This window comes from Mycobacterium haemophilum DSM 44634 (genome assembly GCF_000340435.2).
In the GTDB taxonomy this organism is placed as follows: Bacteria; Actinomycetota; Actinomycetes; order Mycobacteriales; family Mycobacteriaceae; genus Mycobacterium; species Mycobacterium haemophilum.
The window spans coordinates 2,823,448-2,881,118 of sequence record NZ_CP011883.2 but is presented as its reverse complement, the minus strand read 5'-3'; the positions used below and the strand labels follow the sequence as shown (position 1 = coordinate 2,881,118).

Sequence of the window (57,671 nt, the reverse complement as noted above, 5' to 3'; positions counted from 1 at the left end):
TCTGGCGCGGTCAGGAATTCCTCGGCAGCCGCGATACCCGCGTCGCTGATGTCCCAGTGGGGATACAGGCCGATCACCACCGTTTGCGCCACTTCGCTGGATCGCCGTGCCCAGACACCGGGTATCGCGTCGAAGTAGCGCGCGGTGAACGCTTTGAGTAGCTCAGCTTGTCCCGGTGCGACGATGCCAGCAATGATCGCCCGGCCTGCGGCGTTAGCCAGGGTGTCGTCCTCGACCACCGTGGTAAACGCCTTGTTCTTGACATCGGATTGCGGCCGCGCTGCTGCGGCCTGAGCGCCGTGGCGCTTGCCGGCGGCTGTCGGGTCACGTTGCATCTCGGCGTCGATCCGCGGTGTCTGCGGTCCGTCGGCATCGAGAGCCCCGGCGGTGGCCAGCGCGGTCACGATGCGCCAGCGCAGGTCGGTGTCGACTTGCACGCCAGGCAATCCCAGCTCGGCGGGGTCCGAAAGATCTGGGTCGAGCAGGGCAGCCAACGTCTGCACATGCCGGGGCGACAGCACCGACGAGCACAGCGTGTTGACGAAAGCGAGCTGGTGATCCGACCCGGGCGCTGCGGCGCGCGCCAATTCCAAGATCCGGTCAGCGAACTGCGGCCAGCCGTGATCACGCGCCCAGCTTGGCTCGGCATACGAACCCAGCGCCGTCTGCGCCTGCAGCAGCAGCCGCTGTGCCACCCCGACCTCGGTTTCGGCATGCACGGCACCCGACACCAGCGTCACGAAGTCGCGGGCGCGCAGTTCGGCCTCGCGGGTCATCTCCCAGGCCGCCGACCACACCAAGGTGCGCGGCAGCGGTTCGGCAATGTCGGCGATGCTCTGCAGCGCGGTCTGCAGCGACTGGGCATCCAGCCGCAGTGAGCAGTAGGTCAGGTCGTCATCATTGACCAGAATCAGCTTGCCGCGCGAAACGCCAACCAGCGCAGGGACTTCCGTCTTCGGGCCCTCGACGTCGAGTTCCTCCCGATGCACCCGCACCAACTTGCCGGCTTCCCCACAGTCGTCGTAGATTCCGACCGCGAGCCGGTGCACCCGGGTTTCACCCGCACCCGGTGCGGCGCCGCTTTGCGTCACCGAGAACCGGGTGAATTTGCCGTCGGCGTCGACGTCGAAATCTGGCCGCAGCGTGTTGATCCCGGTGGTTTTCAGCCACTGTTGGCCCCAGTTCGACAAGTCGCGGCCGGAGGCATTCTCCAGGGCGGCAAGCAGATCGTCAAAGGTGGCATTGGCGAATGCGTGGGTGCGGAAGTAGTCGCGCAACCCGGCCAGGAATTGCTCCAACCCAACGTAGGCAACGAGCTGCTTGAGTACCGAAGCGCCTTTGGCGTAAGTGATGCCGTCAAAGTTCACCTCGACTGCAGCTAGGTCGGGGATGTCAGCGGCGATCGGGTGCGTCGATGGCAGTTGGTCCTGGCGGTACGCCCACGACTTTTCCACGGTGGCGAACGTCGTCCACGCCTCGGTGAACTCGGTGGCCTCGCTTTGGCACAGTACCGATGCGAAGGTCGCGAACGACTCATTCAGCCACAAGTCGTCCCACCAGGTCATGGTGACCAAGTCGCCGAACCACATGTGCGCCATCTCGTGCAACACCGTCTCGGCGCGCCGTTCGTAGGAGGCACGAGTGACTTTGCTGCGGAAGACGTAGTCCTCGAGGAACGTCACCGCGCCGGCGTTTTCCATTGCGCCGGCATTGAACTCGGGGACGAAGAGCTGATCGTACTTGCCGAACGCGTACGGCAAACCAAAGTGCTTGTGGTAGAAGCCAAATCCCTGCTTGGTCTGGGTGAACAACCGCTCAGCGTCCATGAATTGTGCCAGCGAAGCCCGGCAGTAGATGCCCAGCGGGATCTCGCCGTGTTCGTCGCTGTAACTGTCGTACCAGGCGGCGTACGGCCCGGCGATCAACGCCACCAGATAGGTGCTCATCCGCGGGGTGGTGGCGAAGGCGTGCGTCCCGTCTGTGACGTTGGTGCACACGCTGTTGGAGATCACCTTCCAGTGCTTGGGTGCGGTCACCTGCACCTCAAAGGTGGCCTTGAGGTCGGGTTGGTCGAAGCAGGCGAACATTCGCTTGGCGTCAGCGGTTTCGAATTGCGAGTACAGGTAGACCTCGTCGTCGACCGGGTCGACGAAGCGATGTAGGCCCTCGCCGGTGTTGGAGTAGCGGCAGTCGGCGTCGACGACGACCACGTTGCGATCGGCCAGTCCGGGTAACGGGATACCGGTCGATTCGTCGTACCCGGAGACGTCGAGTTCGCGGCCGTTGAGGCTGGCGCTGCGCACGGTATCGGCAGCGATGTCGAGCACGGTGTGGGCGCCGGCGGCTGCGTCAAACACGACGGTGGTGGTGGACCGGAAAGTACGTTCGCTCGCAGCGCCGTTGCCGTCGGTGAGATCGAGGTTGATCTGATAGCTGTCAACGGTGATCAGGGCGGCGCGTTCGACAGCCTGGTCCCGGGTGAGGTTTGGAAGGGCCACGCGTCCAACTTAGAGCCTGTCGGCACGCGGGCCGGGCACCGGTACCTCTGGGTGGGAACAGCCGCGCGGCAACTACGGTTGTGCTGAACAGTGTTCCGACCGTTCCTGAACTGTCCGGGAGAGGACTGTGTAATGCCCGAGAAGGCCCCCGTCAAGTCGCAAGCCGATTTCTGGTTCGACCCGTTGTGCCCGTGGTGTTGGATTACCTCGCGTTGGATCCTCGAGGTGGCGAAGGTTCGCGATGTCGAGGTGAACTTTCACGTGATGAGCCTCGCGATACTCAACGAAAACCGCGACGACCTGCCCGAGAACTATCGCGAAATCATCAAGGGGGCATGGGGGCCGGTGCGGGTGGCGATCGCTGCCGAGCAGGCCCATGGTGCCGGCGTGCTGGACCGCCTATACACCGCGATGGGCACCCGGATTCACAACGAGGACAACAAAAACCTCGACGAGGTCATCAAGGGGTCGCTTGCCGACGCCGGTCTGCCAGCGGAGCTGGCGGCGGCAGCTCAAAGTAACGCCTACGACGACGCGCTGCGGAAGAGCCACCACGCCGGCATGGACGCGGTCGGCGACGATGTCGGCACGCCGACCATCCACGTCAACGGTGTGGCGTTCTTCGGGCCGGTGCTGTCGAAAATCCCGCGCGGTGAGGAGGCCGGCAAGCTCTGGGACGCCTCGCTGACCTTTGCGGCCTACCCACACTTTTTCGAGCTCAAGCGGACCCGCGCCGAGCCGCCGCAATTCGACTAGACCAGGCGGCTCGGCGGGTGGTGCAACCGCGTCGGGCACAATGTCGGGCATGCGTGTCTACCTGGGTGCTGACCACGCCGGCTACGAGCTCAAGCAGCAGATCATCGAGCATCTGAAAAAATCCGGTCACGAGCCGATCGACTGCGGCGCCTTCAGCTACGACGCCGAGGATGACTATCCGGCGTTTTGCATCGCCGCCGCGACGCGCACGGTGGCTGATCCGGGCAGCCTCGGCATCGTGCTTGGGGGGTCGGGCAACGGCGAGCAGATCGCGGCCAACAAGGTCGTCGGCGCACGGTGCGCGCTGGCGTGGAGCGTCGAGACCGCGACGCTGGCGCGTGAACACAACAACGCGCAGCTGATCGGTATCGGCGGCCGTATGCACACCGTCGCCGAGGCGCTGGCTATTGTCGACGCTTTCGTGACCACGCCGTGGTCGAAAGCGCAGCGCCACCAACGGCGTATCGACATTCTCGCCGAGTACGAACGTACCCACCAAGCGCCGCCGGTTCCCCGAGCTGAGGTCTGACCCCAGAAGGAGAGTCCGTTGAGGATCGCTGGAAATTCGCGGACAATTGTCACCGGAATTTACTGGTCCGCGATGCTTACCGGATATTTAGCGACAGCATACATGCCATGGCGGCTGGGGCCGAACACGATACGCAGCGACGCCTTGATCTATCGAACTATGTCAGAACAGTTGCATACCCCTCAAACTAATCCGCTTGGATTGCGTTTGCCGGTACCTTATCTCGTTCATTTCCTATCAATATATGGAAATTTAGACATAAACTCGGCGTGGCGGATCGTGACGATCGGATTCACATTTGCGACCCTCCTGGTGTATTTTCTTATTTTTGCTAAGATCACCGAGGCTGTAAGCCTATCGTGCATGCTCACCGCGATGGTTGCGGCAACTTACTGGCTTTGTGTATTCAGTATGCAACGGATGTGTCTTTTGGACCCGGCGCAGAATTTCTTTCTGGTTCTCGTGATATGGGCTGCACTAAGGCGGAATTTTATTGCGTTCGTAATTCTTTTGGCTCTTGGTGCGATGTTTAGAGAACCCGTGCTGCTGGCTGCTCCGACACTGCTACTGGTGCTCGTCGCTAACAAATCGCCTAAACGCATGCTAATCAGAGGATCTATTGCGACTTTCGGTGCAATCGCGGTGTATTTTATCTATCGGGCTGTGGCCATTGCTTCGCTGCTTCCTGGCGGAACTTTCTATATTGGACGAACGGGCACGTCAAGCATCGTGAAAACGGTAACTTCTGCCTTGGCGGCCTTTCAATCACGTATCCCCATTGGGACTGCGCTCGCATTCGGTATACTTCCGCTCATCGTAATTTTTGGGCTCACACATTCGAATTTTCCGCAGAAGGAGAAACGAACAATTCTGGGCTTGATAATTGGCTACACGCCGATAGTCTTATTTGCTCGAATATTTGCAACAGACGCCGAGCGTGTTCTTATGCTGTTAGCGCCAGTGGTGTTTATCGCATTCGCATTAATTGTCGCCAACATGCCTGAGCGCAACGACCTACGCCGTTTTTCATTGCTGATATTTACTGTACTGTATGCGGGAGCGCAAGCCACCACAAGTCATCGGTTAGGAATTATTCTCAATTTTGTCGCCCTAATACTCTTTGGTGGTGTAATGCTGGTGCTGCAAGAAATATCCCGCAGACAGGCAGGTCGGTCGTCCCGCCCTGATGATGAGGTTATGGATTCGAATGTGCTACCTGTTCAATTGACGGCTGGCGTCGGCGCACGAGGGGGTGCTTCGCTGTGATGCCCCTGGGTGGCAGGAAACTGCCAGGAAGGCGTACTCGCCAAGCGCCGCCGGTGCCCGCCGCCCGGGTCTGAGGGACTCTGGTGCCCGAAGGGCATACCCTGCACCGGCTGGCCCGGCTGCATCAGCGCCGATTCGCGGGCGCACCTGTCACGGTGTCCAGCCCGCAGGGCAGGTTCGCTGATTCGGCGGCCTTAGTGGACGGCCGGGTGCTGCGCCGTGCCAGCGCCTGGGGTAAGCATCTGTTTCACCACTACGCTGACGGCCCGATCGTGCATGTGCATCTTGGCCTCTACGGCACTTTCACCGAATGGGCCCGCCCCAACGATGTATCGCTTCCGGAGCCGGTCGGGCAGGTGCGAATGCGGATGGTCGGCGCTGACTACGGCACCGACTTGCGCGGCCCGACAGTGTGCGAGCTGCTCGACGAAGGCCAGGTCGGAGACGTCGTCGCGAGGCTTGGACCCGACCCCTTGCGTGGCGATGCCGACCCGTCGTGGGCGTGGGCTCGGATTACAAAGTCCCGCAGGCCTATCGGTGCGCTCTTGATGGACCAGACCGTCATCGCCGGGGTGGGGAATGTCTACCGCAGCGAGTTGCTGTTCCGCCACCGCATCGAACCGTTCCGGCCCGGCCGGGAGATCAGCCAGACAGCGTTCGATGCAGCGTGGACCGACCTGGTGGCACTGATGAAAGTCGGTTTGCGCCGCGGCAAGATCGTCGTGGTGCGCCCCGAGCACGACCACGGTCCGCCGTCCTACTTGCCCGAGCGGCCCCGCACGTACGTTTACCGACGCGCCGGCGAACCCTGCCGCGGGTGCGGTGCAACGATCCGTACCGCGGTACTCGAGGGCCGCAATGTGTTTTGGTGCCCGCAGTGCCAGGTGTGAACCGTAGGTGGCAAAGGGCAATGGGAGCCGGCGGGCCCGACCACCGGTAATTTCAGGCCACCGGGAGCACGTCGTTGGTGACCCCAAGCGCCGCGTAGACCCGGTTACTCAGGGCCAGGCTGCGTGGGTCTGCGTTGGCTTTGGTGGCGTCGAAGCGATTCATCACATACGCGTAGCCGATTCGGTGTTCCGCATCGACAAACCCGAATGAGCCGCCGGTGCCGCCGTGGCCGAAGATCCGCGGGTTGGGTCCGTTGATGCCACGCTGGTTGAGCATGTAGCCCAAACCCCACCCGTGATCGGCGACCCGCGGGCCGAGCACCAGATCGGTGTCGAAGCCACCTTGGGACACCCGGACGAGGTCCATGTGGCTGCGACTGAGCAGCTTCTCCTGGGCGAGCGCATTGTAGAAGGTCGCTAACCCCAGCGCCGACACATGTCCGTTGGTGGCGGGAAACTCGATCTCTCGCCACCGCTCCGGTGCTGTGAAGCCGAGTTCGTTGTCGGGTACGAAAGGCACAAACCCTAGCGCGACCGACAGCCCCGCTTTCGGATGTTCGGCCAGCGTGACGGGATCGTCGGGTGCCTGGGCGTCGGACACCATGGTGCGGATTTGGGAGTGGTTCACCATCTCAGCGCAGCGGTGCTGCTCACTGGCGGGCAAGCCGATATGCACATCGATGCCCAGCGGCTCGGCGATCTCGGTGCGTAGATAGTGAGCTATTGTGCGGCCGGTGACCCGGCGAACCACCTCGCCGAGGATGAAACCGAAGCTGACCGCGTGGTAGCCCTGGGCGGTCCCCGGCTGCCACCACGGTTCGGCGGCGGCTAGCTGCTCGCAGACAAAGTCCCAATCGGCCACCTGCTCCCAAGCAAGCCGTTTGCGCGGCCCAATTGCGCCGGAGCGGTGGCTCATCACCATGGCCAGCGTGATGGCTTCCTTACCCGCCTGCCCGAACTCCGGCCAGTAGCGCGACACCGGAGCGTGCAGATCCAGTTCGCCGCGCTCGGCGAGCTGGTGCACGCATGTGCTGGTCAGCCCCTTGGTGCCGGAGAGCACGACGGATAGCGTGTCCTGCTGCCACGGCCGGGTGCCGGCAGCGTCGGCGGAGCCGCCCCAGAGGTTGACGACGAGGTCCCCCTCGACCCACACCGCTACGGCCGCGCCGACCTCGTTACGCAGCGCAAAGTTGCGCTCGAAGGCATCTCGTACGCCGACGAACTCCGACGTGCATGAGCCCTTGATGACGACGTCGCTCATGGCGCCTTTCCGTTGAGCTAAACGGTCAACCCGAGCGGGCGACGGGAATCGAACCCGCGTAGCTAGTTTGGAAGACTAGGGCTCTACCATTGAGCTACGCCCGCGTGTATCAGTCGAGCGCGACTGTACGTGGTGGCAGGCATCAAATCTAATTGAAGCTGTTCTGCGACCGCTCTGTGACGCAGTAGGTCGCTGCAAAAGGCGCTGCCGTCGGGCCGTAGGATCGCGTGGTCAGCGCGGGGTGTAGCGCAGCTTGGTAGCGCATCCGCTTTGGGAGCGGAAGGCCGCAGGTTCAAATCCTGTCACCCCGACCAACCGCAGGGACGACCACCGAGGAGCACACCCGTGAAGAGCAATGTCGAGCAATTGAGCCCTACCCGGGTGCGTATCAACGTGGAAGTGCCTTTTACCGAGCTCGAGCCGGATTTCCAGCGGGCCTACAAAGAGCTGGCCCGACACGTGCGGCTGCCCGGTTTCCGGCCCGGGAAGGCGCCCGCGAGGTTGCTGGAGGCGCGTTTCGGCCGGGAGACGCTGCTCGATCAGGTTGTCAACGAAGCCATGCCCAGCCGGTACGGTCAGGCACTGGCGGAGTCGGAGGTCCAACCGATCGGCCAGCCCGAAATCGAGGTGACCAAAAAGGAATACGGCCAGGATCTGGCCTTCACCGTCGAGGTCGAGGTGCGCCCCAAGATCGAACTTCCGGATTTCAGCACCCTGACGGTTGCCGTGGACCCGGTCGAGGTCAGCGACGACGATGTCGAGGCCGAGCTGCAGTCATTGCGTGCCAGGTTCGGCACCCTGACCGGCGTGGACCGGCCGGTGGCGCTCGGTGACTTTGTCTCGATCGATTTGTCGGCCACCGTCGATGGCGAGAAGGTACCGAACGCCGATGCGGAGGGGCTATCCCACGAGGTCGGCTCCGGCCGGCTCATCGCAGGTCTCGACGATGCGCTCGTCGGTTTGTCCGCCGATGAGTCGCGAGTCTTCACCGCTCAGTTGGCCACCGGCGAACACGCCGGTCAGGACGCAGAGGTGACCGTCACCGTCAAGTCGGTCAAGGAACGCGAACTGCCGGAGCCGGACGACGAGTTCGCCCAACTGGCCAGCGAGTTCGACACCATGGCGGAGCTGCGGACCAATCTTGGCGATCAGGTCCGCCAGACCAAGCGCGCCCAGCAAGCGGAGAAAATCCGCGACGCGGTCGTGGACGCGTTGCTCGAGCGGGTGGACGTGCCATTGCCGGAAGGGATTGTGCAGGCCCAGTTCGATAATGCCCTGCACGCCGCGCTGAGCGGTCTGGGCCACGACGAAGCCAAGTTCGCCGAGATGCTCGCCGAGCGTGGGTCCTCGCGCGAGGAGTTCGAAGCCGAGACACGGAGCGCCGCAGAGCAGGACGTCACGAGGCAGCTGCTGCTGGATGCAGTGGCTGAGGACCAGAAGATCCAGGTGGGCCAGGACGACCTGACCGAACGCTTGCTCGCCACGTCTCGGCAATACGGCGTCGACCCACAGCAGCTGTTTGGCTTCCTGCGGGAAAACAACCAGTTATCGTCCTTGGTTGCCGACGTGCGGCGCGGGCTGGCGGTCGCAGCGGTGGTCGAGGCGGCGACGGTCACCGACGTTGCCGGAAACCCGATCGACACCAGTGAATTCTTCGGCAAGCGCGCCCAAAGCGACGAAGCTGACCAGAAGACCGAAGAATCAGACCCGAACAGCGGTGCCGCCGACGACGAGGCCGGCGAGGCCGCGGAATGACCGGGTTATGACGCTGTAAGCGAACGTGCCCCTTTCAGGGGGTGCGTGACCGCCAAACAGCGGGCTCGGTTAGTTAGTGTCGGTGCATACAGAACTCCAGAAAGCAGGTATCCCACTGTGGGCCACGTGACTGACATGCGTTCAAACTCGCAGGGTCTCACCCTCACGGACTCGGTCTATGAGCGCTTGCTCTCCGAGCGCATCATCTTCCTGGGTTCGGAGGTGAACGACGACATCGCCAATCGGCTCTGCGCACAGATATTGCTGCTCGCCGCCGAAGACGCCTCCAAAGACATTTCCCTGTACATCAATTCCCCCGGCGGATCGATCAGCGCCGGGATGGCGATCTACGACACCATGGTGCTGGCGCCGTGTGACATCGCCACCTACGCGATGGGTATGGCCGCGTCGATGGGGGAGTTCTTGCTGGCGGCGGGAACGAAGGGCAAGCGTTACGCGCTGCCACACGCCCGCATCCTGATGCACCAGCCGCTGGGCGGGGTGACCGGCAGCGCGGCCGACATTGCCATTCAGGCCGAGCAGTTCGCTGTCATCAAAAAGGAGATGTTCCGGCTCAACGCCGAGTTCACCGGCCAGCCGATCGAGCGCATCGAGGCCGATTCTGACCGCGACCGCTGGTTCACCGCCCCGGAAGCCCTGGAATACGGTTTCGTCGACCACATCATTACCCGCGCCCACGTCAACGGAGAAGTGCAGTGAAATCCCAGAACCCTCAGATCCAACCTCAGGCGCGGTACATCCTGCCGTCGTTCATCGAGCACTCCAGCTTCGGCGTCAAGGAGTCCAACCCGTACAACAAGCTGTTTGAGGAACGCATCATCTTCCTCGGCGTCCAGGTCGACGACGCGTCGGCCAACGACATTATGGCGCAGCTGCTGGTGCTGGAGTCGTTGGATCCTGACCGCGACATCACCATGTACATCAACTCGCCGGGCGGCGGGTTCACCTCGCTGATGGCGATCTACGACACCATGCAGTACGTCCGCGCCGACATCCAGACGGTGTGTCTGGGTCAGGCCGCTTCGGCGGCGGCGGTGCTGCTGGCCGCCGGAACCCCAGGTAAGCGGATGGCGCTGCCCAACGCGCGCGTGCTGATCCACCAGCCGTCGCTGTCCGGTGTGATCCAAGGCCAGTTCTCCGATCTGGAGATCCAGGCTGCCGAGATCGAGCGGATGCGCACCCTGATGGAGACGACGCTGGCCCGCCACACCGGCAAGGATGCCGCGGTGATCCGTAAGGACACCGACAGGGACAAGATCCTGACCGCCGAAGAGGCCAAGGACTACGGGATCATCGACACCGTGTTGGAGTACCGGAAGCTCTCGGCGCAGACCGCCTAACGGCTCGCCAGCACCGTCGTCAGTTCGGCGATATCGGCCGGCCGCACCCGGCAGCATCCGCCGACGATGCGCGCCCCCGCCGCCATCCACTGCAGGGCTAGCTCCGTAGAAAACCGCCGCGGACCGACCCAGGCCCGGCGCAGGCCGTCCCAGCGTTCCCCGCTGTTCGGATAGACGATTACCGGCTTGCCGATCTTGGCGATGCGGATGGCCGCCAGCACATCGTCGGGTGCGCAGCAATTGACGCCGACCGCGACAATCTCGGGGACGCCGGCGGCCACCGCGAACGCCTCGGCAAGCGGTTGTCCGGCGCGGGTCCGGGGCCCGTCGGGGGTCCCATTGATGGTGTAGCTGAGCCACGCCGGCACGCCGGCCGAGCGCACCAGGTTGACCAACGCTTCGGCCTCGTCGATGTCGGGAACGGTTTCTAGGGCAAGTACATCCGCGCCGGCCTCGGCCAGTACCTCTAGCCGCGGGCGATGCCACTGGGCCAGAGCCGCGACGGACAGGCCGTAGCGTCCGCGATATTCTGACCCGTCGGCCAGCGCCGCGCCGTACGGTCCGACCGAGGCGGCCACGCTCAAGCCATCCGCGTGACCACCCGCGCCGATCTCGTCACGCGCGGCGTTGGCGAGTTCGACGCTGCGGCGCAGCAGCCTGATCGCCTCATCGTGGCCGATCCCGCGTGCTGCAAAGCCTTCGAACGATGCCTGATAGCTCGCGGTCGTCGCGATCGTCGCGCCGGCGCGAAAGTACGCGACGTGCACCGCGACGATCTCCTGCGGGGCGTCCATCAGCAGTCTCGCCGACCATAACGGGTCGGATAGATCGTTTCCGCGCGCTTCGAGTTCGGTGGCCAGCCCACCGTCGTTGATCAGCACGGATTCGCTGTGAACAGCCAGTCCCACCAGGTCACTGTAAGGTGATTACCCGAAGGTTCGGCAGCTCAGGGGCTTCGGTCACGTAACGACCGCGACACGCCAGAGACACGGATTGCGCGTCTCGACGAGTGGCGGGCGGAGTCGGGCTATATGTTTCATGTCAGACGGATAGGCATGAACGTCCCACGAACACCCGCGAATATCAACGACGCGATTCGGCGCTAACGGTCGCGTCGGGCCCGAACAAGCGGGTAGCGTCGGGGAATACACGCGGCATAGCAAGACGAACGGCGAACAGGAAGTAGGCACTGACGCACCATGGCGCGCATCGGAGACGGCGGTGACTTGCTGAAATGCTCGTTCTGCGGGAAGAGTCAGAAACAGGTCAAGAAACTCATTGCGGGTCCCGGGGTGTACATCTGCGATGAATGTATTGACCTGTGCAACGAGATCATCGAAGAGGAACTGGCCGACGCCGACGAGGTAAAACTCGACGAACTGCCCAAGCCCGTTGAGATTCGGGAGTTCCTCGAGGGCTATGTCATCGGGCAGGACACCGCCAAGCGGACACTGGCCGTTGCGGTCTACAACCACTACAAGCGGATCCAAGCCGGCGAGAAGGGTCGCGACTCGAGGTGCGAACCGGTCGAGCTGACTAAATCCAACATCTTGATGCTGGGACCTACCGGTTGCGGCAAGACCTACCTGGCCCAGACGCTAGCCAAGATGCTCAACGTGCCGTTCGCCATCGCCGACGCCACCGCGCTGACCGAGGCCGGTTATGTCGGTGAGGACGTCGAGAACATCCTGCTCAAACTTATCCAAGCCGCCGACTACGACGTCAAGCGCGCCGAGACCGGCATCATCTATATCGACGAGGTCGACAAGATCGCCCGCAAGAGCGAGAACCCGTCCATCACCCGCGACGTCTCCGGCGAGGGAGTTCAGCAGGCCCTGTTGAAAATCCTGGAAGGCACTCAGGCGTCGGTGCCTCCGCAGGGTGGCCGCAAACACCCGCACCAAGAGTTCATCCAGATCGATACCACCAATGTGCTGTTCATCGTCGCCGGTGCCTTCGCCGGGTTGGAGAAGATCATCTACGAGCGGGTCGGCAAGCGTGGCTTGGGCTTTGGCGCCGAAGTCCGCTCCAAGGCCGAAATCGACACCACCGATCACTTTGCCGACGTGATGCCCGAAGATCTGATCAAGTTCGGCTTGATCCCTGAGTTCATCGGGCGGCTCCCGGTGATCGCCTCGGTCACCAATCTCGACATGGAGTCGTTGGTCAAGATCCTGTCCGAGCCGAAGAACGCTTTGGTCAAGCAGTACACCCGGCTCTTCGAAATGGACGGCGTGGAGCTGGAATTCACCGACGACGCGCTGGAAGCGATCGCCGACCAAGCGATCCACCGCGGCACCGGCGCTCGTGGCCTGCGGGCCATCATGGAAGAAGTCCTGCTACCCGTGATGTATGACATACCCAGCCGCGACGACGTCGCCAAAGTGGTGGTGACCAAGGAGACCGTGCAGGACAACGTGTTGCCGACGATCGTGCCGCGCAAGCCGTCGCGCACTGAGCGCCGCGACAAGAGTGCCTAGCCCTGCGACGATGCCGGCCGGAAAGGCCGGCTGAGGAGCCGGGCAATTCCGTTCGAGCCCTGCGACGAGAACGCTCAGGCCGGCCGGGACGTCGGGATCGGCACCAGAAAATGAACGTGTTCACCGGGTGGAGTTGCTCGGATGTGGGCCTGTGCCCGGCAGACGTGACTAATACCACAGTTTCGTACGTTCGCCCCAGCTATCCCTCACTGACGTGGTCTTTTGACGGCGAACTCGCCGCCTGTCCGGGGTCCACGACGGGCGTATGCCTCATGAAGCAGTGCCATAATTGGCACCGCCAGTGACATAGAGCGCGAGCGCGGGGGAGTCACTCCGACGGCGCGTAACCTGAAGCTGCAGCGCGGAGTGCCTGTCCGGAGAACAGATGGAAGGCGGAGACGTGGATCCGAATGGCAGCGGCGCCGGGTCAGAGTCTCATACTGGGGCTGCTGCTGATACCGGGCCCAACCGACGACGCCTGGAAAGGGTTGTTATCCGTTTCGCCGGGGATTCCGGCGACGGTATGCAGCTGACCGGCGACCGGTTTACCTCGGAGGCGGCGCTTTTCGGCAACGACCTGGCTACCCAGCCGAACTACCCCGCCGAGATTCGCGCACCAGCAGGCACCCTGCCCGGCGTCTCCTCTTTCCAGATTCAAATCGCCGACTACGACATCTTGACCGCCGGCGACCGACCGGACGTGCTTGTCGCGATGAATCCGGCAGCGCTGAAGGCCAACCTTGGCGATCTGCCGCGTGGCGGAATGGTGATCGCGAACTCTGACGAGTTCACCAAGCGCAACCTGATGAAGGTGGGCTACGTAACCAACCCACTGGAGTCCGATGAGCTGGAGGAATACGTCGTTCACGCCGTCCCGATGACCACCCTGACCCTCGGGGCAGTCGAAGTGATCGGCGCGTCCAAGAAAGACGGGCAGCGCGCCAAGAACATGTTTGCGCTGGGGTTGTTGTCGTGGATGTACGGGCGGCCGATCCTGACCAGCGAAACTTTCATTAGGGAGAAGTTCGCGCGCAAGCCCGATGTCGCGGAGGCCAACGTCCTCGCGCTGAAGGCGGGCTGGAACTACGGCGAAACCACCGAGGCTTTCGGCACCACGTTCGAGGTGCCCCCAGCGACGCTGCCGGCCGGCGAATACCGGCAGATCTCAGGCAACACCGCGCTAGCCTACGGCATCGTCGCAGCCGGCCAGCTTGCCAACGTTCCGGTCGTGCTCGGCAGCTATCCGATTACACCGGCATCGGACATCCTGCACGAGCTGTCCAAGCACAAGAATTTCAACGTGATCACGTTTCAAGCGGAAGACGAGATCGGCGGTATCTGCGCCGCACTGGGCGCCGCTTACGGCGGTGCGCTGGGAGTCACGAGCACATCGGGCCCAGGCCTTTCGCTGAAGACCGAGGCGCTAGGCCTCGGTGTGATGACCGAACTGCCGCTGTTGGTTATCGACGTGCAGCGGGGCGGACCCTCGACTGGTCTGCCGACCAAGACCGAGCAGGCTGACCTGCTGCAGGCGTTGTATGGCCGCAATGGGGAATCACCGGTGGCGGTGCTGGCACCGCGGTCTCCGTCGGATTGCTTTGAGACTGCCCTCGAAGCGGTGCGCATCGCGGTGTCGTATCACACGCCAGTAATCGTGTTGTCCGACGGCGCCATCGCCAATGGCTCGGAGCCGTGGCGAATCCCGGACGTCAGCGCGTTGGCGCCCATCGAGCACACCTTCGCCAAACCCGACGAGCCCTTCCAGCCCTATGCTCGTGACCCGGAAACACTGGCTCGACAATTCGCAGTCCCGGGCACCCCCGGTCTGGAACACCGCATCGGTGGGTTGGAAGCGGCGAATGGCACCGGCAACATTTCCTACGAGCCGGTCAACCATGACCTCATGGTCAGGTTGCGCCAGGCCAAGATCGACGGCATCCGGGTTCCCGATCTAGAGGTCGACGATCCGACTTCAGATGCCGAGCTGCTGCTGATTGGGTGGGGCAGTTCGTACGGCCCGATCGGTGAAGCCTGCCGACGCGCCCGGCGCAAGGGCATCAAGGTCGCGCATGCCCACCTGCGGTACCTGCGCCCATTCCCGGCCAACCTGGGCGACGTGCTGCGGCGTTACCCGATGGTGGTGGCACCGGAGATGAACCTGGGTCAGCTGGCGATGGTGCTGCGCGGCAAGTATTTGGTCGACGTGCAGTCGGTCACCAAGGTGCAGGGTGTTTCGTTCCTGGCCGACGAGGTGGGCCGCGTTATCCGTGCCGCGCTGGGCGGCACACTGGCTGAGATCGAGCAAGATAAGACGATGGTCGCCAGATTGGCGGCGGCCACGGTTGGAGCGGGAGTCTAATGCATGGTTGGCATGACCCGCGCCGCGACGATGCGACGATGCGGCGATGCCGAGCGAAGCGATGAGGAGGAGCGGCGCTCATGACTAGCGCGATCGGCAATCTGGCGGGCACCGACCTCGGAGTGACTCCGACGTCGACGAAACATGCTTGTGTGCCCACTGTGTCTCCCGGGGAACAGCCGCAGAAGTCCAAGGACTTTACTAGCGACCAGGAGGTCCGCTGGTGCCCGGGCTGTGGCGACTACGTCATCCTCAACACCATCCGCAACTTTCTGCCCGAATTGGGGCTGCGCCGCGAGAACATCGTGTTCATCAGCGGCATCGGATGCTCTAGCCGGTTCCCGTACTACCTGGAGACCTATGGGTTCCACTCGATCCACGGCCGCGCGCCGGCGATCGCGACCGGTCTGGCGTTGGCTCGCGAAGATCTGTCGGTGTGGGTGGTCACCGGTGACGGTGACGCGTTGTCGATCGGCGGCAACCACCTGATCCACGCGCTGCGCCGCAACATCAACATGACAATTCTGTTATTCAACAACCGGATTTACGGGTTAACCAAAGGCCAGTATTCGCCGACGTCAGAGGTTGGCAAGGTCACCAAATCGACCCCGATGGGCTCGTTGGATTACCCGTTCAACCCGGTGTCGTTGGCGCTGGGCGCCGAGTCGACCTTCGTCGGCCGCGCGCTGGACTCGGACCGCAACGGGCTCACTGAGGTGCTGCGCGCCGCGGCTCAGCACCGTGGCGCTGCCCTGGTCGAGATCCTGCAGGATTGCCCCATCTTCAACGACGGCTCGTTTGACGCACTGCGCAAAGAGGGCGCCGAAGAGCGGGTGATCAATGTCCGGCACGGCGAGCCGATCGTGTTTGGCGCCAACGGCGAATACTGCGTAGTGAAGTCCGGCTTTTCCCTCGACGTGGCTAAGACCGCCGACGTCGCTGTCGAGGAGATCGTCGTGCATGACGCATATACCGACGACGCAGCCTATGCGTTTGCGCTATCGCGGCTATCCGATCAGAACCTCGACCACACCGTGCTGGGCATCTTCCGCCAGATCAGCCGGCCAACTTACGATGACGCGGCCCGCTCTCAGGTCCGTGCCGCCCAGAGCTCGACTGCGTCCGATAGGGCCGCACTGCAATCGTTGGTGCGTGGGCGCGACACCTGGACCGTCGACTGACGTGGCTGAGCCAATGCTCGACGCGGTGTCGCTGGCCGGTGTCGTTCTCGCTGGGGGCGAATCGCGGCGTATGGGCCGTGACAAGGCCAGCTTGGCGGTGCCTGGGGGAGCCACCACGATGGTTGAGCACGTCCTTGGCATTGTTGTCCAGCGCTGCGAACCGGTTTTCGTGATGGCCGCCCCAGGACAACCGTTGCCTGCGCTGCAGGCCCGCATCATGCGCGACGAGGTGCGCGGGCTGGGGCCGTTGCCGGCGACCGGGCGGGCATTGCGGGTGGCGGCAGAGGCGGGTGCTCGGCTTGCGTTCGTCTGCGCCGTCGACATGCCGCTTCTCTCCGTCGAATTGATCGATCACCTCGTCCGCCGGGCCCGCGAGACTGCCGCCGAGGTCGTGTTGCCGTGGGACGGCCAGGACCACTACCTCTCCGCGGTGTACCGGACGGATCTGGCCGACCGAGCTGATGCGTTGGTGGCCGCCGGTGAGCGCACGATGCGCGCATTGGTCGACGCGTCGGACACGCAGCGGATCGTGATGTCGGACTCGCGGCCGTTGACGAACGTCAATACGGCCGCTGATTTGCGCGCATTAACGCAGTTCGGATTCTGAGTCGGCTATTCCGTAATTTTTCGCTCCAAATTCCTTGTCGAATCACAGAGTAATTTGCCCGGTTGTCTGGCGAGAAAGTTCTCTTTAATCGAGACGGTGACGTGTCATATTCGCGTGAGCTGACTCGGAGTAGATCCATCTGGGCGGCCTGGACGCATACCGTATTGTGTTGGAACAGCGTTGTTTTGAGTCATCCGGCGCGTTGGATTCAATCAGATGTGGCATTGCCTGCGCCCAGAGAGTTTTGTGGCGAATTTGTTTACCCAAAATCGCAGATCAGATCCTTGCCCGATCGGATCGCGCCTGGCCGGGCGGGGCGCTGCGCGGCCATTGATGTCCACAAGCATTGGTAGCTGATAGAAATTGTTGTCGATGTGAAGTAATTGTATCGCGCCGATCCCGGATAGCGTGCGATGTCGCTTTCCTGCTCATGGAGATCGTCGAATAATGTTGTAGCGCTTGCTGTTTAGATTTGTAGGCGGGAATTGTTGGCCCGGCTCGGGCGCGGTGGGGTTGAATCCGGCGAACCTCGCTATCGCCCCACATCTCTCATGGTCGCGCGGTGTAGGCCGAACTGGCTGTGTCACTTTCGGCCCAATTCGTGTCCCAGCCCACAGTATTTGCGTGATTTGGCTCACGAGTACATCTTGGTGGCGAAGTATTGGCGCCAGTTGAAAACCGATGGCTGACCTGCAGAGATAGTTCTGCGATTGCGCCGTGATCGGGTCGTTATAGGACCGAGATATGCGTTTTGTTGAAGATGACGAATGCAATCTGGTCTCGTACTGTGCTCAACGCGGCCCGATATGGGCCCATAAAAAATAATCCACGGACCCGCGTGTGAGCGGGGCTGAGGACGGCGACAGTCGCTCCGAAGCCGGTGGTAGCAGCCGCCGGACAACTCAGGCCCCGCTGTCGTGTCAGAGCAGACGACACGTCCCAAAGCAGCAATCCCGCATGGACAAAACACCCCAACCCACAACCGTGGGCTGGCTTTGGTGCGCGCACCGCGAAAGGAACAGTCTTGAAGAACGTCCGCAAGATGCTCATCGTCGCCGCCGTCACGGGGGCGCTCGTGACTGTGTCATCCGCCGCTACCGCCAACGCGGATGTGGTGGGCATGGACCCGAACTTGGGGCCGGCCGGGCCCGCCCTGGACGTGCCGCCGCCCCCGCCGCTTCCGGCGCCCGACGTGCCGCCGCCCCCGGCGCCGGTGGGTTTTGATCCGGCGCCGCCCCCGCCGCCTCCGGTGCCGATCAAGGCATACAGCGTGAACTGGGATGCGATCGCGCAGTGTGAGTCCGGTGGCAACTGGTCGATCAACACCGGTAACGGCTACTCCGGCGGCTTGCAGTTCAGCCCCAGCACCTGGCGAGCCAATGGTGGCTCCGGATCGGCGAACAACGCGAGCCGCGAGGAGCAGATCCGGGTGGCCGAGAATGTGCTGCGCTCCCAGGGCATCGGCGCCTGGCCGGTCTGTGGCCGGCGCGGCTGACAAACTACCTGAACTGACTGCCCAGGAACGGACCGCTGTCGCACGCCAACAATGCCGGACCTTCGGGGCCCAGGCCCGCGATACCCTGAGACGGCCGGTACGCAGTGGGGCACCTGGGCTGTCTTCCTTCCCGATACGCGCCCGACACGCGCGGGGAGCAGCTGAGGTGTCGAGAGTAGCGTCGGGCCGATGACCGCAACCCAGCGCGAATTCGACATCGTCATATATGGAGCCACAGGCTTCGTCGGGAAGCTGACTGCCGAATATCTAGCCCGGGCCGGTGGGGATGCCCGCATTGCACTGGCCGGCCGCTCAACGGAACGGCTGCGGGCCGTTCGCGACATCCTGGGGGAATCCGCGCAGTCCTGGCCGGTTCTGGCCGCCGATACGGCATCGCCATCGACCCTGAATGAGATGGCTGCCCGGACCCGAGTCGTCGTCACTACGGTTGGGCCCTACACCCGCTACGGGCTTCCGTTAGTGGCTGCCTGCGCTGGTGCCGGTACTGATTATGCCGACCTGAGCGGGGAGCCACCATTCATCCGCAACAGCATCGACCTTTATCACCAGCAGGCCGTCGACACCGGCGCCCGCATCGTCCACGCCTGCGGATTCGACTCGGTGCCATCGGATCTGACCGTCTACGCCCTGTATCGCACGGCTACCGAGGACGGTGCCGGTGAGCTGGTCGGCACCGATTTCGTGGTGCGTGCCGTGGCCGGCGGGCTCTCCGGCGGCACCATCGCGTCGCTGCTGGAAGTGCTGCACACCGTCTCCAGTGATCCCGACATGCGTCGCCAATTCGCGGATCCATACACGCTGAGCACCGACCGCGGTGCCGAGCCCGAACTCGGCCCGCAACCCGATTTGCCGTGGCGTCGTGGCCGTCAGATTGCGCCGGAACTGGCCGGTCTGTGGACGGCCGGATTTATGATGGCGCCGACGAACACGCGGATCGTGCGGCGCAGCAACGCGTTATTGGGCTGGGCGTATGGCAGACGGTTCCGCTATAGCGAAAGCATGAGCCTAGGCTCGTCGACCGTGGCGCCGGTGGCGTCGGCCATCGTCAGCGGGGTCGGCAACGTGATGTCCGGACTGGGCAGCCGCTACTTCCGGCTACTGCCGCGTGGGCTGGTGGAGCGAGTCGTTCCCAAACCCGGCACCGGCCCAAGTGCGGCGACTCGGGAGCGCGGCTTCTATCGGATCGAGACATACACCACCACGACAACCGGTGCCCGGTACGTGGCGCGCATGGCGCAGGACGGCGACCCCGGTTACCAGGCGACGTCGGTGCTGCTCGGGGAGTGCGGTCTGGCGCTGGCATTCGACCGTGACAAGCTCACCGGCCTGCGGGGCGTGCTTACGCCCGCGGCCGCGATGGGTGATGCGTTGTTGGCACGGTTCCCCGCCGCGGGTGTGTCGCTGCAGACCGAGCGATTGAACTGAGACCGGCCGCGAGGCGACGGTAAGCCGCATCGACCACGGCTGCGGATTCGGTTCCTTCCCTTCAGATCTGACTGTGCACTCGCGATTTCGGCGGCGGCAACGGCGTTGCTGAGGGGTATCGCCGGAGATCGGATCGGGCTAGTGTCGTAATCGACTTGGCTATATATCTAGCAATGAAGGTGGACACACCGATGGCCGGTCTTGATGGTCTCTACGCCCAGATTCCCGCATCGGAAATCGCAGCCAAGCTCGGCGCCAATAACGTCGGCGCGGTCCACATGCTGGTGCCGGTGTTGCTCAGCGGGCTGCAGCACAACTCGCAAGACAAGAAGTAGCCCAACACAGCCAGCTGCTGGGTGGTTTCGGTTGCGTCGATAGGGGAAATGCCCAGGTCGAACCATGATCTGCAGGCGCCCGGCCATCGGGCACCGGCAATGATGTCCGGCACCAGCCGACCGGACTGGTAACGAGAGGGAATGTCATGTTAGACACGCTCATCGAAGGACAGCAGCTAGTGCGCGGGGAATCGCTTGCCTCGCACAATGGCGCCTATACCCTGACCCTGCAGGACGACGGCAACCTGGTGCTGGCCTCCCGTGGCCAGGCCCTGTGGTCGACGTCGACTACCGGCCAGAATGTGGTGCGCGCCGAAGTGCAGCGTGACGGCAACTTCGTCCTGTACACGGCGGACAAACCGGTGTGGGACACCCACACCAAGGGCAAGAAGGACGTCAAGCTCGTGCTTCAAGATGATCGCAACCTGGTGCTTTACGCCGCTGATGGGCCGGCCTGGTCGACGCACACCGAGACCGAGAATCCACCGCCAGCAGCGGCTGAGCCCACTGCCGCGGAGCAGTCGAGCGCCGACGAGCCCATGGCGCAGCCAGTTTGTGACGCTATTTCCGAGCCGGCGCCGAAACCGGCCGCCCGGACGTACACCGTCGTGTCCGGGGACACCCTGTCGGCCATCGCGGAACGCTTCTACGGCGACGGCAGCAAATACGGTGTGATCGCCGATGCCAACGGCGTGCCCAACCCTGATCTCATCTACCCTGGCCAGGTCCTCACCATTCCGTAATCGCAGACCCAACGCAGACCCATCACCTGCGACTTCGGGCGCTTTCGCGCGCGCTAATCGGGCTCCCTAGAATTGACCGGTGACCGCCAGCCCGAGGCCCTCCGCTGACCCGCTGCCCAAGTCGTGGGACCCAGGCGCGATGGAGAGCGTGATCTACCAGAAGTGGCTGAACGCCGGCTACTTCGCCGCGGATCCCACCAGCACAAAACCCGGGTATTCGATCGTGCTTCCGCCGCCGAACGTGACCGGCAGCTTGCACATGGGCCACGCGCTGGAACACACCATGATGGACGCGTTGACCCGCCGCAAACGGATGCAGGGCTACGAGGTGCTGTGGCAGCCGGGCATGGACCACGCGGGCATCGCGACTCAAAGCGTGGTGGAAAAGCAGCTTGCGGTCGACGGCAAGACCAAGGAGGACTTCGGTCGGGAGCTGTTCGTCGACAAAGTGTGGGACTGGAAGCGTGAATCCGGCGGTGCCATCGCCGGCCAGATGCGCCGGCTCGGCGACGGGGTGGACTGGAACCGCGACCGGTTCACCATGGACGACGGCTTGTCGCGGGCGGTGCGGACGATCTTCAAGCGGCTCTACGACGCCGGGCTGATTTATCAAGCCGAGCGGCTGGTCAACTGGTCGCCGGTACTTCGGACAGCGATCTCCGACATCGAGGTCATATACGACGAGATCGAGGGCGAGCTGGTCTCGCTCCGTTACGGGTCACTCGACGATGACGAGCCACACATCGTGGTCGCCACCACCCGGGTCGAGACCATGCTCGGCGACACCGCCATCGCCGTGCATCCCGATGACAAGCGCTACCGGAGTCTGGTCGGGACGACGCTGCCGCACCCGTTCGTCGACCGCGAACTCGTAATCGTCGCCGATGAGCACGTCGACCCCGAATTCGGCACCGGCGCAGTCAAAGTCACACCCGCCCATGATCCCAACGACTTCGAAATCGGATTGCGGCACAACCTGCCGATGCCGAACATCATGGACGTCAAGGCCTGTATCGCTGACACCGGAACCGAATTCGACGGCATGGATCGATTCGAGGCCCGCATCGCGGTGCGCGAAGCGCTGGCGGCGCAGGGCCGCATCGTCGAGGAGAAACGACCCTACCTGCACAGCGTGGGGCATTCAGAGCGCAGCGGCGAAGTCATCGAGCCACGCTTGTCGCTGCAATGGTGGGTCAGGGTGGAATCGCTGGCCAAGGCCGCCGGCGACGCGGTGCGTAACGGGGACACCGTGATTCACCCCGCCAGCATGGAACCGCGCTGGTTCTCCTGGGTTGACGACATGCGCGACTGGTGCATCTCGCGGCAGCTGTGGTGGGGGCATCGCATCCCGATCTGGTACGGGCCCAACGGCGAACAGGTGTGCGTGGGTCCCGATGAAGCACCCCCTGAGGGGTGGGAGCAAGACCCTGACGTGCTGGACACCTGGTTCTCGTCCGGGCTGTGGCCGTTTTCCACGCTGGGCTGGCCGGAAAAGACTCCGGAGCTGGAAAAGTTCTATCCGACAAGTGTTCTCGTCACCGGCTACGACATTCTGTTCTTTTGGGTCGCGCGGATGATGATGTTCGGCACCTTCGTCGGCGGGGACGACGCCATCACGGTAGGCGGTCGCCGCGGCCCGCAGGTGCCGTTCACCGACGTCTTCTTGCACGGGCTGATCCGTGACGAATTCGGCCGCAAGATGAGCAAGTCCCGGGGCAACGTCATCGACCCGCTGGACTGGATGGAGATGTTCGGAGCTGACGCGCTGCGCTTCACGCTGGCACGCGGCTCTAGCCCCGGTGGTGATCTGGCCATCGGCGAGGATCATGTCCGCGCGTCGCGCAACTTCGGCACCAAGCTGTTCAACGCCACCCGGTATGCACTGCTCAACGGTGCTGCACTGGCGCCCTTGCCCGCGCTGACAGCGCTGACTGATGCCGATCGCTGGATTCTTGGACGGCTGGAACAGGTTCGCGCCGAAGTTGATTCAGCCTTTGACAGCTACGAGTTCAGTCGCGCCTGCGAGGCGCTCTACCACTTTGCGTGGGACGAGTTCTGTGACTGGTATGTCGAATTGGCTAAGGCGCAGCTTGCCGATGGGCTCACGCACACCACAGCAGTGCTGGCTGCGGCGCTCGATACGCTGCTGCGGATGCTGCACCCGGTGATGCCGTTCATTACTGAAACGCTCTGGCAGGCGCTGACCCAACGAGAGTCACTGGTGATCGCCGACTGGCCGGAGCCTTCCGGCATCAGCCTGGACCCGGTTGCCGCGCAGCGGATTAGCGATATGCAGAAGCTGGTGACCGAGATCCGCCGGTTCCGCAGTGATCAGGGTCTGGCCGATCGACAGAAGGTGCCGGCTCGGTTGTCCGGTGTCGACGACGCCGATCTGAGCACCCAGATGGCCGCCGTGACATCGCTAGCGTGGCTCACCATACCGGGTCCCGAGTTCCGCCCGTCCGTGTCCTTGGAGGTTCGGCTGGGCCCCAACGTGAACCGTACGGTCGTCGTCGAACTCGACACGTCGGGCTCCATCGATGTGGCCGCCGAACGCCGCCGCCTCGAAAAAGACTTGGCCGCAGCGCAAAAGGACCTGGAATCGACGGCCGCCAAACTGGCCAATACGGACTTCTTGGCCAAGGCTCCCCAACACGTCGTCGGCAAGATCCGTGACCGTCAGCGCGTGGCCCAGGAGGAAACCGATCGGATCATGGCCAGGCTGGCCGCACTGCAATGACCTTCGAGCCCATCGACGCGGCCCCCACACCAGACGAGATCGCGTCCCTGTTGCAGGTCGAACACCTGCTGGACCAGCGCTGGCCAGAGACCCGTATCGAACCGAGCCTGACCCGGATCAGCGCGTTAATGGATTTGCTCGGCTCACCGCAACTCAGCTACCCGTCGATACACATCGCCGGCACCAACGGGAAAACCTCGGTGACGAGGATGGTCGACGCGCTGCTGACCGCGCTGCACCAGCGCACTGGCCGCTTCACCAGCCCGCACCTGCAGTCGGCGGTCGAACGCATCGCGATCGATGCAAAACCGATCAGCCCGGCGCAGTATGTGGCGACGTACCGCGAGATTGAACCGTTCGTGCAGATGATCGACGCGCAGTCGCAGTCCTCCGGGGGGCCGGCGCTGAGCAAGTTCGAGGTCGTCACCGCGATGGCGTTCGCGGCGTTCGCGGATACGCCCATCGACATCGCGGTGGTCGAGGTGGGCTTGGGCGGGCGATGGGATGCGACCAACGTGATTAATGCACCGGTCGCCGTCATCACCCCGGTCAGCATTGACCACGTCGAGTATCTCGGCAACGACGTCGCCGCGATCGCCCGCGAGAAGGCGGGCATCATCACGAAAGCCCCCGAGGGCGCGCCGGATACCGTCGCGGTCATCGGCCGCCAGGCGCCGGCCGCGATGGAGGTGCTGTTGGCCCAATCGGTACCCGCCAACGCGCAAGTCGCCCGGCAGGATTGCGAGTTCGCAGTCTTGGGCCGCCAGGTTGCAATCGGTGGGCAGGTGCTGCAGCTGCAGGGGCTTGGTGGGGTTTATGACGACATCTATCTGCCGCTGCATGGCGAACACCAGGCGCACAACGCGGTCCTGGCCCTTGCGGCGGTCGAGGCATTTTTCGGCGCTGGGGCGCAGCGCCAGCTCGATGTCGAGGCGGTGCGGGCCGGTTTCGCCGCCGTCATCAGCCCCGGCCGGTTGGAGCGCATGCGCAGCGCCCCCACGGTGTTCATCGACGCCGCCCATAATCCCGCCGGCGCGGGCGCGTTGGCGCGCACGCTGGTTGACGAATTCGACTTCCGAACCCTGGTCGGGGTGCTCAGCGTGCTGGCCGACAAGGACATCGACGGTATCCTGGCCGCGCTAGAGCCGGTGCTGGATTCCGTCATTGTGACCGACAACGGCTCGCCGCGGGCGCTGGATGTCGAGTCGCTGGCCTTGGCGGCGCGGGAGCGGTTCGGCCCCGACCGGGTGATCAGCGTGGCGAACCTGCGCGACGCCATCGACGCAGCGACCGCGCTGGTCGACGACGCCGCAGCCGATGAGGAAGCCGAGGGGTTCGGCGTCTCCGGCCGCGGGATCGTCATCACCGGCTCGGTGGTCACCGCCGGCGCCGCCCGGACCTTGTTTGGGCGCGACCCGCAATGACTGACAGCCCGGGGGAGCAAGGCCGCCAAATCCCCCCAAAGCCCCTGCCACCGGCCGACCCCTGGAAGAGCTTGGCCGCGGTGATGGCCGCGACGCTGCTGCTCGAGGCAATCGTGGTGCTGCTGGCGCTACCGGTGGTGGGCGCGGTCGGCGGCGGGCTGACGCCGGCTGCGCTGATCTATCTGCTTGGGCTGGCCGGGCTGTTGATCGTCCTGGCCGGACTGCAGCGCAGGGCTTGGGCGATCTGGGTGAACCTGGGTGTACAGGTGGTGGCGCTGGCCGGCTTCGCGGTGTATCCCGGTGTGGGATTCATCGGTGTGCTGTTCACCGTGGTGTGGGCGCTGATCGCCTATTTCCGCGCCGAGGTCCGCCGGCGCCAGAAATAACTCCGGTGCCGCCGTCGGACTGATCGGCGAGCCGTTCGGTACGCTGTGCGCCGTGACCGAACGGACCCTCGTATTGATCAAGCCGGACGGCGTCGAACGGCAATTGATTGGGGAGATCATCAGCCGCATCGAGCGGAAAGGCCTCACTATCGCGGCGCTGCAGCTCAGAAAGGTCAGCGAGGAGCTGGCCAGCCAGCATTACGCCGAGCACGAGAGCAAACCATTTTTTGGATCGTTGTTGGAGTTCATCACGTCGGGTCCGGTGGTGGCAGCGATCGTGCAGGGACCACGTGCCGTTGCGGCGGTTCGCCAACTCGCCGGGGGCACCGACCCGGTGGAGAAGGCGGTACCGGGCACAATCCGGGGCGATTTCGCGTTGGAAACGCAGTTCAACTTGGTGCACGGGTCCGATTCGACCGATTCGGCAAAGCGCGAAATCGCGCTGTGGTTTCCCGGCGTTTAACGGCGAGAACGAGAGGGGGCGTGCCGGGTTCTGAGCGGGTTCCTGAACGGGCCGTGGGTAGCCAAATCAGGGGCGAGTGGACGCGCCCGGCAATGTGGGATACTGATAGCGGGTGAACGTCGTCGTACCGGCGTCAGACACCCGAATGAAGACTTGGACAAGCGCGACCATCGCGATCCCGCGACGTGGCGCGGCGTGTCGAGCCGTCATTCAGCACGGCGCCGAGTGAGCTCTAGATGAGCTGCTCGGGGCGAGACCATCACAAGTCCGGGAGAAGTGACCCGGACACATAGCGAAGCCCTCGCGTGGCCGCGTCGATCGGACGCGCCCGGGGGCTTGAGGAGAATACGTGATAGACGGTGCACCCCCTTCAGACCCATCACAAGAGCCGACGCAGCATGAGGAACTGCCCGACCGCTTGAGAGTCCATTCGCTAGCCCGAACGTTGGGAACCACTAGCAGGCGAGTGTTGGATGCGCTGAGCGCTCTGGACGGACGGATCCGTAGCGCACATTCCAGCGTCGACCGCGTCGACGCGGTCCGGGTCCGTGATCTGCTGGCCAGCCAACCCGACTTGCCTCTCGACCTGACTGCCGTACCTGATAACCCGGCCGCGCCCGAAGAGCCCGAATCCCGGCTGCTGCTCGAGACTGCAATAGAGCGGCCGCACTACATGCCGTTGTTCGTGGCGCCGCAACCGATAGAAGTCGATGACGACGCCCGCGCTGATGATGGTGTGGAATCCGGTGACGACTCCGACGTGGACGACGACGAAGACCAAGCCGATCGACCGGCGAACCGTCGTCGGCGTCGTGGCCGTCGGGGTCGTGGCCGGGGTCGCGGTGAACAGGGTGGATCCGACATCCAGAGCGACTCGGATGACGAGGCCGACGCTGAGGACCTCGATGGGCAAGATTCCGACGACTCCGAAGACACCGAAGCCGGTGACGACGAGAACGGGTCGTCGGAAGCCGGCAACCGCCGCCGCCGTCGGCGCCGACGCCGCAAGTCGGGGTCCGGTGACGACGACGAGGGGCCCGCGCCCGACGATCCGCCGAACACCGTCGTGCACGAACGGGCACCCCGCGCGGCTGGCAGGTCTGCTAGCTCTGACGATGGTTACAACGGCGCGGGCAGCGCCGAGATCAAGGGTATCGACGGTTCGACTCGACTGGAGGCCAAGCGGCAACGCCGCCGAGACGGGCGCGACGCCGGACGGCGTCGTCCACCAGTGTTGAGTGAGGCCGAATTCCTGGCTCGCCGCGAGGCCGTCGAGCGGGTCATGGTGGTGCGCGATCGGGTCCGCGCTGAGCCGCCGCACCCGGGCGCCCGATACACCCAGATCGCGGTGCTCGAAGACGGCATCGTGGTCGAGCATTTCGTCACCTCAGCCGCTTCTGCTTCCCTCGTGGGGAACATCTACCTGGGTATCGTGCAGAACGTGCTGCCGTCGATGGAGGCGGCCTTCGTCGACATCGGTCGCGGTCGCAACGGCGTGCTCTATGCCGGAGAAGTGAACTGGGAAGCCGCCGGATTAGGCGGGGCCGACCGCAAGATCGAACAGGCCCTCAAACCCGGCGACTACATCGTCGTCCAGGTCAGCAAGGACCCGGTCGGGCACAAAGGCGCGCGGCTCACCACGCAGGTGTCGTTGGCCGGTCGCTACCTGGTTTACGTTCCGGGGGCGTCGTCGACCGGGATCAGCCGTAAGCTGCCCGACACCGAACGCCAGCGCCTCAAGGAGATCCTGCGCGAGGTGGTGCCGCCCGACGCGGGCGTGATCATCCGCACCGCCTCAGAGGGTGTCAAAGAGGACGACATCCGCAAAGACGTCACCCGCCTGCAGGAGCACTGGGAACTAATCGAGGCCAAGGCAACCCAGACCAAGGAGAAGGCCGCTGGCGCCGCAGTGGCCCTCTACGAAGAACCGGACGTGTTGGTCAAGGTCATCCGCGACCTGTTCAACGAGGATTTCGCCGGCCTCGTCGTCTCCGGCGACGAGGCGTGGAACACCATCAATGAGTATGTGAATTCTGTTGCTCCCGAACTTGTTTCGAAGCTGACAAAATACGAGCCGCCGATCGGGCCGGACGGGCAGCACGGGCCCGACGTGTTCGCGGTGCATCGCATCGACGAGCAACTGGCCAAGGCGATGGACCGGAAGGTGTGGCTGCCCTCGGGCGGCACACTGGTGATCGACCGGACCGAGGCGATGACGGTGATCGACGTCAATACCGGCAAGTTCACCGGGTCCGGGGGCAACCTCGAACAGACCGTCACCAAGAACAACCTGGAGGCAGCTGAGGAGATCGTGCGCCAGCTGCGGCTGCGTGACATCGGCGGCATCGTGGTGATCGACTTCATCGACATGGTGCTCGAGTCCAACCGCGACTTGGTGTTGCGCCGACTGACCGAGGCGCTGGCTCGCGACCGCACGCGTCACCAGGTGTCCGAGGTGACGTCGCTGGGTCTGGTGCAATTGACCCGCAAGCGGTTGGGCACCGGGCTGGTCGAAGCGTTCTCGACCTCGTGCCCGAACTGCACGGGTCGGGGGATCCTGCTGCATGCCGACCCGGTCGATTCGGCCCCGGCGGCGGGGCGCAAGTCTGAGTCAGGTGGTCGGCGAAGCAAGCGATCGAAGAAGAACCGGTCGGACGAGCCGGAAGTGGCCCCGGTGATGGCAAGGGTGCCGGTTCATGCTCCGGGCGAGCATCCGATGTTCAAGGCGATGGCCGCGGGCTCGTCCTCGGTGGTTGTTGGCGGCGACGCCGAATCCGACGAGTCCGCTGCGGAACTCACCGGGGAGATCGACGAGCAGGCTGCCGCTGGTCTAGAGGATGTTGACCAGGACGACTTCGACGCCGACGAAGAAGACACCGACGAGGAAGACGAACTCGACGATGACGAGGAACTCGACGACGACGAAGATCTTGGCGAGGAGGACCTTAGCGACGAGGAACTCGATCTCGACGACGACCTCGACGTTGACGAGTCAGACTCCGACATCGACAACGCCGAACTGCCTGACAGCCCCACTATCCCGATCAGCGCCGGATCAGGTTTTGCCCGTCCGCGCCGGCGGCGCGCGGCGGGCCGTCCGGCCGGGCCACCGGTTCACCTGGACTGACCTGCACCCGATCGAGCAGCGGTCGGGGACCGGTTTGACCCTGTAGCCGCTGGTCAAGTACCCTTGGGCAGTTGTCGACAGGCCGGCGGTTAGACTAGCCCGGCGACAGCGGGACTCAGCCCAGTGATCAGGTGTGGGCCCGCACCCCAGACTCAGCTACGCGCAGAGCCGGTGGCACGCGCGCGACGTGCCCAGCAGCGGCTAGAAAGATAGAGGCAGGAGCAACGATGGCGACCTATGCAATCGTCAAGACCGGCGGCAAGCAGTACAAGGTCGCCGTCGGAGACGTGGTCAAGATCGAGAAGCTCGACTCCGAGCCTGGAGCCAAGGTGTCGCTGCCGGTCGCCTTGGTCGTCGACGGCGCCACCGTCACCACCGATGCTCAAGCGTTGGCCAAGGTTGCGGTGACCGGTGAGGTGCTCGAGCACACCAAGGGGCCCAAGATCCGTATCCACAAGTTCAAGAACAAGACCGGCTACCACAAGCGGCAGGGACACCGTCAGCAGCTGACCGTCCTCAAGGTCACTGGCATCAAGTAGGGAGCGAACAGATGGCACACAAGAAGGGCGCTTCCAGCTCGCGTAACGGTCGCGATTCCGCCGCTCAGCGGCTGGGCGTCAAGCGGTTCGGCGGTCAGGTCGTCAAGGCCGGTGAGATCTTGGTCCGCCAGCGCGGCACCAAGTTCCATCCCGGCATGAATGTCGGGCGCGGCGGCGACGACACGTTATTCGCCACCGCGGCGGGAGCCGTCGAATTCGGCGTCAAGCGTGGACGCAAGACCGTCAGCATTGCGCCGCAGGCTTAGGCTTCGCGAGCTGGGGGCACCTCCCGCTTGCGGGGGAAACGCTGCGGCGCCTCCGCGAGGTATTTTTCGCCCTGGCGCTACGTTCGGAGGACTGATAACCGATGCCTCCTCGGTTTGTCGATCGCGTCGTCATCCACACCCGGGCGGGTTCCGGCGGTAACGGCTGCGCGTCGGTCCATCGGGAGAAGTTCAAGCCGTTAGGTGGCCCCGATGGCGGCAATGGTGGCCGCGGCGGCAGCGTGGTCTTCGTTGTTGACCCCCAGGTGCACACGCTGCTGGACTTTCATTTCCGGCCGCATATCACCGCGCCGTCCGGCAAACAGGGGATGGGCAACAACCGCGACGGCGCGGCCGGCGCGGACCTGGAAGTCAAAGTCCCCGACGGAACTGTCGTCCTGGACGAAGACGGCCGGCTGCTGGCTGACCTGGTCGGCGCGGGCACCCGCTTTGAAGCCGCCGCTGGCGGTCGCGGTGGCTTGGGCAACGCCGCGCTCGCGTCGCGTGCCCGCAAAGCGCCCGGCTTCGCACTGCTCGGTGAGCAAGGCCAGTCCCGTGACCTCACCCTGGAGCTCAAAAGCGTCGCCGATGTCGGTTTGATCGGGTTTCCCTCGGCCGGAAAGTCGTCGCTGGTGTCGGTGATCTCGGCGGCCAAACCCAAGATTGCCGACTACCCGTTCACCACGCTGGTGCCCAATCTCGGCGTGGTCTCGGCCGGCGAGCACGCGTTCACCGTGGCTGATGTGCCCGGATTGATCCCGGGCGCCTCGGCGGGCCGTGGCCTGGGACTGGACTTTCTGCGGCACATCGAACGGTGCGCGGTGCTGGTGCATGTGGTGGATTGCGCGACTGCTGAACCTGGCCGTGACCCGATCTCCGACATCGACGCGCTGGAGGCCGAACTCGCGGCGTATTCCCCGACACTGCACGCAGATGCGACGTTGGGTGACCTCGCCGACCGGCCCCGGGCGGTGGTGCTCAACAAGATCGACGTGCCGGACGCCCGCGAGCTCGCCGAGTTCGTTCGCGACGACATTGCCGCCGAGCGCGGTTGGCCGGTGTTTACCGTGTCGACGGCCACTCGGGAAAACCTGCAGCCGTTGATCTTCGGGCTGTGGCAGCTGATCTCGGCGTACCACACCGCGCGGCCGGAGCCGGTGCCGCGACGGCCGGTGATTCGTCCGGTGCCCGTCGACGACAGCGGCTTTACCGTCGAACCGGACGGACAGGGCGGCTTCGTGGTTACCGGCACGCGCCCCGAACGCTGGATTCACCAGACCAACTTCGATAACGACGAAGCCGTCGGCTATCTCGCCGACCGGCTGGCGCGTCTCGGTGTCGAGGACGAACTGCTGCGGCTGGGTGCGCGACCGGGGTGTGCCGTGACCATCGGTGAAATGACGTTCGACTGGGAGCCGCAAACGCCTGCGGGGCAACAGTTCGCAGGAACAACGCTGTCGGGCCGGGGCACCGATGCGCGGCTGGACCGCACCGACCGCGTCGGTGCCGCCGAGCGCAAGGCTGCGCGGCGTCAGCGACGATGCAGAGCGGAAGCGATGAGGAGGAGCGGCGCCGATGGGCCGCGTCAGCGCCGCGAACACGGTGACCAGTCGTGAGCACACCTCGCGACGCCATCAGGACTGCTCGGAGTCTGGTCGTCAAGGTTGGGACCAACGCGCTCACCACGCCGTCCGGGGTGTTTGATGCTAGCCGGCTGGCCGGGCTTGCCGACGCGATAGAGGCGCGGATGAAGGCCGGTACCGACGTCGTCATCGTGTCGTCGGGTGCCATCGCCGCCGGCATCGAGCCGCTCGGATTATCGTGTCGCCCAAAAGATTTGGCGACCAAGCAGGCCGCGGCCAGCGTCGGGCAGGTCGCGCTGGTGAACTCGTGGAGTGCGGCGTTCGCCCGGTATGGCCGCACGGTAGGGCAGGTGTTGCTGACCGCGCAGGATATTTCGATGCGAGCCCAACACACCAACGCCCAGCGCACCCTGGACCGGTTGCGGGCGCTGCATGCGGTGGCAATCGTCAACGAGAACGACACCGTGGCCACCAACGAGATCCGGTTCGGGGACAACGATCGGCTGTCGGCCCTGGTGGCGCACCTGGTCGGCGCCGAAGCTCTGGTGCTGCTCTCCGATATCGACGGGCTCTACGACTCGGATCCGCGGAAGAACCCCGGCGCGCGCTTTGTTCCCGAGGTGGCTGGGCCGGCGGATCTCGATGGTGTGGTCGCCGGCCGGGGCAGTTCCTTGGGGACCGGTGGAATGGTGTCGAAGATGTCGTCGGCGCTGCTGGCCGCTGATGCGGGCGTGCCAGTGCTGCTGGCTGCCGCGGCTGACGCCGCGACCGCGCTTACGGACGCCTCGATCGGCACGGTGTTCGCCGCGCGGGGAGACCGGATGTCGGCCCGCCGGTTCTGGTTGCGCTATGCCGCCGACTCTGCCGGCTCGCTGACTCTGGACGAGGGTGCGGTGCGCGCAGTGGTACAGCAACGCCGCTCGCTGCTGGCCGCGGGTATCACCGCGGTGTCGGGCCGGTTCTACGGCGGTGATGTCGTGGAATTGCGTGGACCGGATGCGACGATGGTCGCCCGCGGTGTGGTCGCCTATGACGCGACCGAGCTGGCCGCCATGATGGGCCGGTCGACCTCGGAGCTGCCCGGCGAGCTGCGCCGGCCCGCGGTGCACGCGGACGACCTCGTCTCGGTGTAACGCGGGCCCAATACCCCCGTGCGAGGGCGCGTTGCTGTACAGCGACACGCCGATAACGCTGGCATTCTGCGGACGCTCGCGCTGCACTGTCAGTTCGGCGTGTCAACCCGGCGAACGCTTGGTGACACCACTCGGGTGACAATGAGAGGGCGATGGACTTCTACAACGCCTACAGCCAGGGTTTTGTCCGCGTCGCCGCGTGCACCCATCACGCCTCCATCGGCGATCCGGCGGCCAATGCCGCGTCGGTTTTGCGGTTGGCCCGCCAGTGCCACGACGACGGCGTGGCCCTGGCCGTCTTCCCGGAGTTGACGCTGTCCGGGTACTCCATCGAGGACATCGTGCTCCAGGACCTGTTGCTCGAGGCCGTCGAGGACGCCGTGCTCGATGTCGTCTCGGCCTCCGCCGATCTGTTGCCGGTTTTGGTCATCGGCGCCCCGCTGCGCTACCGGCACCGCATCTACAACACCGCGGTGATCATCCACCGCGGTGTGGTGCTCGGTGTGGCGCCCAAGTCGTACCTGCCCACCTACCGGGAGTTCTACGAGCGTCGTCAACTCGCACCCGGAGACGACGAACGCGGCACCATCGGCATCGGCGACGTGGCGGCCCCATTCGGCCCCGACCTGCTGTTCGCCGCGGCTGACTTGCCCGGCCTGGTGCTGCACGTCGAGATCTGTGAGGACATGTTCGTGCCGGTACCGCCCAGTGCCGAAGCTGCGTTGGCGGGCGCGACGGTGTTGGCGAACCTGTCCGGCAGCCCGATCACGATCGGCCGCGCCGAAGACCGTCGCCTGCTGGCCCGCTCGGCGTCGTCGCGGTGTCTGGCCGCCTACGTCTATGCCGCCGCGGGGCAGGGTGAGTCCACGACCGACTTGGCCTGGGACGGCCAGACGATGATCTGGGAGAATGGGGTGCTGCTCGCACAATCCGAGCGTTTCCCCACGGAGGAACGCCGCTCGGTCGCCGACGTCGACACCGAACTGCTTCGATCCGAGCGATTGCGCATGGGCACCTTCGACGACAACCGCCGCCATCACCGAGCGTTAGTCGAGCCATTCCGGCGCATCGAGTTTCGGCTCGAGCCGCCGGCTGGCGACATCGGACTGCGCCGCGAGGTTGAGCGTTTTCCGTTCGTCCCAGCCGATCCGCAGCGGTTGCAGCAGGATTGCTATGAGGCCTACAACATCCAGGTCTCCGGGCTCGAACAGCGGTTGCGCGCATTGGACTACCCGAAGGTTGTCATCGGAGTTTCTGGCGGACTGGACTCGACACATGCGCTGATCGTCGCCGCGCGCGCGATGGACCGAGAAGGACGCCCGCGCAGCGATATTCTCGCGTTCACGCTGCCCGGGTTCGCGACCGGAGATCGCACCAAACGCAATGCCACCGAGCTGTGTCGCGCACTGGGTGTCACGTTCACGGAAATCGACATCAGAGACACCGCAACGTTGATGCTGAAAGAGATCGGTCATCCGTTCTCACGCGGCGAGGCGGTCTACGATGTCACCTTCGAGAACGTCCAGGCGGGGCTGCGCACCGACTACCTCTTCCGGCTGGCCAACCAGCATGGCGGCATCGTGCTCGGCACCGGTGACCTGTCGGAGCTGGGGCTGGGCTGGTCGACCTACGGTGTGGGTGACCAGATGTCGCACTATAACGTCAATGCCGGTGTGCCAAAGACGTTGGTGCAGCATCTGATTCGCTGGGTCATCGGGTCGGGTCAGTTCGAGTCGCAGGTCGATGAGGTGCTGCAGTCGGTACTCGACACCGAGATCACTCCGGAGCTTATTCCAAGCGATGAGGAAGAAGAACTTCAGAGCAGCGAAGCAAAGGTTGGCCCGTTTGCGCTGCAAGATTTTTCGCTGTTTCAAGTCTTGCGGTACGGATTTCGTCCGTCCCGGATCGCTTTCCTGGCATGGCACGCCTGGAGCGATCCCGATTGCGGCAAGTGGCCGCCCGGATTCCCGGAGGATAAGCGACTGTCTTACTCACTCAAGGAGATTCGGCATTGGCTACAGATTTTTGTGCAGCGGTTCTATTCGTTCAGTCAGTTCAAACGATCAGCGTTGCCCAATGGCCCCAAGGTGTCTCACGGAGGCGCGCTATCGCCGCGCGGGGATTGGCGTGCCCCGTCAGATATGTCCGCACGGATCTGGCTCGACGAGATCGAACGCGAAGTACCCGAAGAGTAGTCGATTGCGGCGCGCCTTCCAGACCGGGAGAGCCATTGCTCACGATGTGCGCCGGGAGCCTCGCTCGCGGATCAGCCCGACACCCGGGATGAACCGGCCCACGGTGGCGGTGTAGGCGCGATAGGAGTCGCCGTGCGTCCGCAACAGGTAAGGTTCCTCGACGCGGCGGACCTGTACCTCGGTCGTGGCGACGAGCAGGACGAACCCCGCGATGGCAACGAGGTTCGGTGTCACCAAAGCGATCCCGAGGCCAAATATGAACATGGCGGTATAGATAGGATTGCGCACCCGCCCGAACACTCCGGTGCGCACCAACATGGTGGCCTCCTGCTCGTCCACACCGATTCGCCAGGCATCGCCCATCTGCAGCTGCGCATAAACCGTCGCCGTGATCCCGGCAATCGCGACGAGGATCCCGGCGACCGGAATCCAAACTGCCCGCAACACACCGACAGGTTCAACAATGTTGGCCCGTTGCAGGATTGGAGAGCTCACTACCACCGCCAGCGCGATGACAAAGCCCGCCCCGGCCATCCATTCCAGCGAACCAATCCGGCCGCTGGTGCCACGAAAACCGGTCGATCCGGTACGCCGGTGCTGTAACCAACTACGCCAACCGAATCCGAGCGCGCCGAACACCGCAAATAGCACGAGGGCAATGTCGGCGGTAGTGGTGGCTTTCATGGGCTGCTCCTTTCGATCGCGTCGTTATCCGGTGCACAGTCACCGGCACCGGGCACCAGCGTCGCCAACGCGCCCGCTGCGCAGGCGCGTTGCACAGCGCGCAGCCGCTGAGCTTTAAAAGCTGGGCTCGGGCCCGGGTTGCGCGGCCAGTTCGCGGCCAGGACTCCGGCGAACACGTCGCCGGCCCCGGTGGTGTCCACCGCGGCAACCGCCGGAGAGGATACTGCGAACTTGCCGTCCGCACCGATATATCGCGCGCCCCGAGCGCCCAGAGTAGTCACGAAGTGGCTTGGTCGCCAAGGCCATTCGTGCTCCTCAGATTCGTTGGCGATCACGACGTCGGCGAGGGCTGCCAGTTCAGCCAGCGGCCCGTGCTGCGGTCCGGCCGGTGAGGCATTGACCATGACGACCGCTCCGGCTGCCCGGGCTTGCTGTGCCGCCGCTACCGCCGTCAGCAGCGGAATCTCCAATTGGGTCAACAACACGTCGCAGTCGGCGACGATCGCGCGGACGGCCGCATCGGCAAGCGTCAGCTGGCCGTTCGCGCCCGGCGCCACCACAATGGTGTTCTCAGCACTGGTGTCGACCACGATGATCGCCGTGCCGCTCGGTCCGGGCACCTTGACCATTCCTTCCAGTCCAACGCCGTTGGCCTGCAGGTGTGCTCGCAATCGGTCGGCGGCCAGGTCGTCGCCGACCGCGCCGACGAACTGTACTTGCGCACCCGCACGCGCCGCCGCCACGGCCTGGTTACCGCCCTTGCCGCCGGGCGTGTAGGTCACCGACGACGCCAATACGGTCTCACCCGGGAGCGGAAGGCTAGCAACGTCGAACGTCAGATCCATGTTCACGCTGCCTACCACGCAGACACGGGCCGCCATGCTGGTCGCTGTGCTTTCGGCCACGAACTCCTCTCCAGGGTGCTCAAGAAGCCCTCCTCGGTGAGGTCCAAACGCAGTTGAAGGCGGCGCGGTTTACTGAGCCGGGCGACGGGAATGCTGTATGACCAGACGTCGAGTGCCCTACGGGCCATCCTGTACCGCCACCCGGGAGAACTTCGGTACCACTGCCAGTGCGGTGCCACACTCAGAGAGCGCGCGCAGCGCGGTGTCCACGCTGACAGATTCTCCGCGCTCGAGCCGGGAGATGGTCATCCGGGTGACGCCGATACGCTCGGCGAGCTCATTTTGCTGAAAGCCCTTTTTTTGACGGGCCTTTCGGATGTGTTCGCCCAACTCAGCAGTGTCATACACTACTGGCACGCGATGATTCATATATCGATCGTATACGACAAAACGACCGATGCGCGATATTTCGAGCACCACCTGCATGGGCGGATATGATCAAAATATGTATCACGCCGTACCTCGGTGAACGCTATCAAGACTGATACGTGCAGGGCGGCACGCCGGAACGGGGTAAACCGTGATCGGCCTCGAGCAATTACCATCATTGGCGCAACAACCCGACTCAATATGGGGAAGGTGCGATGCCCGTGGCGCGTTCATACGATTTTGCTCAAGTCGATGTGTTCTCTTCGACGCCGTACCTGGGTAATCCTGTTGCCGTCGTTCTTGATGCGACCGGGCTGGACGACGATACGATGCAGCGGGTAGCCCGCTGGACCAACCTCTCGGAGACGACGTTCGTGCTGCCGCCACGGAACCCGAACGCCCACTACAGGTTACGGATCTTCACTCCTGAAGGCGAGCTTCCGTTCGCCGGTCATCCTACCCTTGGCTCAGCGCATGCCTGGCTCGAGCGTCAAGAAAGCTCACGCTGTGCAGACCGCATCGTGCAGGAGTGCCGAGCCGGACTTATCCACGTGCATCGCCGTGCGGGCATCTTGTCGTTTGCCGCCCCACCTACTCAACGTACGGGCGATCTCGACGAGGAGTACCTGGTGCAGATTGTCACCGCCTTTGGTATTGATCGCGACCAGGTGCTCGCTCACCAGTGGGTCGACAACGGTCCTGGGTGGGCGGTCGTGCAGCTTGCCACGGCACAAGAAGTCCTCGACCTTGAACCTGATTTGTCGCGGATCCCCTCGGCCATGGTAGGGGCGATCGGTGCTTACCCGTCGGGATCGGAGTACGCCTTTGAGCTACGCACCTTCGCCCCTGGCGTCGGAGTGGCCGAAGATCCGGTGTGCGGCAGCATGAACGCCGCTGTCGCGCAGTGGCTGATGAGCACGGGAACCGCGTCGCGCAGCTACAAAGTCTCCCAAGGGGCGCGTCTGGGCAGAGCCGGAGACATTACAATATCCACTGATCCCGACGGGACTGTCTGGGTTGGCGGAAGCACCACCACCTGCTTCCGCGGCACCGCTCTCCTCTAAGGCCCCTGCGCCAGCCTTCTGTGGTTGGTTGCTTTGCGGCAACCGCCGATATTGTGAGATTCGCGCGCTAGTCTGCTGCGTTAGTCGAAGCTGAGTCCGGCCAGAGGGATAAGGAAGGCGATTGACAGCGAGTGAGCTAACAGAATCGGAACCCGAGCCAGAAACCGCTCCGGCCACGGAGAGCACGACGCGGCAGAGCCACAAGAGTAGGCGCCGGTTTTTCCGGCTTTTCCGGGTGGGCATCCAGTCCAAGCTGTTGGTGACGCTGTTGGTCTGCAGCGTGCTGTCGGTGGGCGCGGTTGGTGTCATCGGTGCTTTATCCGGCCGCAGTGCATTGCGGCAAGTCGAGTCCGAGCGGTTGATCGAATTGCGTGAGTCGCAGAAGCGTCAGGTAGAGGCGCTGTTCAAGGAGGTGACGGACTCGCTGATCATCTACAGCAGTGGGTTCGGTATCCTCGACGCGATGATCGCGTTCAGCGCGGGATTCGCTCAATTGGCTAACGCGACGATCAATCTCACTCAGCGACAGGAGATTGTCAACTACTACAACAGCGAGATGGTCAAGCCGATCAATCAGATGACCGGTGACACACTCGATCTCAACGCCGTTCTGCCGAGTTCCAATGCCCAGAAATACCTTCAGGCGTACTACACGGCACCGTTCAGGTCGGTGTCTGACTCAATGGCTGTTGAGGACGCCGGCGACGGCAGCGCATGGTCGGCTGCCAATGCCCGCTACAACTTCTACCTCCGCGATATTGCCACCCGCTTTGAATATCGGGACGCGCTGCTGCTGGACATGCAGGGCAACGTTGTCTACTCGGTCGACAAAGGCCCCGACCTCGGAACCAATATCCTTACTGGCCCCTATCGCGAATCTAACCTGCGAGACGCGTACCAAAAAGCGTTGCGGTCCAACGATGTCGACTTCGTCTGGATCACTGACTTCCAGCAGTATCAGCCTCAACTTGACGCGCCCACGGCGTGGGTGGTGTCGCCAGTCGGAATGAACGGCAAGATCGAAGGCGTTATGGCTCTGCCGCTGCCGATTTCGAAGATCAACAAGATCATGACTGCCGACAAACATTGGGAAGCTGCCGGCATGGGCCCATCGACCGAGACGTATTTGGCCGGCCCCGACGATTTGATGCGTTCGGATTCACGGCTCTTCCTGGAAGACCCGCAGGAATACCGGCGCGAGGCGGTGGCTGCCGGTACTCCGCCCGACGTCGTAGACACCGCGATCCGGTTGGGTGGCACAACGCTGGTGCAGCCGGTTCCAAGTGCGGGTCTGCGCGCCGCCCAACGTGGACAGACTGGAACCGTCACCGCCACTGATTATCAGGGCAATAGAGAAATGGAAGCCTATGCCCCGTTGACCGTGCCGAACTCCGATCTGCACTGGTCGATTCTGACGACCCGCGACGATTCGGATGCTTTTGCGCGGCTGAGCAAGTTCAGCAAGACACTCGTGTTGGCGGTCGTGGCGATGATTTTCGTCATCTGTGTCGCATCGATGCTGCTTGCCCAGGTACTCTTGCGGCCGATCCGGCGGCTCGAGGCCGGCACGCAGAAGATCAGCTCCGGTGACTACGAGGTCAGTATCCCGGTAACTTCACGCGACGAAATCGGTGATCTCACTGCGGCTTTCAACGAGATGAGTCGGAATCTGGCGATCAAAGAAGAGCTGCTCAACGAGCAACGCAGGGAAAACGACCGGCTGTTGTTGGCGCTGATGCCTGAGTCGGTCGTGCAACGGTATCGCGAGGGCGAGGAGACCATCGCACAAAAACACCAGGACGTGGCCATCATCTTTGCCGACATCGTTGGGCTCGATGAGATTTCCAATGATCTGTCAGGCGACGAATTGGTCGGGATTGTGGATGAACTATTCCGGCAGTTTGATGCGGCCGCTGAAACCCTTGGCGTCGAACGTATTCGCACGTTCCACAATGGCTACCTCGCCAGCTGTGGTTTAACAACTCCACGACTAGACAGCATTCACCGAAGCGTCGAGTTTGCGGTGGAAATGCGGCGCATCATCGATCGGTTCAACAGCCAAACCGGTCACGAGCTGCGCCTCCGAGTCGGTATCAACATGGGCAACGTTGTCAGCGGGCTGGTAGGTCGATCAGGTCTCGTCTATGACATGTGGGGTGGCGCGGTCAGTCTGGCCTACCGAATGCACAGTGGCTCACCGCAGCCCGGTATCTACGTCAGCTCGCAGGTATACGAAGCGATGCGGGACGTTCGGCATTTCACGCCGGCCGGCACGATTTCGGTTGGCGGAACTGATGAGGCGATCTATCGAGCATCGGAGCGGTGATGAACGCTTTCGATTCGTCGTGGTTCTACTGGGCCGTTGGTATCGCGGTCAGCTTGCCCGTCGGGATCATCCTTCTCACCGAAATGCAGCACGCACTGCTGCGCAGGAAAAGTCATCTGGCCAGGCAAGTAGGCCTGCTGCGCAACTATCTGCTGCCGCTCGGTGCGCTGTTGCTGCTGCTTGTCAAGGCTTCGGAGATCTCGGCCGGAAAAGGCTCGGTGCGAATCCTCACCACGCTGTTCGGCTTCCTGGTGTTGGTGCTGTTGCTCTCCGGGCTCAACGCCACGGTGTTTCAGGGAGCGCCGGAAGGGAGTTGGCGCAAACGACTGCCCACGATCTTCCTCGACGTTGCACGGTTCGCACTGATCGGGGTTGGTCTAGCGCTGATCTTGTCCTACATCTGGGGTGTCCGGGTTGGCGGGCTATTCACCGCATTGGGCGTGACATCGGTCGTCATCGGGTTGATGTTGCAGAACTCGGTCGGCCAGATCGTGTCGGGCTTGTTCATGCTGTTCGAGCAGCCCTTCCGGATCGACGACTGGCTGGATACCACTACCGGGCGGGGACGCGTCGTCGAGGTGAACTGGCGGGCGGTGCACATCGACACCGGCAGTGGAATGCGGATCATGCCAAATTCGGTGCTGGCCAGCACGTCGTTCACGAACCTGAGCCGCCCGGTGGGTAAGCACAAATGTTCAATCACGACAACATTTTCCGCCGCCGACTCCCCGGACAAGGTATGCGCGATGCTGACGCGGGTCGCTAGCGCGCTACCTCACCTCAAGGCGGGGATCATGCCGACCACGGTTGCCCTCGGCAATGCCGAATATTGCACGACGGTCGGGCTGAATTCGCCCGCCGACGACGGCGCCGCGCGGGCGACGTTCTTGCGGTGGGTCTGGTATGCCGCTCGCCGAGAACAGCTTCATCTTGACGATGCGCATGATGACTTCTCGACGACGGAGCGTGTCGAGAGCGCTTTGCGCACGGTCGTGGGCCCCGAACTGCGGCTGAGCCTTAGTGATCAGCAGGCGTTGATTTCGTATGCGAAGGTGGTGCGCTACGGGACCGACGAAATCGTGCAATACACAGGTGCGGTGCCCAAGGCGATGACGTTTTTGATCGCCGGCAGCGTCCGTTTGACCGCAACCGGCGATGACGGCACGGTCATGCCGATTGGCACGCTCACCGAGGGAGCGTTCCTGGGCGTGACCACGCTGACGCGTCAACCCAATCCCGCCGGGGCATACGCGCTAGAAGAGGTGACGGCGCTGGAGGTCGATCGCGAACACCTCGAACAGATTGTGATGCGTAAGCCTCTGCTGCTGCAGGACTTGGGCCGGCTGATCGACGAGCGGCAGCGTAAAGCTCGGCGAGCGGCTCGGGGGGAACGAGCGGCAACGTAAAGCGGGGTGTCGGTACCGGTGGCAGTGCTCATCTGAGTGCGGCGCAGCGTTCGAGTAGCTCCACCGTTGGTGGCTCGGGAAACGCGAATACCATGCGCTCGCAGCCGAGCCGCTCGAATTCCGGCAGCATCGCCAGCTGCTCATCGACTTGGCCGGCCACCGTCGAGGTTAGCGGCACCTGTGCGGAGCGCAGGATCTCGGTGGGGTCGCGACCGATTTCGGCGCATGCCGTGTTCAGGCCTGCGTTCGCAACGCCCCATTTCTCGGGCCCGTCGTAGCTGGGCATGTTCCATTCGTCGGCGTGGCGCGCAATGACCCGCAGGATCTTTGGCTCTGAGCCGCCGATCACAATCGGCGGGTGTGGGACCTGAAGCGGTTTGGGTTCGCACAGGGCGTGGTCGAGGGTAAAGAAGCGCCCGGTAAAGGTCACCGACTCTTCGGTCCAGAGCCTGCGGATCACGGTCAGCGCCTCATCGAGCATCGCGACCCGGATGCCAGGGCTCGGAAAATTGATACCATAGCCGCGGTGCTCGTCTTCGTGCCATCCGGCACCGATCCCGAAGTTTAGGCGCCCGCTGGAAATGTGATCGACCGTGACCGCCATATTGGCGAGAATCGCCGGATTCCGATACGTCACACCGGACACCAGGCAGCCGATCCGCGCACGTTCAACGGTCACCGCCATGGCAGCCAATGTGGTCCAGCCTTCAAACGTTGGCTCGGTGAGCTCCGTCGGCCCGTAGAAGTGGTCGTAATCCCAAATTGCGTCGAATCCGAGTCGGTCGGCGATTTTCCATAGGGCTTGCAATTCCGGGAATTTGGAACATAACCGGAATTTGACGGATATCTGCATATGGCGATAGTAAAGCGGGAACATGGCGTTGCGGGGCCGTTATCGCGGGCAGGTTTTTGCCTCGGCCTCGATACCGGCCCCGACGAACAGGCGGTCTTAACCGGCCAAGGAAAGCCCGATACCCTGAATTGATGAATCTGCAAGCACCATCGCGTCCCGACTTGCGCCAGGAAGTCCACGACGCTGCCCGGCGAGCCCGAGTCGCTGCCCGCGCCCTCGCGGTGCTGCCGACGGTGGCCAAGGACCACGCGCTGCGGGCCGCGGCAACGGCGGTGGCTGCCCACACCGACCAGATCCTGGCGGCCAACGCCGAAGATCTGCAGGCCGCCCGGGCTGCCGACACGCCGGCCGCGATGCTCGACAGATTGGCATTGAACCCGCAGCGCATCGAAGGAATCGCGGCCGGTTTGCGCCAAGTCGCCGGTCTGCCTGACCCGGTCGGGGAGGTGCTGCGCGGCTACACGTTGCCTAATGGGCTGCAATTGCGCCAGTTGCGGGTTCCGCTCGGCGTGGTCGGCATGATCTACGAGGGCCGGCCTAACGTCACCGTCGACGCTTTCGGGTTGGCGCTCAAGTCAGGTAATGCGGCGCTGCTGCGTGGCAGCTCGTCGGCGGCGAAGTCCAACCACGCGCTCGTCGAGGTGTTGCGCGCCGCGTTGGTCAGCGAGGACTTACCCGCCGACGCGGTCCAGCTGCTTTCAGCTGCCGATAGATCCACGGTCACCCACCTGATCCAAGCCCGCGGTCTGGTGGACGTGGTGATCCCGCGCGGGGGAGCGAGCCTGATCGACGCGGTGGTCCGTGACGCGCAAGTGCCCACCATCGAGACCGGTGTCGGCAACTGTCACGTCTACGTGCATCAGGACGCCGACCTGGAGGTTGCCGAGCGGATCCTGCTGAACTCCAAGACCCGCCGGCCCAGTGTCTGCAATGCCGCCGAGACGCTGTTGATCGACGCAGCGATCGCCGATCACGCCATGCCCAGGCTGGTCGCTGCCCTGCAAGATGCCGGGGTGACGGTGCACGGTGGTCTTTCCGGAGACCCGGACGAAGCCGACCTGCGCCGCGAATACCTGTCGATGGACATCGCGGTGGCAGTGGTCGACGGCGTCGACGCCGCGATCGCCCACATCAATGAATACGGCACCGGACACACCGAGGCGATTGTGACGACCAATATGGCTGCCGCCCAACGGTTTGCCGACGGAGTGGACTCGGCCGCGGTGATGGTCAACGCATCGACGGCGTTCACCGACGGTGAGCAGTTCGGTTTTGGCGCTGAGATCGGTATCTCCACCCAGAAATTGCATGCCCGTGGCCCAATGGGACTGCCGGAAATGACTTCGACCAAGTGGATCGCGTGGGGAGACGGTCAGATCCGACCGGCCTGATCCTTCGATATTTCGCCGGGCCCAACCCAGCTTAGGAGCATCCGATTGTGACTGTGCCCGCTCGGCCCACGCCGCTGTTTGCCGATATCCCTGACGTCTCGCGACGGCTGGCCGAGACCGGCTACCTGCCAGACACTGCCACCGCGACGGCGGTGTTTCTTGCCGACCGGCTGGGCAAGCCGCTGCTGGTGGAAGGCCCTGCCGGCGTCGGCAAGACCGAGTTGGCCCGCGCAGTCGCTCAGGCCACCGGCTCCGGTCTGGTTCGGCTGCAGTGCTATGAGGGGGTCGATGAGGCTCGCGCGCTGTACGAGTGGAATCACGCCAAGCAGATCTTGCGCATCCAGGCCGGCTCCGGAGACGGCAGCGACTGGGATCGTACGAAAGATGATGTGTTCAGCGAGGAGTTTCTGCTGCAGCGCCCGTTGCTGACCGCGATCCGGCGCACCGAACCGACGGTGCTGTTGATCGATGAAACCGACAAGGCCGACATCGAGATTGAAGGCTTACTGCTGGAGGTGCTTTCCGATTTCGCGGTGACGGTCCCAGAACTGGGCACCCTCACCGCGGTCCGGGCGCCGTTCGTGTTGTTGACGTCCAACGCTACCCGCGAACTGTCGGAGGCGCTGAAGCGTCGTTGCTTGTTCTTGCACATTGACTTCCCCAGCCCTGAGCTGGAGCGCCGGATCCTGTTGTCCCGCGTCCCCGAGCTGCCTGAGCACCTCGCTGAGGAGTTGGTGCGGATCATCGGTGTGCTGCGTGGGATGCAGCTCAAGAAAGTGCCTTCCATTGCCGAGACCATCGACTGGGGCCGCACCGTGCTGGCACTGGGTCTGGACACCATCGACGACGCGGTTGTTGCCGCCACGCTCGGCGTCGTCCTCAAGCACCAATCCGATCAACAACGCGCCGTTGGGGAACTGAGGCTGAATTAAATGATGGGGCCCAGCTAATGGCCACCCGCCGCATCCGTCCCACCCGGCCGCTTGCCCCGCACGGGCTGCCCGGCCACTTGGTGGGGTTCGTGGGAGCGCTTCGCCAGCACGGGATTTCGGTGGGCTCGTCCGAGACGGTAGACGCCGGCCGGGTGCTGGCAACCTTAGGTCTGGGCGATCGTGAGGTGCTCCGCGAGGGTATCGCCTGCGCAGTGCTGCGCCAGCCGGATCACCGCGACACCTACGACGCCATGTTCGATCTATGGTTTCCGGCGGCATTGGGCGCACGCGCAGTCGTCATCAACGAAGAAGCAGAAGAATCCGATGTCAGCAGTCTGCCGCCGGACGACGTCGAGGGGATGCGCCAGCTGCTGCTGGAGCTGCTCACCGACAATGAAGACCTCGCCGACATGGACGAGCGGCTGGTGGGGATGATCGCGCGGATCGTGGAGGCATACGGCAAATACAACTCCAGCCGCGGGCGAGCGTTCTCGACATATCAAGCGCTTAAGGCAATGGCGCTGGATGAACTGGAAGGCAAGCTGCTCGCGGGGCTGCTCGCCCGCTATGGCGACGAGCCCACACCCACCCAGGAGCAGATCGCCAAAGCGATTGCAGCGCAAAAGATCACACAGCTGCGTCGCATGGTAGACGCCGAGACCAAGCGGCGCACTGCTGAGCAACTTGGTCGCGAACATGTCCAGATGTACGGCATCCCACAGCTTTCGGAAAACGTCGAGTTCCTGCGCGCCTCAGGTGATCAGCTACGCCAGATGCGCCGGGTGGTGGCCCCGCTGGCTCGTACGCTCGCATCCCGACTGGCGGCCCGTCGGCGCCGCGCCCGCGCCGGGTCGGTCGATCTGCGTAAGACGCTGCGCAAGTCGATGTCGACCGGCGGCGTGCCGATCGACGTCGTGCTGGCCAAACCACGTCCCGCCCGCCCGGAATTAGTCATCTTGTGCGACGTGTCCGGTTCGGTCGCTGGGTTTAGCCACTTCACCCTGCTACTGGTGCACGCTCTGCGGCAACAGTTTTCACGCGTTCGTGTCTTCGCATTCATCGACACCACCGACGAGGTGACCCAAATGTTCTCCCCGGATGCCGATCTGGCTGTGGCGATCCAGCGGATCACCCGGGAAGCCGGTGTTTACCGCCGCGACGGGCATTCCGACTACGGCAACGCATTCGTCTCGTTCATGCAGGCTCACCCGAATGCGCTGTCGCCGCGCAGCTCGCTGCTGGTGCTGGGGGACGGGCGCACCAACTACCGCGACCCGGCCATCAACGTACTGGTCGATATGGTGACCGCTAGCCGGCATGCGCACTGGTTGAACCCTGAGCCCAAACACCTATGGGGCAGCGGCGACTCGGCGGCGCCGCGCTACCAAGAGGTGATCACGATGCATGAATGTCGCTCCGCCAAGCAGCTTGCCGCGGTGATCGACCAGCTGTTACCGGTCTGAGGCCCGGTTTTTGCCCAGCGTCACGCTGGCCTCAGCGCGTCTTCTGGAACACCAGCCAGCGCATCTCGATCGGGCTCATATTCCGCTCGACGGGGAACACGTCGAGGCCACTAACCCAGTTGGCGTACCAGCTGGTGGGCGGCCAGGAGGCTGCGGGCAAGTGCGTTTTCTCGTAGTCGTAGACGGAGTCATCGGCAACGAGCTCGAGGGGCAGCCCGGCTGTTGCGGCGGACATCTCGTGTCGGGTGAAGATGCTCGTGTACACCTGCTGACCGAACTCACGCGTGGCCGCCTCGGGTGTGTAGCCGCCGCGCGCCAGGAAGATGTTGAACACCAAGCGGGCACCACGAGCCAGGCAATGGGCGGCGAGTTCGAACAGGCCACGCAACTGCTGCGTCGTCTGGAAATCAGATACCACCTCGGAGAGCACAATCAGCTGGTAGTCCTGCCGCAGATCATCCATGGTCGTGAAGACGTCACGCACGATGACGCGGATGTTCAGGGATTCCTTTTCGGCGTCGGCGCGGATCATGTCGGCGAACTTCGGGGTCATCTCCACCACATCGACCGGGTGTCCACGTCGCGCCAACGCCAGGGCGTTGCGCCCGGTTCCCGCTCCAATTTCGAGCACCCAATGCGTCGTGGGATCGGCAGCTTCGGTGGCTAGCGCCCACACCCGGGCGTCGGGTTCGGTACCGAACAGCGGCGCCTCTCGAGTGCTAATCCAGTCCTCGTAGGCGTTCGACACCGTCCACCACCGAGGGTTGACGTGGTAGTGCAAGGTGTGGCCGACCGGGGCGTTGTAGGAGATGACGATGGTTGAACGCGGGGAGGTCGAATAGGCCATTGCCAACTGACCGTCGAGCACCTTCCTCAGATGAGCAAGTTCTTCGTCGTTAAACTCCCTGCCCACGGTGGCAAAGAGGCTGTCGCACATCTTCACGTACTCGTCGATCAGGCTCGGAACGGCCGGCAGCGTGATCTCGCCGGTGACCACCGATCGGCTGTAAAACCGCCGAATCATGGACTCCTTCATCAGCTGTGTCGGCTCGCCTGATTCGAGCGGCAAATTGTCCACACACCTTTTATACGATCCGCCGGGCTGTTGCGGTCGTGCCCCGCTAAATTCGGTAGCTGCCCGCGCCGCCACGATTGCTCAGGCCAGCAGTTCGATGGCCACGCCGAGGGTGCGGTAGACCTCCACTGCTCGCCGATCACGAGTCACTAGGGTGAGTTGATGTTCCATGGCCGTGGCGCCGACTAGGGCGTCATAGATTGCGCCACCGGCGATCTCGGCCGTTTCGAGCTGTGCCAGTAGTGCAGTGGCGGCGCGAGTCCCGAGAAACCTGGTCTCCGGAAAGGTTTGTGCCAGTACCTTCGCGATGGTCGCCGGAGTCCTGCGGGCCGGCGGCGGCAGGCGGGTCAGGACAGAGAACGTCTCAAATGCGGCGTGGCCGGCCAGACCCAATCTCCGGCCGCGTAACGCTCGGAAGGTGTCCTCGTGGTGGTCGTGATCGGCGACTACCAGTGCGACGGCGACGCTGGTGTCCACGAGTGATGTGGGTGTGCTAGCGCTGAGCGGCATCGCGCAATGTCGCGACGACCGCGTCGGTGATTTCCGCCCCGCCTGCCGGTATCACAAAGCGCCCCTCCCGCTCGTCGAGAGAGTCACCGGCCAGCGGCTCCATGCGCAGTCCAGCGCCGTCAGCGGTCACTTCGACCTCGCCCGGTTGCAGCCCGAGATGGTCGCGTAGCGGCTTCGGGATAACCAATCTGCCTGCCTTATCAATGGTTGCACGCATGCCTAGAGGCTACCATTTAACTGCCTGGGCTAATTCGCGCGATCTGACCTTCACGAGGTGCTCAAGTAAGCTGGCAAATCGTGCAAAAACACCTTCGCAGGCTGGGAGTCATGGGTGGGACGTTCGACCCCATCCATTACGGTCACCTGGTTGCTGCGAGTGAGGTGGCGCACCTGTTCGAACTCGACGAAGTGGTGTTTGTGCCCAGCGGGCAGCCTTGGCAAAAGGGCCGCCACGTCTCCGCCGCCGAGGACCGGTACCTGATGACGGTGATCGCGACCGCGTCCAATCCGTGTTTCTCGGTGAGCCGAGTCGACATCGACCGTGCCGGCCCCACCTACACCAGGGATACGCTGCACGATCTGCACGCCCTCAACCCTGACTCCGAGCTGTACTTCATCACCGGCGCCGACGCGTTGGCGTCCATTCTGTCCTGGCAAGGCTGGGAAGAGCTGTTCACCTTGGCGCGATTCGTCGGGGTCAGCCGACCCGGCTATGAGCTGGGCCACGAGCACATCACCGGGGTTCTGGGCGAGCTGGCAGCCGACGCGTTGACCCTCGTCGAGATCCCGGCGCTGGCGATCTCGTCGACCGACTGCCGGCAGCGTGCTGAGCAGCGTCGACCGCTGTGGTACCTGATGCCCGACGGTGTCGTGCAGTACGTCTCCAAGCGCCGGCTCTATCGCGGACCTCGCGGCGTGGCTGCAACAACGCCCAGCCTGGCCGCCGGAAACAACACATGAGCGCCACCAAGGAGGCGATCGACATGGCGACGGTGGCCGCCGCAGCGGCCGCCGCGAAGCTGGCCGACGACGTCGTCGTCATCGATGTCTCCGAGCAGCTGGGCATCACGGACTGTTTTGTCATCGCCTCGGCGTCCAACGAGCGGCAGGTCAACGCCATCGTCGACGAGGTCGAGGAGAAAATGCGCCGAGCAGGCCACCGGCCGGCGCGCCGCGAGGGTGCTCGTGAAGGCCGCTGGACGCTGCTGGATTACCGCGACATCGTGGTACATATTCAGCATCAGGACGATCGTGACTTCTACGCCCTGGACCGACTGTGGGGTGATTGCCCGGTGGTACCGGTGGACATATCCCAAAACTCCGGGCAATCAGCGAGCCCGTGGTGAGGACGCGTCGTTTGGTGATGTTGCGGCACGGGCAGACGGACTTCAACCTCGGTAGCCGGATGCAGGGCCAGCTAGACACCGAGCTCAGTGAACTGGGCCGCGCCCAGGCGGTCGCCGCCGCCGAGGTATTGGGCAAGTTGCAGCCGCTGCGGATCGTGTCGTCGGATCTGCGGCGCGCCTATGACACGGCGATCAAACTGGGGGAGCGCACCGGGCTGAAGGTCCGGGTCGACGACCGGTTACGTGAGACCCATCTCGGCGACTGGCAGGGCCTAACCCACAGCCAGATTGATGCCGATGCTCCGGGCGCTCGGCTGGCATGGCGCGAAGACGCAACCTGGGCACCGCATGGTGGGGAGAGCCGGGTTGACGTGGCGGCCCGCAGTTTGCCGGTGGTCGCCGAGGTGGTGTCCGGTGAGCCGGAGTGGGGTGAGGATCATGAACTGGATCGACCGGTGGTGGTGGTGGCTCACGGTGGCTTGATCGCCGCCTTGTCGGCTGCGCTGTTAAGGCTGCCGGTCGCCAATTGGCCGATTTTGGGCAGCATGGGTAACGCCAGTTGGGTGCAGCTGTCCGGTCATTCCGATGATTCAGCAGACTTTGACGGAATTCGGTGGCGGCTAGACGTATGGAACGCTTCGGCGCAGGTCTCTAACGATGTGCTCTGAGGTAGCGTCACGGCCAGTATTGCTGGTCTTCGCCGACTCGCTGGCCTACTACGGACCTACCGGCGGCTTGCCTGCCGACGATCCCCGTATTTGGCCCAATATTGTTGCTTCGCAATTAGGTTGGGATCTGGAGCTGGTGGGTCGAATCGGCTGGACGTGCCGGGATGTCTGGTGGGCGGCAACCCAGGATCCGCGTGCCTGGGCGGCGCTGCCCAGAGCGGGCGCGGTGATCTTCGCGACCGGAGGAATGGATTCGCTGCCCTCGGTGTTGCCGACTGCGCTGCGTGAGCTGATCCGCTATGTGCGGCCGCCCTGGCTGCGGCGTTGGGTCCGTGGCGGATACGGCTGGGTGCAGCCGCGGCTGTCACCGGTGGCCAAAGCGGCGCTGCCGCCGTCCTTGACCGTCAAGTACCTTGAATGGACTCGTGGCGCAATCGATTTCAACCGCCCAGGCATCCCGATCGTGGCATCGCTGCCGTCGGTGCACATCGCTGAGACTTACGGCAAGGCTCACCACGGCCGGATGGGGACCGTGGCGGCGATCACGGAATGGGCGCAGCGCCATGCCATTCCCTTAGTGGATCTCAAAGCCGCTGTTGCCGAGCACATTATGAGCGGACGTGGCAATCCCGATGGCATTCATTGGAATTTCGAGGCGCACCAGGCGGTCGCGGAGCTGATGATCAAGGCGCTGGCCGAAGCTGGCGTGCCGAACGGCTAAACCATGCCTGTTAAGGTGGTGACCGACGCGTCGTCGCGTCTACCGGACGATATGTGCGAAAAGTGGGCGATACGCCTGGTTCCGCTGCACATTTTGCTCGACGGTGTCGATCTGCGCGACGGTGTGGACGAGATCCCCGACGACGTGTACGCGCGCCACGCCACGACCGCGGCGGCGACTCCGGCCGAACTCTGTGCCGCCTACCAGCAGGCGTTGGCTGACAGCGGCGGTGACGGTGTGGTGGCGGTGCATATTTCGTCGGCGCTGTCGGGAACCTGCGCTGCCGCCCAACGGGCTGCGGCCGACCTCGGCCCGGCGGTGCGGGTCGTCGATTCGAAGTCGGCCGGTATGGGCGCCGGTTTTGTGGTCCTGGCCGCCGCCCGGGCAGCGGCCGCCGGCGCTGACTTAGACACCGTTGCGGCCATTGCGAATTCGGCGGTAGGCCGCAGTCACTCGTTCATCGTGGTGCACCGTTTGGACAACCTGCGCCGCAGCGGGCGCATCGGTGGTGCCAAAGCTTGGTTGGGCACCGCGTTGGCGCTCAAGCCGCTGCTGCGTATCGAGGACGGCAAACTTGTTCTGGTCCAACGGGTGCGCACCGTCCGGCACGCGACGGCAGCGATGATCGATCGGATTTGCGAAGTGATCGGTGAGGACCCCGCGGCTCTGGCGGTGCACCACGTCGCCAACGCAGCGGGCGCCAGCGAGGTGGCCGCGGCGCTGGCGCAGCGCTTACCAGCGTGCGCGCCGGCGATCGTGACGCCGTTGGGTCCGGTGCTGGCGCTGCACGTCGGTGCCGGAGCCGTCGCAGTTTGCGTGGAACTAACTGGGACTAAGGCTCCGCCGGGCGTTGTGTCCGCGGGGATGGACCACTTGCGGCCACCAGAACCAGCGGCCCAGCAGCGTAGCGATCGACGGCATCAGTAAGGTGCGCACGATCAGCGTATCGAGCAGCAGACCAATGCACACGGTGGTACCGAACTGACCGATAGACCGCAGCTCGCTGCCGATCATGGCAGCCATAGTGAAGGCGAACACCAGACCCGCGGCCGTCACCACCCCACCGGTGCCTGCCATCGATCGGATGATTCCCGTCTTGAGTCCGGCGTGGATCTCTTCTTTGAATCGGGAGACCAGAAGTAGGTTGTAGTCGGATCCGACTGCCAGCAGGATGATGACGGACAGCGCCATGACGATCCAGTGGATTTTAATGCCGAAAAGGTCCTGCCAGACCAGCACGGACAGTCCGAAGGACGCGGCAATCGAGCTAGCCGCGGTGCCCACAATCACCAACGCGGCCACCAGGCTTCGGGTGAGCAGCAGCATGATCATAAAGATCAGCGTGAGCGCCGAGACCACCGCGATCATCAGGTCGTATTTGGCGCCGTCGTGCATGTCTTTGAAGGTCGCGGCGGTACCTCCGAGGTACACCTTGGCCTCCGCCAGGGAGGACTGTTTCAGTCCCTCCTGCGCGGCGGTTCGCTCTGCAGCGACGCGCGAGATGCCTTCCGGCGTCATCGGATCGCCTTGATGGGTGATGAAAAAGCGCGCTGACTTGCCGTCTGGCGATAAGAACATTCGTAGACCCGTCTGGAAGTCCGGGTTATCGAACGCCTCCGGAGGTAAGTAGAAGAAGTCGTCATTCTTGGAGTTGTCGAAGCTTTGCCCCATGACGATGGCGGTATCGCTCATGGCCTCCATTTGATGGATCATCGCCGAGAAGGTGGCGTACATCGTCAGGGTGAGGCCCTTGGTGGTCTTCATCGTGGCGATCATCGGCGGAATCAACGGCAGCATCTCGTGTGTGGCCGCAGCGGTGTGTTGGATGTCAGCCGTGAGTTTGTGGAACTGCTCGGCAAGCTGGTCGAACCCGTCCAACGAGTCGAATAGGGATCGCAACGACCAACAGATCGGGATATCGAAACAGTGTCTATCCCAATAGAAGAAGGCTCTGATCGGCCGCCAGAAGTCGTCGAAATCCGCGATGTGGTTCCGTAAACTATCGGTGATATCGCGTGTTTCCGCCGTGGTCTCTGCGCTGTCGTCAGCGGCGTTGGCAAGGTCTTGCGTCACGACATACATGCGCTGCATGGTGTCGATCATGAACTGCATTTCGTCGGCCATCTTGAGAATGTCGACCATTCTATCTTTCAGAAAGTCCATATTCTGCATGGTTGTTTGGCTCTGCATGCTGTTCTGAAACGGTATCGAGCTGTGTTGAATCGGAATGCCCAGCGGCCTGGTGATGTCCTGAATCATGGCGATCCCCACCACGCGAATGATGTTTTTGGCCACTTTGTCCAGCACCAGCATGTCGGCCGGATTTCGCATGTCGTGGTTGGCTTCGACCATCAACATGTCCGGGTTCATCCGGGCCTGGGAGAAATGCCGTTCCGCGGCTTGGTAGCCAAGATTGGCCGGGGCGTTGGTGGGCAGGTAGTAGCGGTCGTTGTAACTCGTAACATATCCCGGTAGCGCGATCATGCCGATCAAGACGATGGCGGTGCTGACGGCTAAAACCGGTGCGGGCCACCGTACTACCGCGGTACCGACCCGCCGCCACAGTCGGCCGCTGGCCGCTCGCTTGCGTTCGAAAAGACCGAAACGACTGCCCACGAAAACGACAGCCGGACCCAGCGTGAGCCCGGCGAACACCACGACCAACATTCCGATTGCCACCGGTGCACCCATAGTGTTGAACCAGGGCAGCCTGGTGAAGCTCAGGCAATACGTCGCCCCGGCGATGGTCAGACCCGACCCCAGCACAACCGGGGTTACACTACGAAATGTGCTGTAGTACGCCGTTTCCCGATCCACGCCGGCCTGACGCGCCTCTTGATAGCGGCCCACGAGGAAGATCCCGTAATCCGTTCCGGCGGCGATCGCCAGCATCGTGAGGATGTTCGCGGCGAACGTGGTGAGCCCGAATACGTCATGGTATCCGAGAACCGCGATGACTCCCCGCGACGAAGCCAACGCGATACCGGTCATAAACAGCTGGACGAGTGTGGTGACGATGGAGCGGTAGACCAGCAGCAACATCACTGCGATGGCGCCCAAGGTAAACAGTGTGATCTTGGCCAGGCTCGCGTTACCGATGATGTGTATGTCATCACTGAGTGCGGCGGGACCGGTCACATAGGCCTTCACCCCAGGGGGTGGAACGCTGCGGTCGATCACGGTGCGGACGGCTTCGACAGATTCGTTGGCCAGCGTGGTGCCTTGGTTACCGGCGAGGTTCAACATGACGTAGGCGCCCTTGGCGTCAGCGCTTTGTGCTCCCGCCGCCGTTAGTCGATCCCCCCAGAAGTCCTGGATGTGCTGGACGTGTCTGGGATCCTGCCGCAGTTGGCGAATCACGTTGTCGTAGTAGCGGTGCGCGTCATCGCCCAGGGGTTGCTGACCGTCCAGAACAATCATGACGGTGCTATTGGAATCGAATTCGTGAAAGTTGTGGCCTAGCAGCATCATCGCCTTCATGGACGGCGCGTCGGTCGGAGCCATCGGCGCTGAGTGCTGCTCGCTGACGACTTCTAAGGGCGGGACGATGACGTTCACGACGATTGTCAGGAGCACCCAGGCCAGGATGATCGGGACTGCAAAGATGCGGACTGCGTGCGGGATAGTGGGGCGGCGGCCGCGCCCGGTTCTGGTGCTGGGCTCGCGGGTCACCGTGCTCTCGGTGCTCTTGCTGTTTGGATTGGTCATGCGGACTTCACCAGACAAAACGTCTGAGCGTTGAGGCCGTCGGCGCTTTTCTCATCCCGCACGACACCGTCGACAGTGATCCGGCAGCTGATCTGGCTGCCGTCACTTTGGGCCATGATGTTGGCACTAACCGCGGGCAGTGTTGTCGAGATCGTGTACGACCACGGCAGCGGGGCTGCATTGACCTGATGGGTGTTGGCGTTCTCGTCCCAGTAGTTGATGTTTGCGGTGCTCCCTGGTGAGCCGGAGACCTCGTATTTGACGACCTTGGGGTTGAACTGCACGATCTCGATGCCCGCCCCAGCATTCGCATTGAGGTCCGCAGAGCCAAAGATTTTGTGCAGCCGTACCACGACCAATGCCGAGACGGCCAGCACCGTCACCAAAACCAGCGGCATCCAGGCTCGTGTGAGTGCGCGGGTAATGCGACCGGAATTTGAGCCTGAATTTGGATCTGAATTTGGATCAGCCCTCATCTGACCGCCTTCCGCTCGCCGACCTAGGTCTGTAACGCCGTAGGGGAAAGCTTGCTTCCGGCGTAATCTCCAAGTAATGCCCACAGAACCTTTGCTCGGCTAAGTACATTAACCCTTAGAGGACGCAAACGTTCCTCCGGGTCCCTAGTTCGCCGCCCGGCCGGTGACCGGCGGCAGATCGGCCAGCGTCACGATCCCGGGTTTGGCAGCTACTACGGCCGGGACCGCATTGGTGACGGGAATCCGACACTGACGACGTTGCGACCACCGGCCCGGCCGCGGTGGTAGCCGTAGACACTGGCCACGGTTCCGGCCGGGGATGGTCATGAAGCCCAGATCGGTGTCGCTGGTGGCGGCGGTAAAGGTGACGTGACCTCGAAGGTCATCGTCTTGCGAGAACCCCATTGCGGTCTGCGTTTCCGCCGATTCATAGGTCGAGCAGTCCACCGACTCGGTAATCCGGATCTCGTCGACATGCTCGCAGCAGGCACTCAGCACCATGCCGGCCAGGTTCGTCATCCCAGGGTGCGCACCGCTGCCGAACATGGTCGAGCCGCCGCGTTGAACGGGTTGCAGCAACACGCGTCGGTGCCCAGCGCGAGCAACGCGTCAATGTCATTGGTTGCTCGCACGCCCGTTGGCTCTGGCCAGCCGGCCAAGTCGGCGGCATCGACACCGACCTTGTTCGGTCCGTGTGCGTACACCCCGACCAGCTCCATGTCGGGTCGGCCGATGATGGCGTGCAGCGATCGTCGACCGATGTTTCCGGTCGTCCACTGGATCACCCGCAGTGGACGGTCCGGGCTGCGTGTACTCATAGGCGCAGACATTGTCGAAAAGCGGCTCGGGCATTGCCGCATTCGCGTTGGCCGCTAGCAAAATATTCGGGTGCGTTCGGGTGCCGGGTATGCCACAGTTGGATTTCGTGACTGCGACTGTGCCGAAGACCGTGCCGAGTGCCTTACCTACCTCCCTGGCTGTCCGTAGTCCGAGCGACGACGACTGGCCGGCAATGTATCGCTTGGCTGCCGCCAGTTTCACCGAGTTCATCGGTGCTGATTCGACGAACGCCTTGCGCACCCTGATACCCGACGATGGCGCGGTGGTCGCCTGCGATGGCCATGACGTCGTCGGGATGGCGCTGTATCTCGACCTGCGGTTGACAGTGCCGGGTGGGGCGGTGCTTCCGGCGGCTGGCCTGAGCTTTGTCGCGGTTGCGCCGACACACCGCCGGCGCGGGACGTTGCGGGCGATGTGCGCTGAATTGCACCGGCGGATGGCCGATTCCGGTTACCCGATCGCGGCGTTGTATGCCAGCGAGGGCGGCATTTACGGCAGGTTTGGCTACGGACCCGCCACCATCGTGCACGAGCTGACCATTGATCGTCGCTTCGCCCGGTTCCATGCCGACGCACCCGATCCCGGTGCCGTCCGGTTGATCAAGCCCGCCGAGCAAGGTGACCAGTTGGCGGCGATCTACGAGCGCTGGCGTCAGCAGGTGCCGGGCGGATTGGCACGTCCGCAGCTGCTCTGGGATCAGTTGCTGGACGACAACGGGACGTCGCGTCGCGAGGCCCGCGAATTGTTTGCGCTCCTGCATCCCGATGGTTACGCGCTGTATCGGGTGGACGACGCGGATCTAAGGTTGGCACGGGTCTGCGAGCTCAGGGCCGTCACCACCGATGCGCATGTCGCGTTGTGGCGAGCGCTACTTGGGCTCGATTCGATGGATCGGGTCAGTATTATTACCCATGGCGATGACCCGTTGCCGTACCTGCTCACCGATACCCGGCTGGCTCGCACTACCGGCCGCCAGGACGGCCTCTGGTTGCGCATCATCGACATACCGGCCGCACTCGAGGCACGCAGTTATTCTGCCGAACTCGGGGAGCTCGCCACGGTGCTCGACGTTTCCGAACGCGGCCGGTTCGCGCTGCAGATCCGTAACGGCCGTGCGAGTTGCACACCGACCGATGCGCCGGCTGAGGTCGAGATGGGTCTCGACGTACTGGGCAGCTTGTACCTTGGTGCGCACCGTGCGTCGATGTTTGCCGCGGCGAATCGGTTGCGCGTCAAAGACTTTCGTCTGCTGCGTCGACTTGACGCCGCATTCGCCAGCGATGTCACCGCCGAGGCCGGTTTCGAGTTCTAAGCGCGGCTGAACACGGATCGTTCGGCGGCAGACGGAAGCGGCAGCGGAGGGGCGACGAGGTGCGGTAACCCTCTGGGAACATGGGCATTCCGCCGAGGGACGGCGTTAACGTGGTGGTGTGCGCGTCACCAGGACGCCGTTGGCTGGGGCCCAATGGTTGGCGAGTCGCGAGCGCACCTTCAGTGGCCACCAGAACCAACGCCCGAGCAGTGCGGCAATCGACGGCGTCATCAGCGAGCGCACGATCAAGGTATCGACCAGCAAGCCTAGGCAGATGGTTGAGCCGCCTTGCCCAAGCGTGCGCAGTTGATTGACGATCAACGAGCCCATCGTGAAGGCGAATACCAGGCCCGCGGCTGTCACGACTCCGCCGGTGCCGCCCATGGACCGGATGATGCCTGTCTTCAGGCCGGCGCCGGTTTCCTCCTTGAACCGGGAGACCAGTAACAGGTTGTAGTCGGATCCCACCGCCAGCAGGATAGTGACCGAGAACGGCAGCACGATCCAGTTCAAATCCAAGCCGACAAGGTGCTGCCAGACCAGCACGGAAAGCCCAAATCCCGTGGCCAGCGACAGCACCACCGTCCCGACGATCACCAGCGCGGCAATCAGTGCGCGTGTGATCACCAGCATGACGATGAAGATCAGGATCAGCGCGGCCATCGCTTCGACCATCACGTCGTATTTGGTGGCTTCCTGTATGTCTTTGAAGGCCGCCGCGGTGCCGCCTAAATAAAACTTGGCGTTTGCCAACGGGGTGCCCTTCACGGCTTCGTACGCGGCCTTGAGTTCCGCGTCGACGTGTGA

Annotated in this window: 49 protein-coding genes, 2 tRNA genes and 2 pseudogenes (2 of these 53 only partly in view); 38 read left to right on the top strand and 15 right to left on the bottom strand. The window is 63.6% G+C overall.

Annotated elements, in window-relative coordinates; translation table 11 throughout:
* Nucleotides 1-2,498, bottom strand: partial view of an aminopeptidase N gene (gene pepN, locus B586_RS13520; RefSeq protein ID WP_054879682.1) — the 5' portion only. It extends 106 nt beyond the left edge of the window; 2,498 of the gene's 2,604 nt are visible here — the first part of the coding sequence; the start codon lies at nucleotides 2,496-2,498; its stop codon lies beyond the left edge, outside the window.
* A 132-nt stretch (nucleotides 2,499-2,630) separates the two neighbouring features.
* On the opposite strand from pepN, the gene B586_RS13515 reads away from it, so the two are divergent.
* The 4 genes from B586_RS13515 (at nucleotide 2,631) to B586_RS13500 (ending at nucleotide 5,939) form a co-directional block, all read left to right on the top strand.
* Nucleotides 2,631-3,254: an Rv2466c family mycothiol-dependent reductase gene (locus tag B586_RS13515; RefSeq protein ID WP_054879683.1), complete on the top strand. Its 624-nt coding sequence runs from the start codon at nucleotides 2,631-2,633 to the stop codon at nucleotides 3,252-3,254.
* 49 nt (nucleotides 3,255-3,303) lie between these two features.
* Entirely contained in the window at nucleotides 3,304-3,783 is a 480-nt protein-coding gene (locus B586_RS13510; RefSeq protein ID WP_047315767.1) for a ribose-5-phosphate isomerase, read from the top strand.
* 18 nt (nucleotides 3,784-3,801) lie between these two features.
* The gene (locus B586_RS13505; protein WP_156406777.1) at nucleotides 3,802-5,049 is read left to right on the top strand and encodes a hypothetical protein; all 1,248 of its coding nucleotides are present in this window, start codon (nucleotides 3,802-3,804) and stop codon (nucleotides 5,047-5,049) included.
* An 83-nt stretch (nucleotides 5,050-5,132) separates the two neighbouring features.
* A complete protein-coding gene (locus tag B586_RS13500) occupies nucleotides 5,133-5,939 on the top strand; it encodes an Fpg/Nei family DNA glycosylase (protein ID WP_047315725.1) in 807 nt (268 codons plus the stop codon).
* 52 nt (nucleotides 5,940-5,991) lie between these two features.
* Here the strand turns inward: B586_RS13500 and B586_RS13495 are convergent, their stop codons facing one another.
* Together B586_RS13495 and B586_RS13490 are read right to left on the bottom strand one after the other, a co-directional pair.
* The gene (locus B586_RS13495; RefSeq protein WP_054879685.1) at nucleotides 5,992-7,200 is read right to left on the bottom strand and encodes a serine hydrolase domain-containing protein; all 1,209 of its coding nucleotides are present in this window, start codon (nucleotides 7,198-7,200) and stop codon (nucleotides 5,992-5,994) included.
* A gap of 33 nt (nucleotides 7,201-7,233) precedes the next feature.
* Nucleotides 7,234-7,304, bottom strand: a tRNA-Gly gene (locus B586_RS13490).
* A gap of 133 nt (nucleotides 7,305-7,437) precedes the next feature.
* Between B586_RS13490 and B586_RS13485 the strand changes: the two genes are divergently transcribed.
* The 4 genes from B586_RS13485 (at nucleotide 7,438) to clpP2 (ending at nucleotide 10,316) form a co-directional block, all read left to right on the top strand.
* Nucleotides 7,438-7,514, top strand: a tRNA-Pro gene (locus tag B586_RS13485).
* Nucleotides 7,515-7,545: 31 nt separating this feature from the next.
* Nucleotides 7,546-8,955: a trigger factor gene (gene tig, locus B586_RS13480; RefSeq protein ID WP_047315723.1), complete on the top strand. Its 1,410-nt coding sequence runs from the start codon at nucleotides 7,546-7,548 to the stop codon at nucleotides 8,953-8,955.
* Between the two features lie 117 nt (nucleotides 8,956-9,072).
* Complete coding sequence (gene clpP1 / locus B586_RS13475) at nucleotides 9,073-9,675, top strand: ATP-dependent CLP protease proteolytic subunit ClpP1 (RefSeq protein WP_156166325.1); 603 nt, start codon at nucleotides 9,073-9,075, stop codon at nucleotides 9,673-9,675.
* Complete coding sequence (gene clpP2, locus B586_RS13470) at nucleotides 9,672-10,316, top strand: ATP-dependent CLP protease proteolytic subunit ClpP2 (protein WP_047315722.1); 645 nt, start codon at nucleotides 9,672-9,674, stop codon at nucleotides 10,314-10,316. The genes clpP1 and clpP2 overlap by 4 nt, the downstream gene beginning before the upstream one ends.
* Here the strand turns inward: clpP2 and mmuM are convergent.
* Nucleotides 10,313-11,218 (bottom strand): homocysteine S-methyltransferase, encoded by a 906-nt coding sequence (gene mmuM, locus B586_RS13465; protein WP_156406892.1) that lies wholly within the window; start codon nucleotides 11,216-11,218, stop codon nucleotides 10,313-10,315. The genes clpP2 and mmuM overlap by 4 nt on opposite strands.
* Before the next feature lie 297 nt (nucleotides 11,219-11,515).
* On the opposite strand from mmuM, the gene clpX reads away from it, so the two are divergent.
* The 18 genes from clpX (at nucleotide 11,516) to B586_RS13380 (ending at nucleotide 34,815) form a co-directional block, all read left to right on the top strand.
* Nucleotides 11,516-12,796 (top strand): ATP-dependent Clp protease ATP-binding subunit ClpX, encoded by a 1,281-nt coding sequence (gene clpX / locus B586_RS13460; protein WP_047315720.1) that lies wholly within the window; start codon nucleotides 11,516-11,518, stop codon nucleotides 12,794-12,796.
* A 400-nt stretch (nucleotides 12,797-13,196) separates the two neighbouring features.
* A complete protein-coding gene (locus B586_RS13455; protein WP_156166336.1) occupies nucleotides 13,197-15,155 on the top strand; it encodes a 2-oxoacid:acceptor oxidoreductase subunit alpha in 1,959 nt (652 codons plus the stop codon).
* An 80-nt stretch (nucleotides 15,156-15,235) separates the two neighbouring features.
* Entirely contained in the window at nucleotides 15,236-16,336 is a 1,101-nt protein-coding gene (locus B586_RS13450; protein ID WP_054879687.1) for a 2-oxoacid:ferredoxin oxidoreductase subunit beta, read from the top strand.
* Between the two features lie 13 nt (nucleotides 16,337-16,349).
* A complete protein-coding gene (mobA, locus tag B586_RS13445) occupies nucleotides 16,350-16,943 on the top strand; it encodes a molybdenum cofactor guanylyltransferase (protein ID WP_047315765.1) in 594 nt (197 codons plus the stop codon).
* Nucleotides 16,944-17,967: 1,024 nt separating this feature from the next.
* Nucleotides 17,968-18,438, top strand: coding sequence for a transglycosylase family protein (locus tag B586_RS13440; protein ID WP_047316949.1), 471 nt, complete (start codon nucleotides 17,968-17,970; stop codon nucleotides 18,436-18,438).
* A 189-nt stretch (nucleotides 18,439-18,627) separates the two neighbouring features.
* Nucleotides 18,628-19,884, top strand: coding sequence for a saccharopine dehydrogenase family protein (locus B586_RS13435; RefSeq protein ID WP_047315024.1), 1,257 nt, complete (start codon nucleotides 18,628-18,630; stop codon nucleotides 19,882-19,884).
* 191 nt (nucleotides 19,885-20,075) lie between these two features.
* Nucleotides 20,076-20,219, top strand: coding sequence for a hypothetical protein (locus B586_RS20975; protein ID WP_156166323.1), 144 nt, complete (start codon nucleotides 20,076-20,078; stop codon nucleotides 20,217-20,219).
* Between the two features lie 146 nt (nucleotides 20,220-20,365).
* Nucleotides 20,366-20,962 (top strand): LysM peptidoglycan-binding domain-containing protein, encoded by a 597-nt coding sequence (locus B586_RS13430; RefSeq protein WP_047315025.1) that lies wholly within the window; start codon nucleotides 20,366-20,368, stop codon nucleotides 20,960-20,962.
* A 79-nt stretch (nucleotides 20,963-21,041) separates the two neighbouring features.
* Nucleotides 21,042-23,702: a valine--tRNA ligase gene (locus tag B586_RS13425; protein WP_054879688.1), complete on the top strand. Its 2,661-nt coding sequence runs from the start codon at nucleotides 21,042-21,044 to the stop codon at nucleotides 23,700-23,702.
* Entirely contained in the window at nucleotides 23,699-25,126 is a 1,428-nt protein-coding gene (folC, locus tag B586_RS13420) for a bifunctional tetrahydrofolate synthase/dihydrofolate synthase (RefSeq protein ID WP_054879689.1), read from the top strand. Before B586_RS13425 ends, folC begins: the two co-directional genes overlap by 4 nt.
* Complete coding sequence (locus B586_RS13415) at nucleotides 25,123-25,512, top strand: DUF4233 domain-containing protein (protein WP_047315028.1); 390 nt, start codon at nucleotides 25,123-25,125, stop codon at nucleotides 25,510-25,512. Before folC ends, B586_RS13415 begins: the two co-directional genes overlap by 4 nt.
* Before the next feature lie 52 nt (nucleotides 25,513-25,564).
* Nucleotides 25,565-25,975 (top strand): nucleoside-diphosphate kinase, encoded by a 411-nt coding sequence (gene ndk / locus B586_RS13410; RefSeq protein WP_047315029.1) that lies wholly within the window; start codon nucleotides 25,565-25,567, stop codon nucleotides 25,973-25,975.
* Nucleotides 25,976-26,324: 349 nt separating this feature from the next.
* Nucleotides 26,325-29,102 (top strand): ribonuclease E, encoded by a 2,778-nt coding sequence (rne, locus tag B586_RS13405; protein WP_054879690.1) that lies wholly within the window; start codon nucleotides 26,325-26,327, stop codon nucleotides 29,100-29,102.
* Between the two features lie 227 nt (nucleotides 29,103-29,329).
* Nucleotides 29,330-29,641 (top strand): 50S ribosomal protein L21, encoded by a 312-nt coding sequence (rplU, locus tag B586_RS13400; RefSeq protein ID WP_047315031.1) that lies wholly within the window; start codon nucleotides 29,330-29,332, stop codon nucleotides 29,639-29,641.
* Between the two features lie 11 nt (nucleotides 29,642-29,652).
* Nucleotides 29,653-29,907, top strand: a complete 255-nt coding sequence (gene rpmA / locus B586_RS13395; protein ID WP_047315032.1) for a 50S ribosomal protein L27 — start codon at nucleotides 29,653-29,655, stop codon at nucleotides 29,905-29,907.
* Nucleotides 29,908-30,008: 101 nt separating this feature from the next.
* Nucleotides 30,009-31,520 (top strand): GTPase ObgE, encoded by a 1,512-nt coding sequence (gene obgE / locus B586_RS13390; protein WP_054879691.1) that lies wholly within the window; start codon nucleotides 30,009-30,011, stop codon nucleotides 31,518-31,520.
* Entirely contained in the window at nucleotides 31,517-32,620 is a 1,104-nt protein-coding gene (gene proB, locus B586_RS13385; protein WP_047315034.1) for a glutamate 5-kinase, read from the top strand. Before obgE ends, proB begins: the two co-directional genes overlap by 4 nt.
* Nucleotides 32,621-32,772: 152 nt before the next feature.
* The gene (locus tag B586_RS13380) at nucleotides 32,773-34,815 is read left to right on the top strand and encodes an NAD(+) synthase (RefSeq protein ID WP_054879692.1); all 2,043 of its coding nucleotides are present in this window, start codon (nucleotides 32,773-32,775) and stop codon (nucleotides 34,813-34,815) included.
* A gap of 39 nt (nucleotides 34,816-34,854) precedes the next feature.
* On the opposite strand, the gene B586_RS13375 is transcribed toward B586_RS13380, so the two are convergent.
* The 3 genes from B586_RS13375 to B586_RS13365 form a co-directional block, all read right to left on the bottom strand.
* Nucleotides 34,855-35,298, bottom strand: coding sequence for a methyltransferase family protein (locus B586_RS13375; RefSeq protein ID WP_414738722.1), 444 nt, complete (start codon nucleotides 35,296-35,298; stop codon nucleotides 34,855-34,857).
* A 197-nt stretch (nucleotides 35,299-35,495) separates the two neighbouring features.
* The gene (locus B586_RS13370) at nucleotides 35,496-36,380 is read right to left on the bottom strand and encodes a ribokinase (RefSeq protein WP_054880913.1); all 885 of its coding nucleotides are present in this window, start codon (nucleotides 36,378-36,380) and stop codon (nucleotides 35,496-35,498) included.
* A gap of 141 nt (nucleotides 36,381-36,521) precedes the next feature.
* On the bottom strand, nucleotides 36,522-36,830 hold the full coding sequence (locus B586_RS13365; RefSeq protein WP_231584561.1) for a helix-turn-helix domain-containing protein: 309 nt from the start codon (nucleotides 36,828-36,830) through the stop codon (nucleotides 36,522-36,524).
* A gap of 164 nt (nucleotides 36,831-36,994) precedes the next feature.
* On the opposite strand from B586_RS13365, the gene B586_RS13360 reads away from it, so the two are divergent.
* From B586_RS13360 to B586_RS13350, 3 genes are all read left to right on the top strand, one after another.
* The gene (locus tag B586_RS13360) at nucleotides 36,995-37,837 is read left to right on the top strand and encodes a PhzF family phenazine biosynthesis protein (protein ID WP_054880914.1); all 843 of its coding nucleotides are present in this window, start codon (nucleotides 36,995-36,997) and stop codon (nucleotides 37,835-37,837) included.
* A gap of 121 nt (nucleotides 37,838-37,958) precedes the next feature.
* Nucleotides 37,959-40,163, top strand: a complete 2,205-nt coding sequence (locus tag B586_RS13355; RefSeq protein WP_047315038.1) for an adenylate/guanylate cyclase domain-containing protein — start codon at nucleotides 37,959-37,961, stop codon at nucleotides 40,161-40,163.
* Nucleotides 40,163-41,569 (top strand): mechanosensitive ion channel family protein, encoded by a 1,407-nt coding sequence (locus tag B586_RS13350; RefSeq protein WP_047315039.1) that lies wholly within the window; start codon nucleotides 40,163-40,165, stop codon nucleotides 41,567-41,569. The genes B586_RS13355 and B586_RS13350 overlap by 1 nt, the downstream gene beginning before the upstream one ends.
* A gap of 28 nt (nucleotides 41,570-41,597) precedes the next feature.
* Here B586_RS13350 and B586_RS13345 read toward each other — a convergent pair whose 3' ends face one another.
* Nucleotides 41,598-42,422, bottom strand: a complete 825-nt coding sequence (locus tag B586_RS13345) for a TIGR03560 family F420-dependent LLM class oxidoreductase (protein ID WP_047315040.1) — start codon at nucleotides 42,420-42,422, stop codon at nucleotides 41,598-41,600.
* A 131-nt stretch (nucleotides 42,423-42,553) separates the two neighbouring features.
* On the opposite strand from B586_RS13345, the gene B586_RS13340 reads away from it, so the two are divergent.
* From B586_RS13340 to B586_RS13330, 3 genes are read left to right on the top strand one after another with little or no spacing between them, the layout of a single operon-like run.
* Nucleotides 42,554-43,813 (top strand): glutamate-5-semialdehyde dehydrogenase, encoded by a 1,260-nt coding sequence (locus tag B586_RS13340; protein WP_047315041.1) that lies wholly within the window; start codon nucleotides 42,554-42,556, stop codon nucleotides 43,811-43,813.
* Between the two features lie 47 nt (nucleotides 43,814-43,860).
* Nucleotides 43,861-44,745: an AAA family ATPase gene (locus B586_RS13335; RefSeq protein WP_047315042.1), complete on the top strand. Its 885-nt coding sequence runs from the start codon at nucleotides 43,861-43,863 to the stop codon at nucleotides 44,743-44,745.
* 17 nt (nucleotides 44,746-44,762) lie between these two features.
* Complete coding sequence (locus tag B586_RS13330) at nucleotides 44,763-46,208, top strand: vWA domain-containing protein (RefSeq protein WP_054879694.1); 1,446 nt, start codon at nucleotides 44,763-44,765, stop codon at nucleotides 46,206-46,208.
* A gap of 31 nt (nucleotides 46,209-46,239) precedes the next feature.
* On the opposite strand, the gene B586_RS13325 is transcribed toward B586_RS13330, so the two are convergent.
* The 3 genes from B586_RS13325 to B586_RS13315 form a co-directional block, all read right to left on the bottom strand.
* A complete protein-coding gene (locus B586_RS13325; RefSeq protein WP_054879695.1) occupies nucleotides 46,240-47,286 on the bottom strand; it encodes a class I SAM-dependent methyltransferase in 1,047 nt (348 codons plus the stop codon).
* 78 nt (nucleotides 47,287-47,364) lie between these two features.
* On the bottom strand, nucleotides 47,365-47,793 hold the full coding sequence (locus B586_RS13320; RefSeq protein WP_047315045.1) for a type II toxin-antitoxin system VapC family toxin: 429 nt from the start codon (nucleotides 47,791-47,793) through the stop codon (nucleotides 47,365-47,367).
* Nucleotides 47,777-48,010: an AbrB/MazE/SpoVT family DNA-binding domain-containing protein gene (locus B586_RS13315; RefSeq protein WP_054879696.1), complete on the bottom strand. Its 234-nt coding sequence runs from the start codon at nucleotides 48,008-48,010 to the stop codon at nucleotides 47,777-47,779. The genes B586_RS13320 and B586_RS13315 overlap by 17 nt, the downstream gene beginning before the upstream one ends.
* Before the next feature lie 80 nt (nucleotides 48,011-48,090).
* Between B586_RS13315 and nadD the strand changes: the two genes are divergently transcribed.
* The 5 genes and pseudogenes from nadD to B586_RS13290 all read left to right on the top strand — a co-directional run.
* Complete coding sequence (gene nadD / locus B586_RS13310; protein WP_082129438.1) at nucleotides 48,091-48,753, top strand: nicotinate-nucleotide adenylyltransferase; 663 nt, start codon at nucleotides 48,091-48,093, stop codon at nucleotides 48,751-48,753.
* Nucleotides 48,750-49,139 carry a ribosome silencing factor gene (rsfS, locus tag B586_RS13305; RefSeq protein ID WP_047315047.1) on the top strand — a complete coding sequence of 130 codons (390 nt, stop codon included), beginning with the start codon at nucleotides 48,750-48,752 and terminating at the stop codon, nucleotides 49,137-49,139. The genes nadD and rsfS overlap by 4 nt, the downstream gene beginning before the upstream one ends.
* Nucleotides 49,136-49,807, top strand: a complete 672-nt coding sequence (gpgP, locus tag B586_RS13300; RefSeq protein ID WP_047315134.1) for a glucosyl-3-phosphoglycerate phosphatase — start codon at nucleotides 49,136-49,138, stop codon at nucleotides 49,805-49,807. Before rsfS ends, gpgP begins: the two co-directional genes overlap by 4 nt.
* The gene (gene octT / locus B586_RS13295) at nucleotides 49,797-50,528 is read left to right on the top strand and encodes a diglucosylglycerate octanoyltransferase (RefSeq protein ID WP_054879697.1); all 732 of its coding nucleotides are present in this window, start codon (nucleotides 49,797-49,799) and stop codon (nucleotides 50,526-50,528) included. Before gpgP ends, octT begins: the two co-directional genes overlap by 11 nt.
* Nucleotides 50,529-50,531: 3 nt before the next feature.
* Nucleotides 50,532-51,353, top strand: a pseudogene (locus tag B586_RS13290) (DegV family protein); the annotation flags it as partial.
* Here B586_RS13290 and B586_RS13285 read toward each other — a convergent pair.
* The 3 genes and pseudogenes from B586_RS13285 to B586_RS13275 form a co-directional block, all read right to left on the bottom strand.
* Complete coding sequence (locus B586_RS13285) at nucleotides 51,351-54,236, bottom strand: MMPL/RND family transporter (protein WP_054879699.1); 2,886 nt, start codon at nucleotides 54,234-54,236, stop codon at nucleotides 51,351-51,353. The pseudogene B586_RS13290 and the gene B586_RS13285 sit on opposite strands and share 3 nt — an antisense overlap.
* Nucleotides 54,233-54,634, bottom strand: coding sequence for an MmpS family transport accessory protein (locus B586_RS13280; RefSeq protein ID WP_054879700.1), 402 nt, complete (start codon nucleotides 54,632-54,634; stop codon nucleotides 54,233-54,235). The genes B586_RS13285 and B586_RS13280 overlap by 4 nt, the downstream gene beginning before the upstream one ends.
* Nucleotides 54,635-54,856: 222 nt before the next feature.
* Nucleotides 54,857-55,530: pseudogene (locus tag B586_RS13275) on the bottom strand (hypothetical protein).
* Between the two features lie 131 nt (nucleotides 55,531-55,661).
* Here B586_RS13275 and B586_RS13270 point away from each other — a divergent pair.
* The gene (locus B586_RS13270; protein ID WP_054880915.1) at nucleotides 55,662-56,864 is read left to right on the top strand and encodes a GNAT family N-acetyltransferase; all 1,203 of its coding nucleotides are present in this window, start codon (nucleotides 55,662-55,664) and stop codon (nucleotides 56,862-56,864) included.
* 105 nt (nucleotides 56,865-56,969) lie between these two features.
* On the opposite strand, the gene B586_RS13265 is transcribed toward B586_RS13270, so the two are convergent.
* Nucleotides 56,970-57,671, bottom strand: the final stretch of a protein-coding gene (locus B586_RS13265; protein WP_236971288.1) for an MMPL/RND family transporter. It continues 2,106 nt past the right edge of the window; the window shows 702 of its 2,808 coding nt (coding positions 2,107-2,808); the start codon falls outside the window, past its right edge; it ends in the stop codon at nucleotides 56,970-56,972.

Excerpts from the sequence above, each read along its gene's own strand:
- rplU (WP_047315031.1), top strand. The coding sequence starts at position 29,330 with ATGGCGACCTATGCAATCGTCAAGACCGGCGGCAAGCAGTACAAGGTC.
- folC (WP_054879689.1), top strand. The coding sequence starts at position 23,699 with ATGACCTTCGAGCCCATCGACGCGGCCCCCACACCAGACGAGATCGCG.
- B586_RS13450 (WP_054879687.1), top strand. The coding sequence starts at position 15,236 with ATGACTAGCGCGATCGGCAATCTGGCGGGCACCGACCTCGGAGTGACT.
- B586_RS13435 (WP_047315024.1), top strand. The coding sequence starts at position 18,628 with ATGACCGCAACCCAGCGCGAATTCGACATCGTCATATATGGAGCCACA.
- clpX (WP_047315720.1), top strand. The coding sequence starts at position 11,516 with ATGGCGCGCATCGGAGACGGCGGTGACTTGCTGAAATGCTCGTTCTGC.
- B586_RS13365 (WP_231584561.1), bottom strand. The coding sequence starts at position 36,830 with ATGCAGGTGGTGCTCGAAATATCGCGCATCGGTCGTTTTGTCGTATAC.
- B586_RS13340 (WP_047315041.1), top strand. The coding sequence starts at position 42,554 with ATGAATCTGCAAGCACCATCGCGTCCCGACTTGCGCCAGGAAGTCCAC.
- B586_RS13350 (WP_047315039.1), top strand. The coding sequence starts at position 40,163 with ATGAACGCTTTCGATTCGTCGTGGTTCTACTGGGCCGTTGGTATCGCG.
- B586_RS13320 (WP_047315045.1), bottom strand. The coding sequence starts at position 47,793 with ATGCCGCTCAGCGCTAGCACACCCACATCACTCGTGGACACCAGCGTC.
- B586_RS13510 (WP_047315767.1), top strand. The coding sequence starts at position 3,304 with ATGCGTGTCTACCTGGGTGCTGACCACGCCGGCTACGAGCTCAAGCAG.
- B586_RS13280 (WP_054879700.1), bottom strand. The coding sequence starts at position 54,634 with ATGCCGCTGGTTTTGGTGACGGTGCTGGCCGTCTCGGCATTGGTCGTG.
- B586_RS13285 (WP_054879699.1), bottom strand. The coding sequence starts at position 54,236 with ATGACCAATCCAAACAGCAAGAGCACCGAGAGCACGGTGACCCGCGAG.
- rsfS (WP_047315047.1), top strand. The coding sequence starts at position 48,750 with ATGAGCGCCACCAAGGAGGCGATCGACATGGCGACGGTGGCCGCCGCA.
- B586_RS20975 (WP_156166323.1), top strand. The coding sequence starts at position 20,076 with ATGGCCGGTCTTGATGGTCTCTACGCCCAGATTCCCGCATCGGAAATC.
- B586_RS13495 (WP_054879685.1), bottom strand. The coding sequence starts at position 7,200 with ATGAGCGACGTCGTCATCAAGGGCTCATGCACGTCGGAGTTCGTCGGC.
- B586_RS13345 (WP_047315040.1), bottom strand. The coding sequence starts at position 42,422 with ATGCAGATATCCGTCAAATTCCGGTTATGTTCCAAATTCCCGGAATTG.
- B586_RS13315 (WP_054879696.1), bottom strand. The coding sequence starts at position 48,010 with ATGCGTGCAACCATTGATAAGGCAGGCAGATTGGTTATCCCGAAGCCG.
- B586_RS13380 (WP_054879692.1), top strand. The coding sequence starts at position 32,773 with ATGGACTTCTACAACGCCTACAGCCAGGGTTTTGTCCGCGTCGCCGCG.
- rpmA (WP_047315032.1), top strand. The coding sequence starts at position 29,653 with ATGGCACACAAGAAGGGCGCTTCCAGCTCGCGTAACGGTCGCGATTCC.
- B586_RS13330 (WP_054879694.1), top strand. The coding sequence starts at position 44,763 with ATGGCCACCCGCCGCATCCGTCCCACCCGGCCGCTTGCCCCGCACGGG.
- B586_RS13370 (WP_054880913.1), bottom strand. The coding sequence starts at position 36,380 with ATGGCGGCCCGTGTCTGCGTGGTAGGCAGCGTGAACATGGATCTGACG.
- B586_RS13515 (WP_054879683.1), top strand. The coding sequence starts at position 2,631 with ATGCCCGAGAAGGCCCCCGTCAAGTCGCAAGCCGATTTCTGGTTCGAC.
- mobA (WP_047315765.1), top strand. The coding sequence starts at position 16,350 with ATGCTCGACGCGGTGTCGCTGGCCGGTGTCGTTCTCGCTGGGGGCGAA.
- obgE (WP_054879691.1), top strand. The coding sequence starts at position 30,009 with ATGCCTCCTCGGTTTGTCGATCGCGTCGTCATCCACACCCGGGCGGGT.
- octT (WP_054879697.1), top strand. The coding sequence starts at position 49,797 with ATGTGCTCTGAGGTAGCGTCACGGCCAGTATTGCTGGTCTTCGCCGAC.
- B586_RS13415 (WP_047315028.1), top strand. The coding sequence starts at position 25,123 with ATGACTGACAGCCCGGGGGAGCAAGGCCGCCAAATCCCCCCAAAGCCC.
- B586_RS13430 (WP_047315025.1), top strand. The coding sequence starts at position 20,366 with ATGTTAGACACGCTCATCGAAGGACAGCAGCTAGTGCGCGGGGAATCG.